Genomic DNA, 55455 nt, shown 5'->3' on the forward strand with positions numbered 1-55455 from the left:
AGTGATGGACATATACGCTGGTGTAGCCATGGATGCTCTCCTTGCTAAAAAATAAAGGTGCCCGGTGGGACGGATCGCCCGGTTGGGTGCCGAGGTAGATATCAAGGAGCGTGCCAGGAGCGGGAAGCGCCTTATGGATCAAGGGCTTCAGGTGATTTTGGAGATCGGTGAAAGTATTTCCTGGGCGAAAGCCGCTGAAAGTGCGCAACTTCTTGCGCAGTGCTGTGCAAGAAGTTGCGCACTCGGCTGTATGGCACGGTTTATAAAGCCCTTGAGCATCTGCTCACAGAGTTATCCACAGCCAGGTGCGCAAGAAGTTGCGCATGATGGCCAAGGGCCTTGTCAGGCGGAGGTCGAGGTGCTTCCCGTGGGTATCGCTTGTGGCGTCACGCTTGTCGACGGCGACTCGCGGTAGCTGGAGGGGCTGAATACCCGGGTCAGCACCAGCATGGCCAGCACGGTCAGGATCAGTACCCACCAGGCGCTGATGAAGCTGCCGGTGAGTTCCCGCAGCCAGCCGGTCAGCCACGGCGACACGGCGTTGATCAGGAACCCCACCCCTTGCACGAAAGCCGCCAGTTGCCCGGCTTCCCGTGGGTCGCGACGGTGGTCGAGGGTGAGGATCAGGCTCAGGGCGAAGCAGGCGCCGAGACCGAAGCCGATCAGCGCCACCCACAGCTGCGGGGCCTGCAGCGGCCACAACACCAGGCCGCCGAAACCCAGGGCCTGGGCGCTCAAGCTGATGGCGAGCAATGGCCGGCGGTCGCTCTGGCGCTGCGCCAGGGCGGGCATCAACAGCGCGGCAATGACCTGGAAGATGGTCATGAACGCCAGCAGCGAGCCGCTCTGGGTCGCGCTCCAGCCCAGTTGCAGGTAATAGGCCGGCAGCCAGGCGACCATGCTCATGTAGCCGCAGTTGATCAGGCCGAAATACAGCGCCAGCAACCAGGCCCGACGATTGCGCCACAGGCTGATGGAGGGGGCGTTGAGGCGCTGCCCCGGCCCGGCGAAAGGCAGCAGCCACCACAGCAGCAGGGCCGCCAGCGCCGGTAGCAACCACACGCCGAGCCCGGCCTGCCAATGGGCGAAGTGCGTGGCGACATGCGGGCTGAGCAGCGCCGCGAGGCCGCCACCGCCCATCAGCGAAGCCGAATAGATGCCCATGGCCAAGGCCACCCGCTGCTGGAACTGGCGCTTGATCAGCGCCGGCACCAGCGCCTGGATCAAGGCCACGCCGGCACCGCCGAGCAGGGCGGTGGCGAGCAGCGCGCCGGCCTGGTCGCAGAGCAAGCGCGCCAGGCAGGCGCAGAGGATCATCAACAGGCCGAGGGCGACGCCGCGCCGTTCTCCCAGGCGGGCTTCCAGGCGCACCCCGAGCAATGCCACCAGGCCCATGCAGACCACCGGCAGGCTGGTGAGCCAGGCACTGCTCTGGAAACTCATGCCGGTGGCGCCACGAATCTCCATCAGCAGCGGGCTGATGGAGCTGATGATCGGCCGCAGGTTGAGCCCCAGGGCGATCAACAGGGCCCAGCCGCCGAGGCGGCGCAGGCGCGACTCAGCGAACGGCATGGCGGGCCTGCCAGTCGCGGTAGATCGCGTTCATCGCCGCTTGCGGCAGGTGTCGCACCGGCAAGCGTTGGGCCGCCAGGGGCTGGGCCAGTTGTTCATAGATCGCCGCCGTGGACAGGCCGAAGGGCGCGGCGCTGGCGTTGTCCGCGGCGAACACCGCGCGCGCCACACCGCACAGGTACATGGCGCTCAAACACATGGGGCAGGGCTGGCCGCTGGCATAGATCACGCAGCCGTCCAGGCGCGGGCCGAGCCGCTGGCTGGCGACCCGGATGGCCAACAGTTCGGCGTGGGCGGTGGGGTCCTGGCTCAGGTGGATCTGATTGACCGTCTCGGCCAGCACCTGGCCGTCGCGCACCAGCACCGCGCCAAACGGCCGGCCGCCGGCCGCGACGTTTTGCCGGGCCAGTTCGACGGCGCGTTGCAGGTAATCCTGATCGTCTTTCATGGGGGCTCCTTAAGGCACAAATCAGGACGCGCCGGCGTCCCGCAGCAGTTTGGCGATGGCGGTCTGGCCGCGTTTCTCCGCCTGTTGCAGAGGGCTCAGGCCAGCGTTGTCCGGCAGGTTCAGGTCGGCGCCGGCGGCGATCAGCTGGGCGACAATCTGCTGGTGCGCCGGGCCGCCATCGGCCAGCACTATGGCTTCCATCAGGCAGGTCCAGCCCAGGCGATTGACGTGGTCGAGGTCGACGCCGGCCTCGATCAGCAGGCGCACGGTGTCGACATGCCCACGCTCGCAGGCTGGGATCAGCGCGGTGCCGCCGTAGCGGTTGGTGCTTTTCAGGTCGGCGCCGTGGGCCAGGGTCAGTTGCAGGATCGCATTGTGTCCGCTGGCGCCGGCCAGCAGGTAAGGGCTGTCGTGGATCAGGTTCTTCTGGTTGACGTCGGCGCCGGCCTCGATCAGCGCCCGGGCGATCTCGACCTGGTTGGCGGCGGTGGCCAGCAGCAACGGGCTGCTGCCATCCAGGCCGCGCACATTGACGTCCGCGCCTTGCCGAAGCAGCGCCTGGACCTTGGGCAACTGCCCGTCGCGGACTGCCTCGAGCAGCTGGTTATCCTTTGCCATCACCACCCCCACCACGAACAGACAGATTGCCAGGACAGCGTGTTTGCAAGACAGGTAACGCATGGCGTCAGGCTCCCTGTGCAGTCAATGAACGCCGAGTATGGTCAGGCCCTGATGTATTCTGAAATTAAATATAACCATGCCAATCAGTGGCATTGAGAATGGTGCTGCCATGTTCGATCCTGTGCTGCTGCGCAGCTTTGTCGCTGTCGTCGACTGCGCCAACTTCACCCGCGCCGCCGAGCGCCTGCACCTCACCCAGTCCACCGTCAGCCAGCAGGTGCGGCGGCTGGAGGAGAGCCTGGACTGCCAGTTGCTCGATCGCGACCAGCGCCGGGTGGTGGCCACCGCCGAGGGCGAGCGTCTGCTGGGCTATGCGCGGCGCATCCTGGCCCTCAACGAAGAGGCCAGCGATGTCTTGCTGCACCAGCAGAGCGAAGGCGTGTTGCGCCTCGGGGTGCCGGAAGACTTCGCCGCCGAGCGGTTGATGCCGTTGTTGTCGCGCTTCGGCCAGGACCATCCCGGCGTGCGCCTGGAGGTCACCAGCGGGCTGGGGCCGGAATTGACCCGGCTCTATCGACGCGGCGAATTCGACCTGTTGCTGGTCAAGCAGATGGGCGCCAGCGACGACTGCCTGGGGTCCTGGCCGGAACCCCTGTGCTGGGTCGACAGCCGCGCCACCCCGGCCTTCGGCCGCGATCCGTTGCCGCTGGTGGCCTTCCCGGTGGGTGGGCTGTATCGCCATGAAATGCTTCATCACCTCGAAGTCGGCGGCTGGCGCTGGCGCATCGGTTACTCCAGCGCCAGCCTGGCCAGCGTCTGCTCGGCGGTGGCAGCGGGGCTGGGCATCAGTCTGCTGCCGGTGCGGGTGGTGGCCGCCGGGCACCGCGTGCTCGATGCAGCCAGCGGCTTGCCGGACATCCAGGGCGTGTGCCTGGCGCTGTACGGCCGCAGCGGCTTGAGCCGCGCTGGCAAGGCCTTGGAGAGCCAGTTGCTGGCGTTGTGCGAGAGCCAGGCGCTGAAGGTATGAACAACCCTGTCCAGGGTTCGCTTGAGCAGGCGCCTCTTGATTCGCTTTACCGGGGGCGCCTGATCCCTTGATCGACGTTCGGTCGGTCCCTTTTATTTCGCCACTGCTGTCGCTTCACCCCGGTTTTGCCGTGGCGATGCAATGCCCTTGGCGAATATTTTCAATGCTCGAAAAGCATGGCTTTTTGACTCCTTCCCTGCAGCCCTTGATCCGCGCGGCCTGGCGCGAGATGACGGCTTTAAATATGCGATTTTGATCTATCCATAACTTTAAAGATTACTTTCGGAGATAAGTGTCTGGCGCCAATCATTCAGCCCTCGACGCTGCTCCGGGGGAGTTCGCAGGTGTGGGTCGGGCTATTCGCAAAAGACTGTAGGGAGTTAATCAATGGGCAATGTCCAGACCGCCGCCAGTGCACACGAGGTGCTGTGGCGCCAGGCGCCGAGCGGCGATTTGGTCGACCTCGGCCGGCCGCACCGCTTGCCGTTGGGCCAGTTGCGTCTGCAGAAGGCACCCAAGGCCGGGCTGCGGCGGCGCGAGGCGATTGCGCTCGGGGTGATCGCCCTGGTCTTGCACGGTGCGGTGATCTACTGGATCAGTCAGAAGCCGACCCCGGTATTGCCGATCGTGCCGCCGGAAATTCCACCGATGACCATCGAGTTTTCCCGGCCGGCGCCGCCGGTGGTCGAGCCGCCGCCACCGCAGACGGTACAACCGGTGGTGGAGCCACCACCGCCGGTGGAGGACGAACTGGCGGTCAAGCCGCCACCGCCCAAGCCGATTTCCAAACCCAAACTGCAGCCCAAGCCGAAACCGGTGCCCAAGCCTGAGCCCAAGCCGGCGCCTAAGCCGGTCCAGCAACAGCCCGCGCCGCCACAACCGGCCGCGCCTGTCGCCGCTCCGGCACCGCCCGCGCCACCGGCCCCGGCGCCCGTGACCCCGGCTTCGGCGAACGCCGCGTACCTGAAGAACCCGGCGCCGGAATATCCGTCGCTGGCCCAGCGTCGCGGTTGGGAAGGCACGGTATTGCTGCGGGTACATGTACTGGCCAGCGGCAAGCCCGGCGAGATCCAGATCCAGAAAAGCAGCGGTCGCCAGCAACTCGACGACGCGGCGTTATCGGCAGTCAAGCGCTGGAGCTTCGTGCCGGCCAAGCAGGGTGATGTCGCCCAGGACGGCTGGGTCAGCGTGCCCATCGATTTCAAGATTCATTGAGCCTGCGCCAGGCGCTATCGCGAGCACGCTCGCTCTTACAAGGGTTATACAGAGGGACACATCATGAGTTTATTGGCATCTCCACTCGAATCCATCGAAAGCGCGGTGATCTGGCTGCTGGTGGTGTTTTCCGTGGCCACCTGGGGCCTGGCCCTGCTCAAGGGCGCGCAGTTCGCCCGTCTCAAGGCCCAGGATCGCAAGTTCCACAAACAGTTCTGGGCCGCCTCCAGCCTCGACTCGGCGGCCGAACTCAGCGAAACCCAGCCCGGCGCCGCCGCTCGCGTGGCCCAGGCCGGTTATGCGGCGATCCAGGTCGGCGACACCGCGCACGCGGCGGACCTGAGCCAGGCGATCAATCATCAGGACCGCCTGGAGCGCGCCCTGCGCCAGCAGATCGTCCGTGAGCGGCGTTCGCTGGAAACCGGCTTGGCGGTGGTCGCGAGTATCGGCAGCACCTCGCCCTTCATCGGCCTGTTCGGCACCGTGTGGGGGATCATGGAAGCCTTGAAAGGCATCAGCGCGGCGGGCTCGGCGAGCCTGGAAACCGTGGCCGGGCCAATCGGTGCGGCACTGGTCGCCACTGGCGTGGGGATCGCCGTCGCGGTACCGGCGGTGCTGGTTTACAACTACTTCCTGCGGCGCCTGAAGCTGACCGCCGCCGACCTGGATGACTTCGCCCATGACTTCTACAGCCTGGCGCAGAAGAGTTCGTTCCGCGTGCTGATCCACCCGACCGCGCACAAGGCCGCGGCCCAGGGCAGCGCACAGAAAGTGAAGGAGGCGTCCTGACATGGCCTTCTCGACCCAGGACAGCGATGAGGTGCTGAGCGAGATCAACGTCACGCCGCTGGTGGACGTGATGCTGGTACTGCTGGTGGTGTTCATCGTCACCGCGCCGCTGCTGACCAACGCGATTCCGATCAACCTGCCCAAGACCGAGGCCGTGGCCCCGGTGGAGCAGAAGGACCCGCTGGTGGTGAGCATCGACGGCGCCGGCAAACTCTTTATCAACAAGGACGAGATCCAGCCGGATCTTTTGGAAACCAATCTTCAGGCGGCCAAGGCCAAGGACCCGGAAGTGCGCGTGCAGTTGCAGGCGGACGACGGCGTCAACTACGGCGAAGTGGCCCGTGCCATGGCCTCCATCGAGCGTGCCGGTATCACCAAGCTGTCGGTGATCACCGCGCGCTGACCCAGTGTTGTAAGCCACGACTTTTCAGGCCGTCTCCTTGGCAGGGTGCGGCCTTTTTTTTGCCTGCGATTTGGCCAGGCAAGGTTGCCTGGACGGACGCCATCGCGAGCAAGCTGCGCTCCTACAGGTTCGTTGCGCCCGCCGGCTTTTGTAGGAGCAGCCGGTCGACGCTCGATTGCCCGCGATGCAGGCCCCGCGGTCTGCCTGCCAGGCGCCTAGGGCTCGTACAGCCTGGGTACAGGTGACTCTTGATATTCTTTATAAGTCTTAATAAATAGCTTCTTATTCCTTAACGAATATAACTCTCGTCCCTATACTCGATCGGGAACAGACACGCAGGAGAGCTCCCCCATGCGCAACGAATCAATTCGCTACCTGATTGTGCCGGGCTGGCAAGGATCGCCAGAAGATCATTGGCAAAGCCACTGGCAGAACAGCCTGCCGAACAGTGCGCGGGTGGAGCAGGCCGACTGGCTGACACCCCGGCGCGAAGACTGGGTCGCGGCGCTGGCCGAGGCGATTGCCGCCGACAGCACGCCGGTGATCCTGATTGCCCACAGCCTGGGCTGCATCACCGTCGCGCACTGGGCCGCCCATGCGCCGGTCAGTGCCTTGCGCCAGGTGCGCGGTGCGTTGCTGGTGGCGCCGGCGGATGTCGAGCGTCCGGCCTGCGCGCCGGCGCTGCGCAATTTCGCGCCGATCCCCAGCGACCTGTTGCCGTTCCCGAGCCAGATTGTCAGCTCCGATAACGACAGCGCCATCAGCGCGCCGCGTGCCCTGGAACTGGCCCGCCACTGGGGCGCCGAGGCGGGGATCCTGTCCGGTGCCGGGCATATCAACGTCAAGTCCGGGCACCAGCGCTGGGAGCAGGGTTTCGCGTATCTCTACCGCCTGCAAAACCGCATGGAACAGCATTCCCTGCGCCGCGCCTGATTTTTTCTTTTTGTTAAACGCCCCCGCCTGCCAGCGGATTTGGGCGGGAGTCTGCCATGAGTCTGCATGAGTCTTTCGGTCAGCCACTGCTGACCTTTCCCGATGCTGAAAAAAGTCCGTTGAGCATCCGCGCCAAGGCGCTGGTGTTCGTCGATCCCCGCTCGCGGCAGTTGCGCCAGGAGCTGGAACAGCTGGCGCCGCGGGCGATCTCGGTGTTGATCCGCGGTGAAACCGGCAGCGGCAAGGAGCTGCTGGCCCGGCATATCCACCGCGCCAGCGACCGCAGCGGCCTGTTCGTGTCGGTCAACTGCGGGGCTATCAGCCCGACCTACGCCGACGCCGAACTGTTCGGTTATGCCGGCGGCGCCTTCAGCGGTTCGGCCAGCAGCCGTGCCGGCTGGTTCGGCTCGGCCAACGGCGGCACCCTGTACCTGGACGAGATCGGCGACTTGCCGTTGCCGATCCAGATCAAGCTGCTCTCGGCCCTGGAAAATCATGAGGTGACCCGGGTCGGCGCCCATCAGCCGAGCCCGGTGGATGTGCGCCTGGTGGCGGCCACCAGCATCGACCTGGCCCAGGCAGTGGCTGCGGGCAAGTTCCATGAGCGGCTGTATCACTACCTGGGCGAGGGCCACCTGGAATTGCCGGCGCTGCGCGAGCGGGTCGGCGACATCCTGTCGTTGGCCGAGTATTTCCTCGGCATCTACAGCCAGCGCCTCGACCTGCCGGTGCCGCTGATCAGCGAAGCCGCCCAGCAGGTGCTGGAGCAGCACAGCTGGCCGGGCAACACCCGCGAGCTGGAGAACGTCATTCACTTTGCCCTGTTGGTCAGTAGTGGCGAGGAGATCCTGCCGGAGCACCTGAACCTGCCGCCGCAGCTGTCGCGGCTGGAGTTGGTGGACCAGCAATTGAAGGGCCTGATCGCGGACGGTTCCGCCGCCGAGTTGCAGGCGCTGAAGCACCTGCTCAAGCAACATGGCGTGATCTGATCACGCTCCCGCCCCTGTAGCCGCTGCCGCAGGCTGCGATAGGGCCGAAGGCCCTCCTGCGTCAACCAAATCGCCGCGCCCGTTCCGGTCGTTCGCAGCCTGCGGCAGCGGCTACAAGGGCATGCACAGCGCCTCAGATGCGAGCTAGAGCGGTCCGATTCTGTATGAGCAAAATGGAATATCAACGTGAATAAAAGATATTGTTAAGGCATAAAAAATCCCGGTATTGTCCGCTCCACGCCAGAGATAGCACTTCGCTGGCACCCTCATTACAAAAGCCGTCGTCACTGACGACTCATAAGGACACTGCATGAAAAAGGTTCTGTTGTTCACCGCACTGGCGGCTGCCCTGACTGCCGGTCTGGCCCAGGCTGGCGAGAAACTGGTAGTGGCGGCCACCCCTGTGCCGCACGCCGAGATCCTCGAGCTGATCAAGCCGACCCTGGCCAAGGAAGGTGTGGACCTGGAAATCAAAATCTTCACCGATTATGTGCAGCCGAACGTGCAGGTCGATCAGAAGCGTCTGGACGCCAACTACTTCCAGACCCTGCCGTACCTGAAGAGCTTCAACGAAGGCAAAGGCACTAACCTGGTGACCGTGATCGGCGTGCACGTCGAACCTTTCGGCGGCTACTCGAAGAAAGTCAAAACCCTGGCCGAGCTGAAAGACGGCGCGACCATCGCCATTCCGAACGAAGGCAGCAACAGCGGCCGCGCCCTGATCCTGCTGCAGAAGGCCGGCCTGATCGAACTCAAGGACCCGAAGAACGCCCTGGCGACCCCGAAAGACATCGCCAAGAACCCGCACAACTTCAAGTTCAAGGAACTGGAATCGGCCCTGCTGCCGCGCGTGCTGGACCAGGTCGACCTGGACATGATCAACACCAACTACGCCCTGGAAGCCGGCCTGAACCCGGCCAAGGATGCGCTGGTGATCGAGGGTGCCGATTCGCCGTACGTGAACTTCCTGGTGTCCCGCCCGGACAACAAGGACAGCGCCGCCATCCAGAAACTGGCCAAGGCCCTGACCAGCCCGCAAGTGAAGGAATTCATCGAGAAGAAATACAGCGGCGCAGTACTGCCGGCGTTCTGATGAACTACGCTTAAGTCGTACAAACCCCTTCAAGGTTTAAACGCCGATGGCTTCTACAGCGTCGGCGTTTTTTATTGCCCGCAAGAGCGACTTCACCGTGCTTCTGTAGGAGCGAAGCTTGCTCGCGATCCAGGCGCTGCGGTGTATCAGTAAGGACGCAATCGCGGGCAATCAACGATGAAGGGATTTTGCTCAGGAAGGCTTCATGGCCCGGCACAGGGCCTTCAGCCATTTGACGATGTCCTGCGGATCGAGGGGTTGCGGGGTATCGAGGTCGGTCATTGTTCTTATCGTCCTTGTGTGTCTGGCCCGTTGAGGTCGGGTGCCGGTTGTCCGTTCCATGGAGGAGGATCAGAAAGATCCCTGACGGCGTCAGAAAAGTAGCCGGCCCAGACGCGCATGGCAAACCCCGCAGGTTAGTTTTTTGGGTGATATCAATATGCTTTAACGGTATTTAAATTATTGTTTTTATAGCTTTAAAGTCGACGCCTGCCGGGTGGTTTACCCACCGCCCAATGGACTGCACCACCGCCGCTGTACCCCAGTGGCGTCCAGGATTGCCATGACCCTCGACTACGCCTTTATCCTCAGTACGCTGCCGGCCTTCCTCAAGGCCGTGGGCGTGACCTTGCAGGTCGGCCTGATCGCCATCGCCACCTCCCTGCTGGTGGCCCTGATCAACGCCACGATCCTGGTGTTCCGCACCCCCTACCTGCAGCGCCTGATCGGGCTGTACGTGGAGCTGGCGCGCAACACCCCGCTGCTGATCCAGCTGTTCTTCGTCTACTTCGCCCTGCCGGCGCTGGGGCTGAAGATTTCCGGGTTCGCCGCGGCGATCATCACCATGACCTTTCTCGGCGGCGCCTACCTCACCGAGGTGCTGCGCGCCGGCGTCGAAGCGGTGCCGACGGCCCAGCTGGAGTCGGGCCGCTCCATCGGCCTGTCGCACTGGCAGCTGTTGCGCCATGTGATCCTGCCGCAAGCCGGGATCCTCAGCCTGCCGTCGCTGTTCGCCAACTTCATCTTCCTGCTCAAGGAGACCACTGTGGTCTCGGCGGTGGCGGTGCCGGAGATTCTCTACACCACCAAGAGCTACATCGCCCTCTACTACAAGACCTACGAAATGCTCGCCGTGCTCACGCTGATCTGCGTGCTGCTGTTCTTGCCGCTGTCGCTGTTGCTCAGCCGTCTGGAAAGGAGGTTGCAGCATGGCCAGTTCGGGTCTTGAACTGCTCTGGGTGTCCTTGCCGCAACTGGGCAAGGGCGCCGCGCAGACCTTGTCGATTTCCCTGCTGAGCATCGCCTTCAGCACCCTCGGCGGCGTGCTCTACGGCGTGCTGCGAACCCTGGACAGCAAATGGCTGAATGCGGTGCTGCGCATCTACCTGGAGCTGTTCCGGGCGATCCCGGTGCTGGTCTGGTTGTACCTGCTGTTCTTCGGTTTCCCGATCTTCTTCGGCATCAGCATCCCCAGCTTCACCTGCGCGGTGCTGGTGCTGTCGCTGTGGGGCGCCAGCGAAGTCGGCGAGGTGGTGCGTGGCGCCCTGCATTCGCTGCCCCGTGGCCAGCGCGAGGCGGGGCTGTCGATCGGCCTGTCCGACCCGCAACTGTACGGCTACGTGCTGCTGCCCCAGGCGCTGAAACGCATGACGCCGCCGACCATCAACGTCTACACGCGGATCATCAAGACCAGTTCGCTGGCGGTGCTGATCGGCGTGGTGGACGTGATCAAGGTCGGCCAGCAGATCATCGAGCGCACCTACGAGTCGGTGCTGATCTACGGCGCCCTGTTCCTGTTTTTCTTCTTTATCTGCTACCCGCTGTCGGCCGCCTCGCGCGTGCTGGAGCGGCGCTGGACGCAAGCATGAGCGCACTGATCGAGTTCCAGGGTTTCAACAAGTTTTTCGGCGAGCAGCAGGTGCTCAAGGACGTCGACCTCAAGGTCGCCCAGGGCGAAGTGGTGGTGATTCTCGGCCCCAGCGGCTGCGGCAAGTCCACCTTGCTGCGCTGCCTCAACGGCCTGGAAAAAGCCCACAGCGGCCACCTGAGATTCGCCGGCCGCGAGCTGCTGGACCAGGCCACCGACTGGCGCCAGGTGCGCCAGGACATCGGCATGGTGTTCCAGAGTTACCACCTGTTCCCGCACATGAGCGTGCTCGACAACATCCTGCTCGGCCCGCTCAAGGTGCAGAAGCGCGACCGTCGCGAAGCCCGCGCCCAGGCCGAGGCGCTGCTGGAGCGGGTGGGCCTTCTGGACAAGCGCGATGCCTTCCCGCGCCAGCTCTCCGGCGGCCAGCAGCAACGCATCGCCATCGTCCGTTCGTTGTGCATGAACCCGCAGGTGATGCTGTTCGACGAGGTCACCGCGGCGCTGGACCCGGAGATGGTCAAGGAAGTGCTGCAAGTGATCCAGGGCCTGGCCCGGGACGGCATGACCCTGCTGATCGTCACCCACGAAATGGCCTTCGCCCGCGCGGTGGCCGACCGCATCGTGTTCATGGATGCCGGGCGCATCCTCGAACAACACCCTCCCGAGACCTTCTTTACGAACCCGCGGACCGCACGAGCGCAGCAGTTCCTGGAGAAATTCTCCTTCGTTGAAGCATTGCCCAAAAAAGCACCTACAAAGGAACTGGAGCTCTTATGAAAACTGCCAAGTCTTCGCTACTGCTACTCCCGCTGTTCGGCCTCGCGCTGCTGGCCGGCTGCGATAAAACCGCCGAGGCGCCCAAGTCTGCGGCCAGCGCCAGCGCCAGCGCCAGCGCGGCCCCGGCGGCCGGTTATCTGGACAAGATCAAGGCCCGCGACAAGCTGATCGTCGGCGTATTCACCGACAAGCCGCCGTTCGGTTTCGTCGATGAGACTGGCCGTTACGTGGGCTTCGATACCGATATCGGGCGACAATTCGCCAAGGACCTGCTGGGCGACGAGAACAAGGTGGAGTTCGTCGCGGTGGAGCCGGCCAGCCGCATTCCGTTCCTGCAGAGCGACAAGGTCGACCTGATCCTGGCCAACATGACCGTCACCCCGGAGCGCAAGGAAGCGGTGGAGTTCACCAACCCCAACCTCAAGGTTGCGGTGCAGGCTTTGGTGCCTGACGGCAGCGAAGTGAAGAACCTGGATGACCTGGCGAGCCGCACCACCATCGTCACCACCGGCACCACCGCCGATATCTGGCTGACCAAGAACCACCCGGACTGGAAACTGCTGAAGTTCGAGAAGAACTCCGAGTCCCTGCAAGCCCTGGCCAACGGCCGCGGCGATGCCTATGCCCAGGACAACCTGATCCTGTTCAGCTGGTCCAAGCAGAACCCGGGCTACCGCGTACTGCCGCAGACCCTGGGGGAACAGGCACCAATCGCGCCGGCGGTGAAGAAGGGCAATATCGAACTGCGTGACTGGGTCAACGCCGAGCTGGCCAAGCTGGGCGAGGACAAGTACCTGCTCAAGCTCTACGACCAGTACGTGCGCAAGGAACTGAGCGACGACACCCAGCCGGAAAGCGTGATTGTCGAAGGGGGCAAGTGGCAGGGGTGATTCGGTCTGAACGATCGAGGTGTTCTTAAGTACGCCATCGCGGGCAAGCTCCGCTCCTACAGAAGCATGTGCAATCTTCTTCTGTAGGAGCGAGGCTTGCCCGCGATGCTTTTGAGGCCGCTCAATCCGGCCAATACCACGCCGGTTCATCGAGCATGCCCTGGCCGACGATTTCGGTCTGGCCGAAATTCTTCTCCAGCACGATGGCGTTGCATTGCGGGTCCTGCTGCAACGCCGCGATCAGCCGGCTGGCATGGGACACCACCCACACCTGGCACTGCTGCGAAGCCCGGATGATCAGGCGCGCCAAGGCCGGCAGCAGGTCCGGGTGCAGGCTGGTTTCCGGTTCGTTGAGCACCATCAGCGTCGGTGGCCGTGGCGTCAGCAGGGCGGCGACCAGCAGCAGGTAACGCAGGGTACCGTCCGACAGCTCCGCCGCCGACAGCGGCCGCAGCAAACCGTCCTGATGAAACTGCACGCCGAACAGCCCGCCCGGCACCGCATCGATCTCCAGCCGCGACCCGGGAAAGGCATCGCTGATGGTCTCGTGCAGCGCCTGCTGATCGCCGACCTCGATGATGGTCTGCAACGCCGCCGCCAGGTCACGGCCGTCGTGGTGCAGCACTGGCGTGCGGGTGCCCAGCTGCGGCCGGCGCGCGGGGGCCTGGCTGTCGGTGCGAAAGTGATCGTAGAAACGCCAGCCACGGATCTGCTCGCGCAGATGCAGGACTTCGGGCGACGAACGCAGGTTACCGACCTGGTCGAACAGGCTGTCGCCGCTGGAGGTGTGCTGCGCCAGCACCTCCCATTGCCGCCCCTCGCGGGCCCGCACCATCGGCCCCTGGCGATCCACCAGCACACTGGCCGGGCGATACACCGGCCCGCTCCAGATGCTCTCGCGCTTGATCCGCGGGTCGAGGGTGAAGCGCGACGGAATCGGCGTGCTGTGCCCGGGCAGCATGAAATGACCGCTGGAGTCCGGCAGCCCCAGGCCGATCGAGTAACCGAAGTCCTCGCCGGCAAAGCCCAGTTGCAGGCGCTTGACGGTTTTCCGTGGTCCGCCCTGGATCGCCACCTCGCCACGGCTCATGCGCCGGCTGATCTGTTCCGGCCCGGCCCAGAAAGTCGACTCCAGGCCGCCTTCGCTGGCCAGCGCATTGACCACCCCGCCCTGGGCGGTTTCCGCCAGCAGGCGCAGGGCCTTGTACAGGTTGGACTTGCCGCTGCCGTTGGGGCCGGTGATCAGGTTCAGCCGCTCCAGCGGAATCACCAGTTTGTTGATCGAGCGGTAATTGGCCACTGCCAGGGTCTTGAGCATCCCGGGGCTCCTTGTGCATGAAGGCGCAGTGTGCCTGATCGGTGCCGATTTTGTAGCCGCCGCGACAGCTCCCCAGGGCTTCCTGCGTTCGCTGGAACAGCGCCCGCGTTGCGGCCGATCGCAGCCTGCGGCAGCGGCTACAGGGTTTGTGAGCACCGTGGCGTGCAGCGGTTGAACCCTGTTCTAAGCTCACAGTCGTATCGTCACCTGTACGATTGCATCGCGTGAAGGAGCCTGCATGGCTGGTCTCGAATCGAAGTGGATAGTGGGTTTGACGCTGGCGGCACTACTGAGCGGTTGTGGTGCGGAGAAACCGACCGAAAAGGAGCGGCCGCGGGTGCGCGTGCAGCAGGTGCAGACCCGCGATTTCGCCGCGCAAGTGACCCTGACCGGCGATGTGCAGGCGCGGGTGCAGACCGAGTTGTCATTCCGCGTCGGCGGCAAGATCATCCAGCGCCTGGTGGATGTCGGCGATCGGGTCACGGCCAGGCAGGTACTGGCCCGGCTCGACCCGAAAGACCTGCAGACCAATGTCGATTCCGCCGCCGCCTCGGTGTTCGCCGAGCAGGCGCGGGTCAAGCAGACCAGCGCGGCCTTCGTCCGCCAGCAGAAGCTTCTGCCCAAGGGCTACACCAGCCAGAGCGAATACGATGCCGCCCAGGCAGCGCTGCGCAGCAGCCAGAGCGCCCTGAGCGCGGCCCAGGCGCAGTTGGCCAACGCCCGTGAGCAACTGAGCTATACCGCGCTGATCGCCGACGCGCCGGGGGTGATCACCGCGCGTCAGGCCGAGGTCGGCCAGGTGGTGCAGGCCACGGTGCCGATTTACAGCCTGGCCCGCGACGGCGAGCGCGACGCCGTGTTCAACGTCTACGAGGCGTTGCTGGTGGCCCCGCCAGAGGATGGCGTGATCAACGTCAGCCTGCTGGACAACCCGAATATCAAGACCACTGGCAGGGTGCGGGAAGTCACCCCGGTGGTGTCGGCGCAAAGCGGCACGGTGCAGGTCAAGGTGGCCCTCGACGGCTTGCCGGCGGGCATGGACCTGGGCTCGGTGGTCGGCGCCAGTGCCCATGTGCCCGGCAAGGCCAGTGTCGAGTTGCCGTGGGCGGCGCTGACCAAGAACCTCAACGAACCGGCCGTGTGGCTGGTGGGCGAGGACGGCAAGACCACCCTGCACACCGTCACGGTGGGGCGCTACCAGACCGGCAAGGTGATCATCAGCGACGGCCTCGAGGGCGGCGAAAAAGTGGTGATCGCCGGTGGCCAGTTGTTGCACCCGGGGATGCTCGTCGAGATCGTTCCCGAGACCGGTGCCCAAGGAGCCCAGCCATGAAGCGCCTGTCCCTGCTGTTGTGCGCCGGCCTGGTGCTGGGCGCCTGTTCCAAGGAAGAACCGGCGCCCGAGCCGGTGCGCCCGGTGCTGTCGTTCGAGGTGCGCGCCGAGTCCGAGGAAAGCCTCGGGCGGTTCGCCGGCAGCATCCAGGCCCGCTATGAAACCAACCTCGGCTTCCGGGTGCCGGGGCGCATCGCCAATCGCAACGTCGATGTCGGTGCCGAGGTGGGCAAGGGCGCCTTGCTCGCCACCCTCGACCCCACCGATCAGCAGAACCAGTTGCGTTCCGCCCAGGGCGACCTGGCCCGGGTCGAGGCGCAATGGATCAATGCCCAGGCCAACGCCCGGCGCCAGCAGCAATTGTTCGACCGCGGCGTTGGCGCCCAGGCGCAGCTGGACATCGCCCAGACCGACCTGAAGACCACCCGCGCCTCCCTGGATCAGGCCAGGGCCGCGGTCAGCCAGGCCCGCGACCAGCTCGCCTACAGCGAGCTGCGCACCGATCACGGCGGCGTGGTCACCGCCTGGATGGCCGAGGCCGGCCAGGTGGTCAGCGCCGGCCAGCAGGTGGTGACCCTGGCTCGCCCGGATATCAAGGAGGCGGTGATCGACCTGCCGGCGAGCCTGGTGGACCAGTTGCCGGCCGACGTGGTGTTCAAGGTCGCCTTGCAGCTGGACCCGAGCGTCAACACCACCGCTGTGGTGCGCGAGATCGAGCCCCAGGCGCAGAGCGCCACCCGGACCCGGCGTTCGCGCCTGACCCTGGCGCAAACCCCGCCCACCTTCCGCCTCGGCACGGCCATCAGCGTGACCCTCAGCTCCGCCATCGTCCCGCGCACCGAGGTGCCGCTGTCGGCCCTGCAGGAGGTGGACGGCCAGACGCGGGTCTGGATCGTCGACCCGCAGGCACGCACCGTGGCGCCGCGGGAGGTCACGGTGCTCGGCCGCGACCATGATTCGGCGTTGATCGGCAGCGGGATCAAGATCGGCGAGCGGGTGGTGAGCGCCGGTGTGAACAGCCTCAAACCGGGGCAGAAAGTCAAAATCGACGAGGACAGCCCACGATGACGCCGGCCACCAAAGGGAGCTTCAATTTATCCGAGTGGGCCATCAAGCATCAGTCGTTCGTCTGGTACCTGATGTTCGTCGCGCTGCTGATGGGCGTGTTCTCCTACATGAACCTGGGGCGCGAGGAAGACCCGTCCTTCACCATCAAGACCATGGTCATCCAGACCCGCTGGCCGGGCGCGACCCAGGAGGAAACCCTCAAGCAGGTCACCGACCGCATCGAGAAAAAACTCGAAGAACTGGACTCCCTCGACTACGTGAAAAGCTACACCCGCCCCGGCGAATCGACGGTCTTCGTCAACCTGCGCGACACCACCAGCGGCAAGGACATTCCCGAGATCTGGTACCAGGTGCGCAAGAAGATCAACGACATTCGCGGCGACTTCCCCCAGGGCCTGCAAGGGCCGGGGTTCAACGACGAGTTCGGCGATGTGTTCGGTTCGGTCTACGCCTTTACCGCCGACGGCCTGAGCATGCGCCAGCTGCGCGACTACGTGGAGCAGGTGCGCGCCGAGATCCGTGAAGTGCCGAACCTGGGCAAAGTGGAAATGGTCGGCGAGCAGGACGAAGTCATCTACCTGAACTTCTCCACGCGCAAGCTGGCGGCGCTGGGCATCGACCAGCGCCAGGTCCTGCAGAGCCTGCAAGCGCAGAATGCGGTGACTCCAGCCGGGGTGATCGAAGCCGGGCCGGAGCGGATTTCCGTGCGCACCTCGGGGCAGTTCGCCTCGGAGAAAGACCTGGCCACGGTCAACCTGCGGCTCAACGAGCGCTTCTATCGCCTGGCGGATATCGCCGAGATCAGCCGCGGCTACGTCGACCCTTCGACGCCGCAGTTTCGCTACAACGGCCAGCCGGCCATCGGCCTGGCGATCGCCATGAAGAAGGGCGGCAACATCCAGGACTTCGGCAAGGCCCTGCACGCCAAGATGAACCAGCTCACCGCCGAGCTGCCGGTGGGCGTAGGCGTACACACGGTGTCGGACCAGGCCGAGGTGGTGGAAAAAGCCGTCGGCGGCTTTACCAGCGCGCTGTTCGAGGCGGTGGTGATCGTGCTGGTGGTGAGTTTCGTCAGCCTGGGCGTGCGCGCCGGGCTGGTGGTGGCGTGCTCGATCCCGCTGGTGCTGGCGATGGTCTTCGTCTTCATGGAATACAGCGGCATCACCATGCAGCGGATTTCCCTCGGTGCATTGATCATCGCCCTGGGCCTGTTGGTGGACGACGCGATGATCACCGTGGAGATGATGGTCACGCGCCTGGAGATGGGCGAGACCAAGGAGCAGGCGGCGACCTTCGCCTACACCTCCACGGCCTTCCCGATGCTCACCGGGACCCTGGTGACGGTCGCCGGCTTCGTGCCCATCGGCCTCAACGCCAGCTCCGCCGGCGAGTACACCTTCACCCTGTTCGCGGTGATCGCCGTGGCCATGCTGGTGTCGTGGATAGTCGCCGTGCTGTTCGCCCCGGTGATCGGCGTGCATATCCTCAGCACCAACGTGAAGCCCCACTCCGAGGAGCCGGGGCGCATCGGCCGCGCCTTCAACGGCGGCCTGCTGTGGGCCATGCGCAACCGCTGGTGGGCCATCGGCATCACCGTCCTGGTGTTCGTGCTGTCGGTGGTCGGCATGCGCTTCGTGCAGAACCAGTTCTTCCCGTCCTCGGACCGGCCGGAGATTCTCGTCGACCTCAACCTGCCGCAGAACGCCTCGATCGCCGAGACCCGCCTGGCGGTGGATCGCCTGGAGGCGACCCTCAAGGACGACCCGGACATCCTGCGCTGGAGCACCTATATCGGCGAAGGTGCGATCCGTTTCTACCTGCCGCTGGACCAGCAACTGCAGAACCCCTACTACGCGCAGTTGGTGATTGTCAGCAAGGGCCTGGAGTCGCGCACGGCGTTGACCGAGCGCCTGAAAAAACGCCTGCGCGACGACTTCGTCGGCATCGGCAGCTACGTCCAGGCCCTGGAAATGGGCCCGCCGGTGGGGCGGCCGATCCAGTACCGGGTCAGCGGCAAGGACATCGACCAGGTGCGCAAGCACGCCATCGAGCTGGCCACCGAACTGGACAAGAACTCGCACATCGGCGAGATCATCTACGACTGGAACGAGCCGGGCAAAGTGCTGCGCATCGACATCGCCCAGGACAAGGCCCGCCAGCTGGGGTTGTCTTCGGAGGACGTGGCGCAGCTGATGAACAGCATCGTCAGCGGCTCCACCGTGACCCAGGTGCATGACGACATCTACCTGATCAACGTGGTCGGCCGGGCCGACGACAGCGAGCGCGGCTCCCCGGAAACCCTGCAGAACCTGCAGATCGTCAACCCCAACGGCACCTCGATTCCGCTGCTGGCCTTCGCCACCGTGCGTTACGAACTGGAGCAGCCGCTGGTCTGGCGGCGCGACCGCAAGCCGACCATCACCATCAAGGCCTCGGTGCGTGACGAAATCCAGCCGACCGACCTGGTCAGGCTGCTCAAGCCGGATATCGACAAGTTCGCCGCCAGCCTGCCGGCCGGTTACTCGGTGGCCACCGGCGGTACGGTGGAGGAGAGCGGCAAGGCCCAGGGGCCGATCGCCAAGGTGGTGCCGTTGATGCTGTTCCTCATGGCGACCTTCCTGATGATCCAGCTGCACAGCGTGCAGAAGCTGTTCCTGGTGGCCAGCGTCGCGCCCCTGGGGCTGATCGGCGTGGTCCTGGCGCTGGTGCCGACGGGCACGCCCATGGGCTTTGTGGCGATCCTCGGGATTCTCGCGCTGATCGGCATCATCATCCGCAACTCGGTGATCCTGGTGACCCAGATCGACGAGTTCGAGCGCGCCGGTCATTCATCCTGGGATGCGGTGGTGCAGGCCACCGAGCACCGTCGCCGGCCGATCCTGCTGACCGCCGCGGCGGCCAGCCTGGGCATGATCCCCATCGCCCGGGAAGTGTTCTGGGGGCCGATGGCCTACGCTATGATCGGCGGCATCATCGTCGCCACCCTGCTGACACTGCTGTTCCTGCCGGCGCTGTATGTGGCCTGGTACAAGATCAAGGAGCCGAAGAACACCACGGCCTGAGATCGTGCTCCGTCCGACAGAACGCCATCGCGAGCAAGCTCGCTCCTACAAGAGGCGGCGCAACGCCGATCATAAAAAACTGTAGGAGCGAGCTTGCTCGCGAAAAAGGCCGATCAACGACGCAAGCTCAAACCTTGCGCCAAACACTCGCCAGCCACGGCTGCTGTTCCCGCGGCAGCCCGGCGGGCCGGTAGTAATGCTCCAGCTCGACAAACCCCGCCGCCGTCAGCAAGTGCTGCCACGCCGCCAGGTCGTGGTAGGCGCCATAACGCGCGCCGTTCCAGCCTTCCTGGTTGTCGCCGCGCGGGTTGGAGCTGAACAGCACGCCGCCGGGTTTCAGCGTGGCGTGCAGCTGGCGCAGCACCCGTGGCAGTTCCTGCGAGGGAATGTGGAACAGCACGGCGTTGGCGAAGATGCCGTCGAAGCGTTCGGCGGGCAGGTCGAGCTTGAGGAAGTCCTGCTGCCAGACCTCGCAGCCGCTGTCGTCGCGGGCCATCTGGGCAAAACGCTCGGAGCCGTCGAGGCCGATGGCGATATGACCGAGGCGGGTGAAGGTCCGCAGGTCGCGCCCGGGGCCGCAGCCGAAGTCCAGCAGGGTGAAGGGCGCCGTGCCCTGGATATGCCGCAGCAGGGCGTCGATGTTCTGGCTGACATCGTGGTCGCGGGTGCCTTCGCGGAAGTCTTCGGCCACCTGGTTGTAGTGACCCAGGGTGGTGGAGGTGATCTGGTCGAGGTCGGTGGGGGCGAGTTTCATGGCGGGCTGCGCAGAGAAAGGGGGAGTGGTCCGAATATACCCCATGTCTGGCGCACTGGTTCCCTGTAGCCGCTGCCGAAGGCTGCGATCGGCTGCGAAGCGGCCGTGCTCTTGAGAGCGCCGAAGGTCCTTCGGACCTTATCGCAGCCTGCGGCAGCGGCTACAGGTTATTCGTCACCACGAAGGTGGCGTTTCTCAACGCTTGTTGAGCACCCGCGCCAGGCGGTCGCCGCCGAGCTGGATCGCCGCGACGAGGATCACCAGCAGCACGATCACCGTGAGCATGATCTGGCTGTCGAAACGCTGGTAGCCATAGCGATAGGCAATGTCCCCCAGGCCGCCGGCGCCGATGGCCCCGGCCATGGCCGAGGAGTTGATCATGGTCACCAGGGTGATGGTGAAACCGCCGACGATGCCCGGCAGCGCCTCCGGCAACAGCACATGCCAGACGATGTGCCAGCGTCGGCAGCCCATGGCCTGGGCGGCTTCGATCAGGCCGTGGTCGACCTCGCGCAGGCTGACCTCGGCGATCCGCGCGAAGAACGGCGTGGCGGCGATGGTCAGTGGCACCACCGCTGCCCAGACGCCGTAGGTGGTGCCGACGATCAGCCGGGTGAAGGGGATCAGCGCCACCATCAGGATCAGGAACGGAATCGAGCGGAACAGGTTGACGAAGGCCCCCAGCACGCTGTTCAGCCTGGGTGCTTCGTAGATCCCGCCCTTGCCGCTGGTAACCAGGATCACCGCCAGCGGAATCCCCGCCAGCAAGGCGATCAGCGACGACATGCCGACCATCAGGAAGGTATCGATAACGCCCTGGAGCAAGCGATCAAACCACATAACCCAGCACCTCTACCTGTTGTGTCCATTGCTTGTGCAAAAAGTGCTGCGCGCGCAGGCGTTGTTCCTCGGCGCCCAGGGACGAGCCGCTGACCGCCAGCAGCAGTTGCCCCAGGGCATGCCCCTGAATCCGCTCCACGCCGCCGTGCAGCAGCCGCACGCGCCCGCCCAGGGTGCTGAACAGCGCGGCCAGGTCCGGCTCGTCGCTGGTCCTGCCGGTGAACCGCACGCGCAATACTACCGCCGCGTCCGAAGACTTCGGCTGGGCTTGCAGGCGGTTTTGCAGCTCATCCGGCAAACCGTGCTGCAAGGGCGCCAGCAGGGTCTTGCTGACCTCGTGCTGCGGGTTGCCGAACACTTCCCAGACCGGCCCCAGCTCGACGATATGCCCGTGCTCGAGCACCACCACGCGGTCGCAGATATCGCGGATCACCGCCATCTCGTGGGTGATCAGGATGATGGTCAGGCCCAGGCGCTGGTTGATCTGTTTGAGCAGGCCGAGGATCGACTGGGTGGTCTCCGGGTCCAGCGCCGAGGTGGCCTCGTCGCACAGCAGGATCGCCGGGTCGTGGACCAGCGCCCGGGCGATGCCCACCCGCTGTTTCTGCCCGCCCGAGAGTTGCGCCGGGTAGGCCTTGTGCTTGTCCTTCAGGCCCACCAGTTCCAGCAGTTCGCGCACCTTGTGCTCGCGCTGTTCCTTGGGCACGCCGGCCACCTTCAGCGGCAGCTCGACGTTCTGCCACACGGTCTTGGCCGACATCAGGTTGAAGTGCTGGAAGATCATGCCGATGCGCCGGCGCAGCTCCACCAGGCGGTCCTCGTCGAAGTCGCCGATGTCCACCTGATCGATCAGCACCCGGCCGCCCGAAGGCTGTTCCAGGCGGTTGATGGTACGGATCAGCGACGACTTGCCGGCGCCGCTGCGGCCGATGATGCCGAACACTTCGCCGCGCTGGATCGCCAGGTCAATACCGTGCAGGGCCTGCACCGGGCCTTGCTGGCCCTGGTAGGTCTTGGTCAGGCCGATGAAGCGCACATGGGCGTGATTCAGCTCCGGATACAACTCGGTCTGCTGCGCGTTTTGCGGCTGTTCGGGCGGCTGCCTGGAGGCCTTGTGCGGGAGATAGGCGACGCTCATCTCAACCTTCCCAGCCGGCTTGGTAGAGCTTGCCATGGGCTTTATCCAGGGCGGCACGCACAGCCGGCGAATGCTGGTAGATGTCGACGAACTTGATCAGCCGCGGGTCGGTCTTGCTCTTGGGCTGGATCACGAACTGGATCACGTATTCCTTGTGGTCGAGGCCGTCGAACAGCAGCGCCGAACCGGCGTCGAAGGTCTTGGCCAGGCGGATATAGGCCGGGTAGCCCTGCACCAGGTCGGCGTCGTCATAGGCGCGTACCAGTTGCACGGCCTCGACCTGGAGGATCTTCAGTTTCTTCGGGTTGGCGACTATGTCGTCCTCGGTGGCCTTGTAGCCGACGCCCGGCTTGAGGCTGATCAGGCCGGCCTTGGCCAGCAGCTGCAAGCCGCGACCGCTGTTGATCGGGTCGTTGGCGATGGCCACTGTGGCGCCTTCGGGCAGCTCGTCGAAGCTTTTGTATTTCTTCGAGTACAGGCCGACGTTGTTGATGATCCCCGGGGCGAACGGCACCAGGTCGAAACCGGCGGCGGCCTTGGCGTTTTCCAGGAACGGGATGTGCTGGAAGTAGTTCACGTCGATATCGCCGGCGGCCAGGCTGACGTTCGGCGCGATCCAGTCGCTGAATTCCACCAGTTCGACTTTCAGGCCCTGTTTGCCGGCCTCTTCGACGGCGGCCTCCAGGGGAATGGCGAAGGCGGCGGTGGTGCCGACTTTCAGCGGCGCGTCGGCGGCGAATACCGCGCTGCCGAACAGTCCGAGGGCGAGGGCCAGTGCTTTGACTGGGTGGCTTAAGAGCTTGGTTTTCATGGTCAGGTTTCCAGTCAGTGCATAAAGAGGCGGTGTTTGGGTGGGCTTCATCGCGAGCAAGCTCGCTCCTACAGGGAATGCGCTCAACCTGTAGGAGCGAGCTTGCTCGCGATAGGGCGATAGCCCGCTCCGGCGTGTTGCTCGGGTAACTGTGCGTCCTGCTGGAACAGCTTTTCGCGCAGGGTGCCGTTGTCGTAGGCGGTCTTGTACGAGCCGCGGCGTTGCAGCTCGGGGATCACCAGGTCGATGAAGTCGACATAACTTTCCGGGGTGACGATGCGGGTCAGGTTGAAGCCGTCGAGGCCGGTTTCGGCGATCCAGGATTCGAGGTCGTCGGCCACCTGCTGCGGCGAGCCGACCACCGTGATGTAGCGCCCGCCCAGGGCGTGCTGGTCGAGCAGCTTGCGCCGGGTCCAGTCGTTGTTCTGCAGGTTCCGGGTGGCCGACTGGATGGCGTTGCTCTTCACGTACTGGATAGGTTCGTCGATCTCGTACTGGGAAAAGTCGATGGCGGTGGACGCCGAGAAATGCGCCACCCCGGCCTCCGCGCTGGCATGGCTGCGGTACTCGGCGTGCTTCTTCCAGGCCAGTTCCTCGGTCTCGGCGACTATCACGTTGAGCCCCATGAACACCTTGATGTCCTCGGGGTTGCGCCCGGCCGCCACGGCGCTGGCGCGGACCTTGTCCACCTGGGCCTTGGTCGAGGGCTTGTTCTGCCCGCTGATGAACACGCACTCGGCGTGGCGCCCGGCGAACAGCAGGCCGCGATCGGAACTGCCGGCCTGGAATAGCACCGGCGTGCGCTGTGGCGACGGCTCGCACAGGTGATAGCCCTCGACCTGATAGAACTCGCCCTTGTGCTCGACCTTGTGCACCTTTTCCGGCCGGGCGTAGATCCGCTGTTCGCGGTCGTTGATCACCGCGTCGTTTTCCCAGCTGCCTTCCCAGAGCTTGTAGAGCACTTGCAGGTACTCGTCGGCCTGGTCGTAGCGCCGGTCATGCTCGACCTGTTCGCTCAGGCCCATGGCCTTGGCGGCGCTGTCGAGGTAGCCGGTGACGATGTTCCAGCCGACCCGGCCACGGCTCAGGTGGTCCAGCGTGGACATGCGCCGGGCGAACAGATACGGCGGCTCGTAGGTGAGGTTGGCTGTGAGGCCGAAACCGAGGTTGCGGGTCACCGCGGCCATGGCCGAGACCAGCAGCAGCGGGTCGTTGACAGGCAGCTGGATCGACTCCTTGAGCGTCACGTCCACCGAGTTCTGGTAGACGTCGTAGACCCCGACGATGTCGGCGATGAACAGCCCGTCGAACAGCCCGCGCTCCAGCAGTTGCGCCAGTTCGGTCCAGTATTCGAGGGTTTTGTATTGGGTCGAGGTGTCCCGCGGGTGGGTCCACAGGCCATGGTTGATGTGCCCGATGCAGTTCATGTTGAAGGCATTGAGCAGGATCTTTTTTTTCGCGCCCATCAGATGGTCCCCCGCAGTGGCGGGTTCGTCTGGTTGAGGTAGTAGTTGCCCACCGCGTGGTATTTCCAGCGCACCGGGTCGTGCAGGGTGTGCACCCGGGCGTTGCGCCAGTGACGGTCCAGGCCATGTTCGGCCAGGGTCGCCTGGCTGCCGGCCAGTTCGAACAGGGTGCTGCCGGCGGCCAGGGAGATTTCGGTGCTGATGGCGCGAGCCTCGGCGACCGCTATGGAGGCGGCAGCCACGGTCTCGGCGTTGGGCTCGGCCTGGGCGGCGTCGAGGAACTCCCCGGAGCGCTCCAGCAGCGCCTCGGTGGCATGCAGGCGAATGCTCAGGTGGCCGAAGCTCTTGATCGTCAGCGGGTCTTCGGTGGCCTTGTCGTTGCCGGAATCGATCCACGGCCGGGTCTTGGTGCGCACGAAATGCAGGGCGTCTTCATAGGCGGCGCGGGCGATACCGGTGTCGATGGCGGCATGGAGAATCTGCGCCAGCGGGCCGACGGTGGTCGGGCGTTCGAAGGCGTTTTGAAAGGGAATCACGTCCTCGGCGGCGACGAACACATTCTCGAACACCACCGAGCCGCTGCCGGTGGTGCGCTGGCCGAAGCCGCTCCAGTCGTCGATCACGTTCAGGCCCTGGCTGTCCGCCGGGACGAAGGCCAGTTGCTGCACGCCATTTTCATCCACCACCGAGGTGGGGATGCGCTGGGCGTAGATGGCGCCGGTGGAGTAGAACTTGCGGCCGTTGATGCGATAGCCGTCGCGTCCTTGCTGCACGTCACGGGTCAGGCGAGTGGTGCGGTCGTGGGCGGTCTTGGTGCCCAGCTCGGCCAGGGCATTACCGAAGCGCTGGCCGGCCAGGACCTCGGCGTACAGGCGTTTTTTCTGCGCCTCGCTGCCGTTCACCCGCAGCACTTCGAGGGCGTAGAAATGGTTCTGCGGGATCTGCCCCAGGGAGCCGTCGGCCTGGGCGATCAGGGCGATGACCTTGGCCAGGGTGACGTTGGACACGCCGGCGCCGCCGTATTCCCTGGGCACGCTGATGCCCCACAGGCCGGAGCGGGAAAAGGCTTCGAGTTCGGGGTGGGGCAGGCGGCGTTCGCGGTCGCGCAGGGCGCTGTCGCGCTTGAAATCTTCGGCCAGGTCGCTGGCGACGATCAGGGCTTGCTCATCGCTGGTTATGACCGCGACGTGTTGAGAAAGAGTCATGTACTTCTCCAGAGATCTGGTCGCTTAAATCCAGGAATGGCGAGCCGGCAGGGTGCCGTTCAGGTGGTAGGTGCCGACGGCGTGGTATTTCCAGCGCACCGGGTCGTGCAGGGTGTGGACCCGGGCGTTGCGCCAGTGCCGGTCGAGGTTGAATTCGGCGAGGGTGGCGCGGCTGCCGGCCAGCTCGAAGAGCTTTTCGCTGGCCAGCAGCGAGATCTCGGTGGTCAGCACCTTGGCTTCGGCCACGGCGATCGAGGCGCGGGCGGCGGACTCGACGCTGATCGGCGCGGCATTGACCTGGTCCAGCACCTGGCCGGCCTTGCGCAGCAGGGCTTCGGCGGCGTGCAGTTCGATTTTCAGCTTGCCGATGTCGGCGATTACATACAGGTCGTCGCTGGCCCGTTCGACGTTGGCGTCGACCCACGGCCGCGAGCGTTCCCGCACGAAGCTGATGGCGTCGTCGATGGCCGCGCGGGCGATGCCGGCGTCGATCGCTGCCTGGATCAGCTGCGACACGGCGCCCTGGATGTTCGGCGATTCGTTGATCCGCCAGTTGTCCACCACCAGGTCGGCATCGACCCGCACGTTGTTGAGCAAAATGGTGCCGCTGGCGGTGGTGCGCTGGCCGAAGCCCGACCAGTCGTCGACGATGCGCAGCCCCGGCGTGCCGCGCCGGACGAAGGCCAACACCTGCTTGCCGTCGTCGTTCAGCGCCTTGACCGCCACCCAGTGGGCGAACAGGGCGCCGGTGGAATAGAACTTCTGGCCATTGAGCAGATAACCGTCGCCGTCGGCGGTGATCCGCGCCTTGAGTTCCAGGGTGTTTTTGGTCCCGCGTTCCGGGCCGGCGTTACCGATGCGCCAGCCTTCCAGCACGCTCTGGAACAGCTGCTTTTTCTGCCGTTCGGTGGCGCTGCCGAGGATCAGGTTGAGAATGCCGAACTGGTTCTGCGGGATCTGTCCCAGGGCCGGGTCGGCCGCGGAAATGATCGCGAAGACTTCCGCCAGGGTGACGAAGGAAACCTGCGGGCCGCCGTATTCACGGGGGATGGCAATACTGCCCAGGCCACTGCGGGTGAAGTGTTCGATTTCCGCCCACGGCAGCTTGCGCTGCTGGTCGCGCCGGGCCGCCTGCTGGCGGGCGACGGTGGCCAGTTCATGGGCGGCTTGAAGGGCTTCTGCGTCGTTCAGCAGAACCCGTGCGGGCAACAACAGGGGGGCGACATCCAGATCGCTCTGGACATTTGCATCGGCCAGATTGGACATCAGTGCCACTCCTTGGCTGCACGCAATGCCCTGGCGATTTGCACTGGGGTGATTGTGTTCCGGACCATACCTACCTCACATCTTTGGAAGTGCCGCGCCGTGGCGGCGAAATCGGGTTCAAGAATGTCCGGTGGTCCGGTTCATATACCCTATGCGCGTATAAAAATTAAATAAACTAACTTTTAGGAATATGTATAGAAGGGGTTTACGTATACGGCAGGCAAGGGCTGCGAGGAGTAACGGGGGATGGATCCAGGGTTCCTGTAGCCGCTGGCGTAGCCTGCGATCGGCGGCGCAGCCGTCGTAAAACCGGGGCATGGGATTTGTCGGGCGGAACGCGGTGATGGGGTTGCGCCCGCTGCCCAGCCCTTGGCGGGCTCGGCAGCGAGGCACAGGTCAGGCCTGGGGATGGCCCGCGGTGAGGAACTTGCTGAGGAATTGCCGGGTGCGTTCTTCCCTGGGGTTGGCGAACAGCGCCTTGGCTTCGCCCTGTTCGACGATCACGCCCTTGTCGAAGAAGATCACCCGGTTGGCCACGTCGCGGGCGAAGCCCATTTCGTGGGTGACGATGACCATGGTGCGCTTCTCCTCGGCCAGGCCGCGGATGGTCGCCAGCACTTCGCCCACCAGCTCCGGGTCGAGGGCCGAGGTCGGTTCGTCGAACAGGATCACTTCCGGCTCCATCGCCAGCGCCCGGGCAATCGCCACGCGCTGTTGCTGGCCACCGGAGAGGCGCCGCGGGTAGGCGTCTTCCTTGCCCGCCAGCCCGACCTTGGCCAGCAGCCCGCGACCCAGGGCCAGCGCCTGTTCGCGGGGCGTCTTCTTCACCACCAGCGGCCCTTCGATGACGTTTTCCAGCGCGGTGCGATGGGGGAACAGGTTGAAGCTCTGGAACACGAAACCCACCTGCTGGCGCAGTTGCCGCACCAGGCCCTGCTGCTGGGTCAGCGGCCGGCTGCCATCGATTTCGATGTTGCCGACCTTGATCCGTCCGCTGGTAGGTTCTTCGAGAAAATTCAGGCAGCGCAAAAAGGTGGTCTTGCCCGAGCCGCTGGGGCCGATGATGGCGACCACCTCGCCTTCCGCCACCGTCAGGTCGATGCCATTGAGGACGGTCTGACCCTTGAACTGCTTCGTCAGTTTTTCAACCACAATCATGGGTTCAGGACTCCTGGTCGTGCCGATTGACCCGCTCTTCCAGTCGGTTCTGCAGGTGCGCCAGCACGCTGGCCAGAACCCAGTAGATCAGCGCGGCGGCAAGATACATGGTGAAGACTTCGAAGGTCCGGGCGGTGATCAGCTGCGCCTGGCGGAACAGTTCCGGGACCTGGATGGTGGCGGCCAGGGCGGTGTCCTTGACCAGCGAGATAAAGCTGTTGCCCAGGGGCGGCAGGGCCGTGCGCATGGCTTGCGGCAGGATCGCCCGGCGCAGGGTCTGGGCCCGGGTCATGCCGATGCTGGCCGCCGCTTCCCACTGCCCGCGCTCGATGGAGCCGATGGCCGCGCGCAGGATCTCGCAGGCATAGGCCGCCATGTTCAACGAGAAGCCGATCAGCGCCGCCGGCAGCGGGTCAAGCTCGATACCCAGCTGCGGCAAGCCGTAATAGATCACGAACAGTTGCACCAGCAACGGCGTGCCGCGAAAGAACGACACATAGACGCGGGCGATCCAGCTCAGCAGCTTGAAGCGCGACAGGCGCATCAGCGCCAGGGCGAACCCCAGCGCCAATCCGAAGAACATGCCACCGAGGCTGAGGATGATCGTGAAATACGCGCCCTTGAGCAGGAAGGGCGCGGAGTTCAGCAACAGCTGGGTGGTTTCGGCGATTTGCTGGCTCAACTGCGGGAAATACAGTTCGAACTGAAAACCTGCTTCCATTATTGAGTGACGTCAGCGTTGAAGTATTTTTCCGAGAGCTTTTTCAGCGTGCCGTCGGCGCGCAGTTCCTCGATTGCCTTGTTCACCGCGGCCAGCAGTTCGGGTTCGCCTTTGCGCAGGGCCACGCCGGCTTCCTGGCGGGAGAAGGGTTCGCCGGAAACGACCAGGGTGTCGTTGGTCTTCTTGATCAGTTCGAAGGCGGCCAGGCGGTCCACCAGGATCGCGTCGATACGGCCTACACGCAGGTCCTGGTACTTGGTCGGATCATCGTCGTAGGTCTTGATGATGGCTTTGGGCACGTTGTCCTTGAGCCATTGTTCGTAGTTGGTGCCCAGGCCGACACCGACCTTGTGCCCGGCCAGGTCGGCGGCGGTCTTGAACTTGCCTTCGTTCTTCTTCTGGGTCAGGGCCTGGATGCCGGAAACGGTGTAGGGGGTGGAGAAGTCGTATTTTTTCTTGCGCTCATCCGAGATGGTCACCTGGTTGATCACCGCGTCCAGGCGCTTGGACTCCAGGGCGGCGAGGATGCCATCCCATTTGGTCGGCTGCAGTTTGACCTTCACGCCCAGCTTCTGCGCCAGGGCTTCGGAAAACTCCACTTCGAAGCCGGCCAGCTTGCCGCTTTCGTCGACGTAGCTGAACGGTGGGTAAGTGCCTTCCAGGCCGACATTGATGGTGCCGGCGTCCTTGATTTTCTGCAGTTGCTCACCGGCAACCGCTTGCCCCAGCACCCCGGCACTCAGTGCCAGACCCAGCGAGCCAACGAGGATATTTCGACGTAGTGCGGAAAAAATCATGACAAGCCCCTGTGTTTTCTTATGAAGATGCGGTTAGGAAATGCAGGTCAATCGGTGAGCGGGAACGAGCGCCTTATCCTGCACTAAATGCAGCGTATGCGTCTCGCGGCAAATTCGCCTGCGGCGCGACTATAAGTGGCTGCTTATAGATGTAAAAATAATATAAATTCACATTGTTATTCTTTTTATAAATATAAAGTGCTCGGTCCCTGTAGCCGCTGCCGCAGGCTGCGATCGGCTGCGTAGCAGGCGCAAATCCGGCGAACGCGTCTCTTCCGATACGCCGCATATACAGGTTTACGACGGCTGCGCCGCCGAGCGCAGGCTGTGCCAGCGGCTACAGGCATTTATCAGGCAAACGATCCGGCATAAGCGAACAGCGCCGGCGCGCCGCCGGTGTGCAGGAAGATGATCGGGCCGTCGTCGAAGCGCTGGCGGCCGATGCCGTCGAGCAGGCCAGCCATGGCCTTGCCGGTGTAGACCGGGTCCAGCAGCAGGCCTTCCTGGCTCGCCAGCAGCTTCACCGCGGCCAGGGTGCCGGCATTCGGTTCGCCATAACGCGGGGCGAAATATTCGTCCCACAACTCCACCTTGAAGCTCTCCGGCAGCGCCACCCCGAGCAATTCGGCGGTGCGTTCGGCCAGGCCCTGGACCTTCGGTCGCTGCGCTTCGTCGGTGCGCGACACGGTGACGCCGATCACCGGCAACTGCGGCAACACTTCGCTCAAGGCCAGGGCCAGGCCGCTGTGGGTGCCAGCGCTGCCCGAGGCCAGGACCACGGCGGCGAAGTCGAGCCCGGTGTTGTTGATCTGCTCCGCCAGCTCCAGGCCGGCACGCACGTAACCCAGCGCGCCGAGGGCATTGGAGCCACCAATCGGCACCAGGTACGGCTGCTTGCCGCTGCTGCGCAGGCGCTCGGCCAGGGCCTGCAACTGCTCGTCGGCGTTGTCCAGGTTGTCCACCAGTTCGACCTTGGCGTCGAACAGGTCGAGCAGCAGGCGGTTGCCGTTGCCCAGGTAATTGCCGTCGTCGGTGCCGATGGGGTTTTCCAGCAGGGCGACGCAACCCAGGCCCAGCTTGGCAGCCAGGGCCGCGGTCTGGCGCACGTGGTTGGACTGGATGGCGCCGGCGGTAATCAGCGTGTCCGCGCCCTGGGCCAGCGCATCGGCGGCCAGGTATTCGAGTTTGCGCAGCTTGTTGCCGCCCATGGCCAGTGGCGTGGTGTCGTCGCGCTTGACGTAGACATCGCGGCCGAGCCAGGTGGACAGGCGTTCGAGTTTTTCCAGGGTGGTGGCACCGCCCAGCAGGTCGAGACGGTTAAAACGGTCGAGCTGTTGTTTGATCATGAGGCCGCACGGGTTGTCAGAGGTGTCAGGGACTATAGGCAGCGATATTTGCCGGGGCAACCGTCAATCGCTTATGCCAAAAGGTGATTAGGCCAGCACAATTAGTTCTTAATTTGGCCTGGGGCGCATACCGTAAAGTGGCGTCGTTTACGCGGCCAGACAGTCCGGCCGCCTGAGTGAGGAGTCCTATCGTGAGCGAGCGTTCCAGCCATTGGCAATTGCAGACCATAGTCGGTCAACTGCGTGATGCCCGCGACCAGTGGCGTACCCGCAACGGGCGGGTCAGCGGTGAGCAGGGCGGTCGGGAACTGCCGTCGCGCGCGGCCATGGCCGAGATTCTCGAAGCACTGTGCGGCGCCCTGTTCCCGATGCGCCTGGGCCCGGTGGACCTGCGCGAGGAAAGCGAAGATTTCTACGTCGGCCATACCCTGGACGCGGCCCTCAATTCGTTGCTCGCCCAGGCTCGCCTGGAGCTGCGTTACGCCGCGCGCCAGAGCGGCGAGTCGGACGACGACGTCAACGCCAGGGCCATCCGTATCATCCAGGACTTCGCCCTGGCCCTGCCGGGCCTGCGGGTGCTGCTCGATACCGATGTGCTGGCCGCCTACCACGGCGACCCGGCGGCGCGCAGCGTCGATGAAGTGCTGTTGTGCTACCCGGGCATCCTGGCGGTGATCCACCATCGCCTGGCCCACCATCTGTATCGCGCCGGTTTGCCGCTGCTGGCGCGGATCAGCGCGGAAATCGCCCACTCGGCCACCGGCATCGACATTCACCCCGGCGCGCAGATCGGCCGCAGTTTCTTCATCGACCACGGCACCGGTGTGGTGATCGGCGAAACCGCGATCATCGGCGAGCGCGTGCGCATCTACCAGGCCGTGACCCTGGGCGCCAAACGCTTCCCGGCGGACGAGGACGGCCAGTTGCAGAAGGGCCATCCGCGCCACCCGATCGTCGAGGACGACGTGGTGATCTACGCCGGCGCGACCATCCTCGGGCGCATCACCATCGGCAAGGGCTCGACCATCGGCGGCAATGTCTGGCTGACCCGCAGCGTGCCGGCCGGGTGCAATCTGACCCAGGCCAACCTGCAGCATGACGATGGGTCGCAGAAGTAAGAGTCTTCTGCGCCTGTTGGATTTTTCGCGGGCAAGCCTCGCTCCTACAGAAGAGGAATGTGTTCATCTGTAGGAGCGGCCGGTCGACGCTCGATTGCCCGCGATGCTTTTCAGTGGCTCACATGGCTGATGGCCATTCGCTTATTTAGCGCTGAACGATTCCCTCCGCGACACATCAGACCTTTCCTAAAACCTGCGAAATCAGGCGACCGCCGAGCCCGGCGATTAGTCCTTGCGCGCCTATCCGTGTTTAACTTGAACGCTTGTTCAAGTTAAACCGGCAGCTCGCTGCCCGCTCACAACAGGAGGCTTACCTTTGCTGAGTCCGATCTTTTCAGCCGCGTTTTACCCCCTCGAGGTGCACGTTTCATGAGTGCATCGTCCATTCCCGCCAGCGGCCTGATCCGCATGAATCCGCCGGTGTTCTACTTCGCCGCGAGCTTTATCCTGGCCTTCGGCCTGGTGGTCATTGCCCTGCCGGAACAAGCCGGCGCCTGGTTGCTGGCCGCGCAAAACTGGGCGGCCAATACGGTCGGCTGGTACTACATGCTGGCCATGACCCTGTACCTGATCTTCGTGGTGGTCACCGCCTTGTCCGGCTACGGCAAGATCAAGCTGGGTGCCGACCACGACGAACCCGAGTTCAGTTACCTGTCCTGGGCCGGCATGCTGTTCGCCGCCGGGATCAGCATCACGCTGTTTTTCTTCTGCGTCTCGGAACCTTTGACCCACATGCTGCAACCGCCCCAGGGCGAGGCCGGGACCGCGGACGCGGCGCGCCAGGCGATGCAGATTCTCTTCCTGCACTGGGGCCTGCACGGCTGGGGCGTGTTCGCCTTCGTCGGCATGGCCCTGGCGTATTTCGCCTACCGGCATAACCTGCCGCTGGCCCTGCGTTCGGCGCTGTACCCGCTGATCGGCAAGCGCATCAACGGCCCCATCGGTTACGCGGTGGATGGCTTCGGCATCATCGCCACGGTGTTCGGCCTCGGCGCCGACATGGGCTTTGGCGTGCTGCACCTCAACTCCGGCCTGGACTACTTGTTCGGCATCGCCCACACCCAGTGGGTCCAGGTGGGCCTGATCACCCTGATGATGGGCGCGGCGATCATCGTCGCGGTGTCCGGCGTCGACAAGGGCGTGCGGGTGATGTCCGACATCAACATGCTGCTGGCCTGTGCGCTGCTGTTGTTCGTGTTGTTCGCCGGCCCCACCCAGCACCTGCTCAACACTCTGATCCAGAACCTCGGCGATTACCTCGGTGCCCTGCCGACCAAGAGTTTTGATCTCTACGCCTATGACGAACCCAGCGACTGGCTGGGCGGCTGGACGGTCTTCTACTGGGCCTGGTGGATCGCATGGTCGCCGTTCGTGGGCCTGTTCATCGCACGGATTTCCCGTGGCCGGACCATCCGCGAATTCGTGTTCGGCGTGCTGCTGATCCCCCTGGGCTTCACCCTGGCCTGGATGTCGATCTTCGGTAACAGCGCCATCGACCAGGTGCTCAACCACGGCATGAGCGCGTTGGGCCTGTCGGCCATCGAGAACCCGTCGATGACGCTTTATCTGCTGCTGGAAACCTACCCCTGGAGCAAGACCGTCATCGCCGTGACGGTGTTCATCAGCTTCGTGTTCTTCGTCACCTCGGCCGACTCCGGCACCGTGGTGCTCTCGACCCTGTCGGCCAAGGGCGGTAACGCCGACGAAGACGGGCCGAAATGGCTGCGGGTGTTCTGGGGCGCGATGACCGCGCTGGTCACCAGCGCGCTGCTGTTCGCCGGCAGCATCGACTCGCTGAAGTCGGCGGTGGTGCTGACCTCGCTGCCGTTCTCGATGATCCTGCTGCTGATGATGTGGGGGCTGCACAAGGCCTTCTACCTCGAATCGCAGAAGCAGATCGCCCAGCTGCATTCGCTGGCGCCGGTGTCGTCAACCTCGCGTCGCGGCAAGGGCGGCTGGCGCCAGCGCCTGAGCCAGGCGGTGCATTTCCCGTCACGCGACGAGGTGTATCGCTTCCTCGACCAGACGGTGCGCCCGGCCATCGAAGAAGTGACCGCGGTGTTCGTCGAGAAAGGCCTGAACGTGATCACCCAGCCGGACCCGGCCAACGACAACGTCAGCCTGGAAATCGGCCATGGCGACCAGCATCCGTTCATCTATCAGGTGCAGATGCGCGGCTACTTCACCCCGTCCTTCGCCCGTGGCGGCATGGGGCCCAAGGAGATGCGCAACCGGCGTTACTACCGGGCCGAGGTGCACCTGGCCGAGGGTAGCCAGGACTATGACCTGATGGGCTACACCAAGGAGCAGATCATCAACGACATCCTCGACCAGTACGAACGGCATATGCAGTTCCTGCATCTGGTGCGTTGATCGGTGGCGGTGGCGTTTGTGCCACCGCCATCGCGGGCAAGGACTGGGCGTCCCCCTGCTCCTACAGAAGAAGATTTTCTGTAGGAGCAGGGGGACGCCCAGTCCTTGCCCGCGATCGGGGCCCTCAGGCCGGGCTCAATACCGTGAACAGCACCAGCGCCGCCACCGGCACGCCGAATACCACACTGCCGACCGCCAGCTCCGTACTCAGCGACTGGCCGGCGTGGACCATCCCCACCGCACCGTTGATCACCGTCAGCGCCAGCCACAGCACGACGAAGCTGTAGGCCAGGGTCTGGCGGCCGAGGCCGATCTTTTCGCCGATAAACAGCATCAGCGCCAGGAGGACCAGGCCGAAGGAGGTGATGATCGCGGTGTGCATGATGAAGTCCTCGCGGGCGGGATTCGGGGTTGGCCTAAAGGGCTATGGCGATTCAAAGCTCCCGACCTAGAGTGTGGTCGAGGGCGTGGCGTCCTGCTCCGCGAAACAGAATGTAGAACGACAAAAACGCCAGCAGCACCGGGTATTCCATGCCTCGGTCGATCCATGGCCAGGTGGGGCCGAGCAGGCCGGCGATGGTCAGCATCTGCACGCCCATCATGGCGGCGAGCAGGCGCGTCCCCAGGCCGAGGGCCAGGAGCAACCCGCCGACGCCTTCCAGGAGCGCCACGAACAGCGCGATCAACGCCGGCGCCGGCAAATGCAGGACGTTCTGGATCAGGTTGATCGAGGCCGCCATCGGGTCGGCCATCGAGCCATGGGCCTGGCCCAGCAATTTCGGCAGGCCGTGGCTGATCATGATCACGCCATAACAGACCCGCAGCAGTGCATAGGCCAGGGGCTCGCCAATGCGGTACAGCGGGGCGAGGGCCGGGATCAGCAGGGTGTTGCGTGGGGCTGGCGAGTCAGTGGTCGGGCGCATGGGATTCTCCGCGGGTAGGTCATTGGAAAGCATCGATAGCCCGTGGGTGAGGCGGCTCAGACGAGCCCGCCGTTGGCGCGCAGGATCTGCCCGTTGACCCAGGCGGCTGCCGGGCTGACCAGGAAGGCGATGACGTTGGCGATGTCTTCCGGCTGGCCGAGGCGCTCCAGGGGCGGCATCTTGGCGAAGTTCTGGATCTGCTCTTCGCTCTTGCCGTGCAGGAACAGTTCGGTGGCCACCGGGCCGGGGGCGACCGCGTTGACGGTGATGTCGCGACCGCGCAGTTCCTTGGCGAACACCTGGGTCAGGGACTCCACCGCCGCCTTGCTGGCGATGTACACCGCGTAGCCCGGCAGGTTGAGGCCGACGGTGCTGCTGGAGAAGTTGACGATGCGTCCGCCGGCGTTCAGGCGGCTGGCGGCTTCGCGCAGGGTGTTGAAGGTGCCGCGGGTGTTGATGGCGAAGGTCTGTTCGAACAGCTCGTCGCTGTGTTGCGCCAGTGGCAGGACCTTGAGGATGCCAGCGTTGTTGATCAGCACGTCGACCTTGCCCAGTTGGATTTCGGTCTCGTCGAACAAGCGGCGCACATCATCGGCATTGGCCACGTTGGCCTTGACCGCTATGGCCCGGTGGCCGGCCTGGCGCAGTTCCACCACCAGGGCCGAGGCTTCGGTGGCGCTGCTGGCGTAGTTGATGGCGACAGCAAAACCTTCGCTGGCCAGTTGCTTGGCGATGACCGCGCCGATGCCGCGGGAGGCGCCGGTCACGATGGCAACTTTCGAAGTCTGGGTAGTCATGGCGAATTTCCTTCTGGGAACAGTTGGGTGTGAAAGCAGGTTCACATGGTTGTCCAGAGTGATAAATGCGCCAGAGTTGGCTTGACTGTTCAATAATCGCCAACAATCAGCCGCCCTGGGAGCCAGTCATGGATCAAGTCAAAGCGATGAAAGTGTTCGTGCGGATCTACGAACGCAGCAGTTTCACCCTGGCCGCCGATGACCTGAACCTGCCGCGCGCCACCCTGACCCATACCCTCAATCAGTTCGAAGCCTGGCTCGGCACCCGCCTGCTGGAGCGCAGCACCCGCCGCGTGCGCCCGACCCTCGACGGCGAGGCCTATTACCTGCGCTGCATACAGTTGCTGGCGGAACTGGAAGAGGCCGAGCTGGCGTTTCGCACGGTGGCGCCGAAAGGGCGCTTGCGGGTCGACCTGCATGGCACGTTGGCCAAGTACTTCGTGATTCCGGCCTTGCCCGAATTCATGGCGCGCTATCCGGAGATCGAGCTGTCCGTCAGCGAGGCCGATCGTTTTGTCGACCTCATCGCCGAAGGCGTGGACTGCGTGCTGCGCGCCGGCACTTTGGGGGACTCGTCGCTGATCGGCCGGCGCGTGGCCAGCCTGCAGCAGATCACCTGTGCCAGTCCGGCGTACCTGCGCAAATACGGTGAGCCGAAGAGCCTCGACGAGCTGTCGCGGCACCGGGCGGTGAACTATGTCTCGCGCACCACCGCCAAGCAGTTTCCTTTCGAATTCATGGTCGATGGCGAACTGCGGGAAGTCGCCATCGAGGGCGCGCTGTCGGTGTTCGGCGCCGAGATCTACGCCGCCTCGGCCGTGGCCGGGCTGGGCATCATCCAGTGCCCGCGCTATCGCATGGTGCAGCAGATTTTCCAGGGGCTGGTGCAGGAAATCCTCACCGACACGCCGCCACCGCCCATGCCGGTTTCCGTGCTGTACCCGCACAACCGCCAGATGTCGCCACGGGTGCGGGTGTTCGTCGACTGGCTGGCGGAGGTTTTCGCCAGGGCAGTTTGAGCAGTGCCAGGGCGACGCCGGTCATCGCCGCTTTCTGTATTGATTGTCTGAATGTGTATAGTGTGTATTGTTCGCCTTCGGCTGGGTATTGTGGTTTTTCGGGACGTATCGAAAGGACACGGCAATGCGCAGTCGGGAACTGATCAGGATGATCGAGGAGGACGGGGGTATCTGATCGCGGTCAAAGGCAGTCATCACCAATACAAGCATCTGCACAAGCCGGGACGGGTCACTATCCCTCACCCGGATGCGGATCTGCCCAGGGGCACGATCCACAGCATCTTGAAACAGGCGGGCCTGAAATGAGGCCGGCCTTGAACGAAGAGGTCAACGAGATGAAATTCCCGGTCGTGCTGCACAAGGATGCCGACTCCGGATATGGAGTGATCGTCCCCGATGTGCCGGGCTGTTTTTCCGCCGGTCATACCGCTGCGCAAGCCTTCGAGAATGTGAAAGAGGCCCTGTCGCTGCATTATGAAGGCCTGGTCGCCGATGGTGAGCCGCTGCCCCAGGTGCATGAGGTCGACGTGCATATCGACAATCCCGATTACGCCGGTGGCGTGTGGGGGGTGATCGAGTTCGACATCACGCCTTACTTCGGCAAGGCGGTGCGTTTCAATGCGACGTTGCCGGAGCAACTGTTGGAGCGCATCGACCAGACGGTGAAGCGCGACCAGCGCTACCGTTCGCGCTCGGGCTTTCTCGCGGCAGCGGCATTGCGCGAACTCTCCGCCTAGGCATTACCCGTCCCCATGGTCCTCATGGGGGCATGCCTGGCCTCTGCCCCTCGGCAGTTTTCCTGTACCGCCCAGGCTTGGGAGCCTTCGGTTCGGCCCGGCAGAGCGGTGTTTTACCGTCTATAAACAACTGATGCAGCGCCTTGTTCGAGGCCGTACTCCTGGTTTTTCCAGGCAGCACCGGCAGCGACAGGGCCCTGTGTTTACAGGGTTTCCCCCGCATTCCCACCTTCAGCCAGCGTTGCCATTAACCGGGAATTTGTTTCGATTGAGACTGCCTCTGAGCGACGATTTCGTACTGTGCTACGTGGTACGTAATAAAATATTCTAGTCGTCATATTTTTCATTCGGTTTTTTCTGGTCATTCCTCCTCGGCAGCAGGTTCTGTCCGTCAGCAGGCGCCGGATCGTTTCAGTCATTCACCGATCTGAAGTGGCCGCGATCTCGCCTGGGCGTATGCTGGGCAACTTTCAGGCGTTCCGCTGATTCAGATGTTGCGAGGGCAACTTGCCCTGCACCAATGTGCATGTGCTTAAACCTGGGTGTTCAGGATCAATAGAGAGGGTTCGATGACTTACCTTGCTGCCGAAAACCGCTACGACTCCATCCCCTACCGCCGCGTCGGACGCAGTGGCCTGGTGCTGCCGGCGCTGTCCCTGGGCCTGTGGCACAACTTCGGCGACAGCACGCCGATCGACACCCAGCGTTCGTTGCTGCGCACCGCCTTCGACCTGGGCATCAACCACTTCGACCTGGCCAACAACTACGGCCCGCCCTATGGCAGTGCCGAGATCAATTTCGGCCGCCTGCTACGGGAAGACTTCAAGCCGTATCGCGACGAGCTGATCATCTCCAGCAAGGCCGGCTGGGACATGTGGCCCGGTCCCTACGGCCAGGGCGGCGGCTCGCGCAAGTACGTGCTGGCCAGCCTCGACCAGAGCCTGCAGCGCCTGGGCCTCGACTATGTGGATATCTTCTATTCCCACCGCTTCGACCCGGACACCCCGCTGGAAGAAACCGCCAGCGCCCTGGCCACCGCGGTGCAGCAGGGCAAGGCGCTGTACATCGGCATCTCGTCCTATTCCGGGGTGAAAACCCGCGAGATCGCGGCCCTGCTCAAGGAATGGAAAGTGCCGCTGCTGATCCACCAGCCGGCCTATAACCTGCTCAACCGCTGGGTGGAAAAAGACCTGCTGGACACCACCGACGAACTCGGCGCCGGGGTGATCGCCTTCACGCCATTGGCCCAGGGCCTGCTGACCGACAAATACCTCAATGGCATTCCCGAGGACGCACGGGTCAATCGCCCGGGCGGTGGTTCGCTGCAAGCCGCGCACCTGTCCGAAGCCAACCTTGCTCATGTGCGCGCCCTCAACGAAATCGCCAAGCGTCGCGGCCAGAGCCTGGCGCAACTGGCTCTGGCCTGGACCCTGCGCGACCCACGGGTGACCTCGGCCCTGATCGGCGCCAGCCGGCCGGAGCAGATCGTCGAGAATGTCGGTGCATTGCAGAACCTGAGCTTCAGTGCGGAAGAACTGGCGGAGATCGATCGTTTCGCCCGGGAAGGCGGGATCAATCTGTGGGAGAAGCCTTCAACCGCCGAATAGAGCCAGCCGTCATGTTGTGAGGCTGTCGCGGCTTCTGTAGGAGTCAGGCTTGCCGGCGATCGAGGCGGTGAGTGGTGTCAGGCATACCGCTATCGCGAGCAAGCTTCGCTCCTACAGGCCTGCGGCGGTTCAGACCTCGAGCGGCAGCCAGGGGTTGATAACGATCAGCCCGGTGTCGGTGAAATCCTTGGTGTTACGAGTGGCGATCGCGGCGTCGTGGACCCGGCATATCGCTGCAATTTGCGCATCCACCAGATTGATCGGCTGGCCTGATCTTTCGCGATGCGAGACCAGATGCGCGTAGTAAAGAGCCGCTTGGGTTCCGAAGGGCACGATGCGGTCGATGAAGTCTTCCTCGAACATAGCCAGCGCCGATGCATGCAGCGTCTGTTTGCGCTTGCCGTGGGGCAGGCGCGCGATACCGTGGAGAATCTCGGCCATGGTCATGGCGCTGATGTAGAGGTCCTCGACGGGTTGCGCTTCGATCCACAACAACACCGAGGCGTCCGGCTGAGGACGCATCAGCTCCGACAGCACATTGGTATCGAGCACTATCATTCATTCAGGTCCGCTACGCGCGGGGGCTCGGTGCGCTCGGGAAGTTCCAGTTCCACTCCACCGGCCTCGGCAAAGCGTGCCCGGATACGGCTACCCAGGCCCTGACTGTCGGCTGTCCTACTCAGGGCTCGGCGCAAAATCAATCGAGCTTCTTCTTCCATGGAATGACCATTGTGAGCGGCCTCGATGCGCAGGCGTTCTTTGATGTGGTCGTCCAGATTACGGATCGTAAGGCTGGCCATGGGCTCCTCCGAATGAAATCAATGAAATCATTGATAGCATAACGGCGAGTCATTGGAGGAGGGCAACCGCTGGTCGTTTGGGTTCGCCTCGATCACTGGCAAGCACCACTGAAGCCGTGAGCTTGCTGATGATCATGGTTTATCGAAAAAACGGCACATCCCCAAGAATCGTCGCGCGGTGCATCACGCGGCGTTGCGGGCGGTAGTCGTCGACGGCGTAGTGCTGGGTCACGCGGTTGTCCCAGAAGGCCACGTCGTGGGTCTGCCAGCGCCAGCGGATGGTGAATTCCGGGCGGGTGGCGTGGGCGAACAGCAGTTTCAGGATGACTTCGCTTTCGCTGTCCGACAGCTCGTTGATCCTGGTCGTGAAACCTTCGTTGACGAACAGCGACTTGCGTCCGCTGACCGGGTGGGTGCGGATCACCGGGTGCGACAGCGGCGGGTTTTTCCGCTTGGCTTCTTCCCAGCGCGCCAGGTCCTCCGGGGTATTGCCGAAGCGCTCCAGGGGGAATGACTTGATGAACTCGTGAGTCGCGGTCAGGCCCTGCAGCAGGTTCTTCATCGGCTCCGAGAGCGCCTCATAGGCCGCGATGCCGCTGGCCCACAGGGTGTCGCCGCCGTAGGCCGGCAACAGCTTGGCGCTGAGCACCGCGCCCAGGGCCGGGGTCGGCAGGAAGGTCACGTCGGTGTGCCAGATGGCGTTGTCGCGCACGTCGATTTGCGCGGTGTCGAGGATCAGCACTTCCGGCTGTTCCGGCACGTTGGGGTAGATCGGATGGATGTGCAGGTCGCCAAAGTTCGCCGCGAAGCGCGCCTGCTGCTGCGGGTCGATCGGCTGGTCACGGAAGAACAGCACCTGATGCTGCAGCAGTGCCTGCTCGATGGCATCGCGCTGTTCGCTGGCCAGTGGCTGGCTGATGTCGACGCCACCGATCTGGGCGCCCAGGGCGGAGCTTAAAGGGGTGATGGTCAGGCTCATGTCGTTCTCGAATGGAGCGCCGAATTGCCGGCGTGGTCAGTTTTGTCTGTAAGAAATCTTGCCCGCTACCTCTGTAGCCGCTGCCGAGCTTTGGCGAGGCTGCGATCGAGCGCAAAGCGCTCGCAAAACCTGGCGCCGCGGTATTCCAGATACAACGCGTCAGGCGGGTTGCGCCTGCTGCGCAGCCTCGCCGGGGCTCGGCAGCGGCTACAGGGGTAGCGGGGTTTCAATGGGCCTGGCCATGCCAGGGCACCAGCTTGCGCTGCAGGGCGCGCAGGCCCATTTCCATGGCGAAGGCGATCAGGGCGATGACCAGGATCCCCAGCACCACCACATCGGTGACCAGGAACTGCGCCGCGGACTGCACCATGAACCCCAGGCCACTGGTGGCGGCGATCAGTTCGGCGGCGACCAGGGTCGACCAGCCCACCCCAAGGCCGATGCGCACGCCGGTGAGGATGTCCGGCAGGGCGCTGGGCAGGATCACATGGCGAATCAGCTGGGCCCGGGTCGCACCCAGGGACTGCGCGGCGCGCAGCCGGGTCGGGTCCACGGTGCGCACGCCGGTGGCGGTGGCGATAGCGATCGGGGCGAAAATTGCCAGGTAGATCAGCAGCACCTTGGACAGCTCGCCGATGCCGCACCAGATGACGATCAGCGGCAGGTAGGCCAGGGGTGGAATCGGCCGGTAGAACTCGATCAGCGGGTCCAGCACGCCACGGGCGATGCGGTTATGGCCGATGGCGATGCCCACCGGGATCGCGGTCAGTACGGCAAAACCCAGGGCCAGGCCGATGCGTCCGAGACTCGCGCCCAGGTGCTGCCACAGGGTGGAATCCATGTAGCCGCTGGTCACCAGCAACCAGCCCTTTTGCAGCACGGCGGAAGGTGGCGGCAGGAACAGCGGCTCGATCAGGCCGCTGGCCGTCACCGCCCACCACAGGGCGAGCAGCACCACCAGGGTCAGCACGCTGATCCAGCGGGTGCTCAGGCTGCGGCGCAGGGGCGCGGCAGTGTGCGGGGTCGCGGCTTTGGTCGTGGTGGCCGGAAGGTCGTAGCTGTTCATGCGCGCTCCTGCCGCAAGACGGCACTGCGTTGGGAGAACACCCGGGCCAGCACGTGTTCGCGGGTTTCGATAAAGCGCGGGTCGGACTTGATTGCCCGGGCCGATTCGCCGGCCGCGTAACGCTGGCCGAAGTCCAGGCTCAGGCGCTCGACGATCTGCCCCGGGTTGGGCGCCAGCAGGATCAGGTCGGTGGCGAGGAACACCGCTTCCTCGATGTCGTGGGTAATCAGGAACACCGGCTTGGCGGTGCGTTGCCAGACTTGCAGCAACAGCTCCTGCATCTGTTCGCGGGTGAAGGCATCGAGGGCGCCGAAGGGCTCGTCCATCAGCAGCACCCGCGGGTCAGCGGCCAGGGCGCGGGCCAGGCCCACGCGCTGGCGTTGTCCGCCGGAGAGCTGCCAGATGCGCCGCTTGTCGAAGCCGGCCAGGTCCACCAGCGCCAACATTTCCCGGGCGCGGGCTTCACGTTGGTCGCGGGCGGTGCCGGCCAGTTCGAGGCCGAAGCTGACGTTGGCCAGTACGTCCTGCCAGGGCAGCAGGGCATCATCCTGGAACACCACGCCGCGTTCGGCGCTCGGGCCGGCAACCGGCACGCCGTCCAGGGTGATGCGCCCGGCGCTGGGTTCGACGAAGCCGGCGATCAGGTTCAACAGTGAAGTCTTGCCACTGCCGGATGGGCCGAGGGCGACCAGCAACTGCTGTGGCCCGAGCGTCAGGGAAATATCCGCCAGCACCGGTTCGGCGGCGCCGGGGTACTGTGCGCTGATGCGCTCCAGTTGTAGCAAAGCCATGACGGCGCGCTCCTTGTTCAAATGCAGCCTTTGTCGAGGTGAGACGCTGTACGAGAGGCGCCGGGCCTGGGCCCGGCGACCTCTGCGGCGAACCTTCAGTGGGTGATGTATTTGGCGCTGACGTACGGCGCGTAGTCCGGCAGTACCGCCTCGACCTTGCCTTGTTCCTTGAGGAACGCCGCGGTGTCGGTGATGGCCTTGGTGGTCGGCGCGCCAAGGCTGATGACCTGGTCGGCCGCCAGTGGGTAGACGTTGCCCCGCAACAGCAGCGGAATGTCGCTGGCCTTGGCGCCGGAGAGTTTCACCAGCTTGTCGACGTTGCTCTGCTCGGCCAGCCAGGCTTTTGGGTCCTTGCGGTAGTCGGCGTAGGCGTCGAGGGTCACCTTGGCGAAGGCGGTGACGATTTGCGGGTGCTTCTCGGCGAAGTCCTTGCGCACGATCCAGGCGTCGAAGGTCGGCGCGCCGAACTGGGCCAGTTCGCCGGAGGTGATCAGCACCTTGCCGTTTTCCTTGGCCACGCCCAGCGCCGGGTCCCAGACGTAGGTGGCGTCGATGTCGCCGCGTTTCCAGGCGGCGATGATCGCCGGTGGCGCCAGGTTGAGAATCTGTACTTTCGCCGGGTCGATTTTCCAGTGCTTGAGCGCGGCCAAGAGGCTGTAGTGGCCGGTGGAAACGAAGGGCACGGCGACTTTCTTGCCGACCAGGTCCTGGGGCGTCTTGATCCCGGATCCGTCGCGGGCCACCAGGGCCTCGGCGGCGCCGATCTGGGTGGCGATAAGGAAGGTTTCCACCGGCACCTTGCGGGTGATCGCAGCGGTCAGCGGGCTGGAGCCGAGGTAGCCGATCTGCACGTCACCCGAAGCGATGGCGGCGATGATGTCGGCGCCGTTGTCGAACTTGCGCCAGTCGATCTTGGCCTGGGTGACCTTTTCATAGGTGCCGTCGGCCTGGGCGACTTTCGCTGGATCGACGGTGGTCTGGTAGGCGACGGTGACGTCGGCTGCCTGGGCGAAGAAGCTCGCGGTGGCCAGGGACACGGCCGCCAGGAGGCGGAGGGGAAGGTGCAGTTTCATCATGAAGCTCCTCAACAGGCGGCCAAGTGTGGACGTGGTAGGAGACTAAATGATCTAAGAATCTAAAAATAAATAACTTTTTAGAATTAGCTTAAAAGAGGAATCTTCTAAAGAAAGCACTTTTTGAAGGGGAGCGCTTTGCGCTCCATCGCGAGCAAGCTCGCTCCTACGCATTGATCTTGTGTAGGAGCGAGGCTTGCCCGCGATAAGCGCCGCAGACGCTTAGTTGCTGATCGCCAAGATACTCGCCTGATACGAGCCGACAAATACGTCGAAATCGCCGACTTCGTTCTGTTCCAGCTCGGCCTGTTGCAGCAGGGAGTTGCGCGCCGCTTCTTCGAAACGCGCCTGGTCTTCCTTGCTCAGGGACTCGCTGCGGAAGAACTCGGCATGGGCCAGGCTCTGGCGCAGGGAGAACTGGCTGAAGCTTTCCTTGTGTTCCTGCATGGCGGCCAGGACCTGGGCCGAAGGCGTCAGGGACGAATCCTTGACCTTGGCCAGCTGGGCGTCCAGCGCCTTGCTGTGGGCGTCGCTGCCGTGGCTGCGGTCGAGCAGGGCGGCCAGCGGCGCGATCTTTTCCAGCAGTTCGCCGGCCCATTCCTTGAGGTCCACCAACTGTCCCTGGCGCAGCAGGTGCAGGCCCGGGCGACGACCTTCCTTGACCACCTTGAGGAAGTTCGAGGTGGCGTTGCCGCACTCGTTGTTCTCCAGCAGCGGGCTTTCGTTGAGCGCGCAATACAGCAGGAAGGCGTCGAGGAAACGGGCTTCCTGTACGTCGATGCCCATCGGCAGGAACGGGTTGATGTCCAGGCAACGGACTTCGACGTACTGGATGCCGCGAGCCATCAGCGCCTGGATCGGCCGCTCGCCGGTGTAGGTCACGCGTTTCGGGCGGATGTTGGAGTAGTACTCGTTTTCGATCTGCAGGATGTTGGTGTTGAGCTGGACCCACTCACCGTCCTGGTGGGTGCCGATCTCCACATAAGGCGCGTACGGCGTGGCGACGGCCTTGCGCAGGCTGTCGGTGTAGCTGTTCAGGTCGTTGTAGCAAGGGGTCAGGCCGGCCTGGGCGTTGCTCTGGTAGCCCAGGTCGCTCATGCGCAGGCTGGTGGCGTACGGCAGGTACAGGGTCTCGGCGTCCAGCTGTTCCAGCTGGTGCGCGCGACCGCGCAAGAAGCCTGCGTCCAGCGCCGGCGAGGCGCCGAACAGGTACATCAGCAGCCAGCTGTAGCGGCGGAAGTTGCGGATCAGCGCGATGTACGCCGACGACTGATAGTCGCGGTCGCTGCCGACGAAGCCTTCGGCCTGCTTGAGCAGCGGCCAGAGCTGCTCCGGCAGGGAAAAGTTGTAGTGGATCCCGGCGATGCACTGCATGGTCTTGCCGTAACGCAGGGCCAGGCCCTTGCGGTACACATACTTGAGCTGGCCGATGTTGGAGGTGCCGTAATAGGCGATCGGGATGTCTTCCTCGGCCGGCAACGGGCACGGCATCGATGGACTCCACAGGTACTCGTTGCCGAGCTTGCTGTAGGCGAAACGGTGAATCTTGTCGAGGCTGGCCAGGGTGTCCGCCGGATCGGGCAGGGCTGGGGTGATGAACTCCAGCAGCGACTCGGAATAGTCGGTGGTGATCTGTTCGTTGGTCAGCGCGGAACCCAGTTCTTCCGGGTGCGGAGTCTGGGCCAGGCGCGCTTCGCCGGTCACGCGCAGGCATTCGCGCTCGATACCGTGCAGGCACTGCTCGAGCAGAGAGAGGTTAGCGCGCTCGCCGAGCAGAGCCAGGCGGCGGTTGAGAAGTTCGCTCAAGTTGGATTCCTTCACGCGTCAGTCGCCCCAATATGGGGGTGGGCAGGACGGTCTACAAGGGTGAAGTTGAAACTGGCGTTTTCGCCTGGTCGTTGAGCCGGCATGGCCCGATTTTGCAAGCACCACACTTCATCCCTGAATCTGGCTTTAGCGCAGGCAGAAAACTCCGACGCCGCTTTCGCAGCGCCGAAATTAACTCAAATCGATGACGGGGAGCTAGGTCTGTCGATGTTCGAAGGCGGGCCGCGTCGCTAGCGGACGAATTGGCGTCGCGGCTGTCACCAAAGGGTTCCTCAGAGGACCGCGAAGGTGCCTTGTGCCTTGGCGACCAGTTTGTCGCCTTGCATCACATCGGCCTCGACCACCAGGGTGCGGCGGCCCGGGTGGAGCACCCGGGCGTGGCAGATCACGTCGCCCTCGGCGACGGCGCGGATGTAGTTGATCTTGCACTCGATGGTCGCGCTCTGCTGGTCGAAGCCGTGGGAACTGGAACAGGCCAGCCCCATGGCGATATCGACCAGGCTGAAGATCGCCCCGCCGTGCAGCTTCTGGCCACGATTGCGCAACTGCGGCGTCAGCGTCAGGGCGACGTCGGCTTCACCGACCTCCAGGCGCTGCAGACGGCAGCCGAGCAGTTGGCTGAACGCGCTTTCGGTCAAGCCGGCCGGGATCTCCATCAGCGTTTCTTCAACTGCTTGGCGTTGGCGAACAGCGACGCCATGGCGTTGTTGGTCGGGGCCGCGGCCACGCTTTCCTTGCGCGGGGCGCTGTTGCCCGACGAGCGCGGTGCCGAGCCTGGACGCGAACCACGAGCGCCGTCGATCTTCTCGCCCGGGGTGTCGCTCATGCGCATCGACAGGCCGACGCGTTTGCGCGGGATGTCGACTTCCATGACCTTGACCTTGACCACATCGCCGGCCTTCACCGCTTCACGCGGGTCCTTGATGAACTTCTCCGACAGTGCCGAGATGTGCACCAGGCCGTCCTGGTGCACGCCGATGTCGACGAAGGCACCGAAGTTGGTGACGTTGGTCACCACGCCTTCGAGGATCATCCCCAGTTGCAGGTCCTTGAGGTCTTCGACGCCTTCCTGGAACTCGGCGGTCTTGAACTCGGGGCGCGGGTCGCGGCCGGGCTTGTCCAGTTCCTGGAGGATGTCGGTGACGGTCGGCAGGCCGAAGGTCTCGTCGGTGAACTTCTTCGGATCCAGGCGCTTGAGGAAGCCGCTGTCGCCGATCAGCGAACGGATGTCGCGGTCGGTCTCGGCGGCGATGCGCTGCACCAGCGGGTAGGCTTCCGGGTGCACCGCGGACGCATCCAGCGGGTTGTCGCCGTTCATCACGCGCAGGAAGCCGGCGGCCTGTTCGAAGGTCTTTTCACCCAGGCGGGCGACCTTCTTCAGCGCGGCGCGGGTCTTGAACGCACCGTTTTCATCGCGGTGGCTGACGATGTTCTGCGCCAGGGTGGTGTTGAGGCCGGAGATCCGTGCCAGCAGGGCCACCGAAGCGGTGTTGACGTCCACGCCGACGGCGTTCACGCAGTCCTCGACCACCGCATCCAGGCCACGGGCCAGCTTCAGCTGCGACACGTCGTGCTGGTACTGGCCGACGCCGATGGATTTCGGATCGATCTTCACCAGCTCGGCCAGCGGGTCCTGCAGGCGGCGGGCGATGGACACCGCGCCACGGATCGATACGTCGAGGTCGGGGAATTCCTTGGCCGCCAGTTCCGACGCCGAGTACACCGAAGCACCGGCCTCGGAGACCATGACCTTGGTCATGCGCATGGCCGGGTATTTCTTGATCAGTTCGGCGGCCAGCTTGTCGGTTTCACGGCTGGCGGTGCCGTTGCCGATGGCAATCAGGTCCACCGAGTGCTTGGCGCACAGCGCGGCCAGCACGGCGATGGTCTGGTCCCACTTGTTGTGCGGGACGTGCGGGTAAACGGTGGCGTGGTCCAGCAGCTTGCCGGTGGCATCCACCACCGCGACCTTGCAGCCGGTACGCAGGCCCGGGTCGAGGCCCAGGGTCGCGCGCGGGCCGGCCGGAGCGGCCAGCAGCAGGTCGTGCAGGTTGTGGGCGAAGACGTTGATCGCCTCGGTTTCGGCGTTGTCGCGCAGCTCGCCCAGCAGGTCGGTTTCCAGGTGGGTGTAGAGCTTGACCTTCCAGGTCCAGCGCACCACTTCGCCGAGCCATTTGTCCGCCGGGCGGTTCTGGTTCTGGATGCCGACGTGCTGGCCGATCATGCCTTCGCACGGGTGCATGGTGCCCGGCAGTTCGTCGCCGACTTTCAGCGCGGAACTGAGGATGCCTTCGTTGCGGCCACGGAAAATCGCCAGGGCGCGGTGCGACGGCATGCTCTTCAGTGGTTCGTCATGTTCGAAGTAATCGCGGAACTTGGCGCCTTCCTCTTCCTTGCCGGCGATCACGCGGGCACTGAGGGTGGCTTCCTGCTTGAGGAAATTACGCAGTTTGTCCAGCAGGCTGGCGTCTTCGGCGAAGCGCTCCATGAGGATGTACTTGGCGCCTTCGAGGGCGGCCTTCACATCGGCCACGCCTTTTTCCGCGTCGACGAAGCGTGCGGCTTCGCTTTCCGGGGTCAGGCTCGGGTCGTTGAACAGGCCGTCCGCCAGTTCGCCAAGGCCGGCTTCCAGGGCGATCTGGCCCTTGGTGCGGCGCTTTTGCTTGTACGGCAGGTAGAGGTCTTCGAGGCGGGTCTTGGTGTCGGCGAGCTTGATGTCACGGGCCAATTCCGGGGTCAGCTTGCCTTGCTCCTCGATGCTGGCGAGGATGCTGATGCGCCGTTCGTCGAGTTCTCGCAGGTAGCGCAGGCGCTCTTCCAGATGACGCAGTTGGGTGTCATCGAGGCTGCCGGTCACTTCCTTACGGTAGCGGGCGATGAAGGGCACGGTGGAGCCTTCATCCAATAGAGCGACGGCCGCTTCGACCTGTTGTGGGCGTACACCGAGTTCCTCGGCAATGCGGCTGTTGATGCTGTCCATAAAACCACCTGACAAATTGTGAAAGCAGGCTCGCCGGCACGGAAAATTGGGCTCGGCGAGTCTGGTTGAGCGGCCTGGCGTGCGCCGCTGCCTGGATCAAAAGGCTGCCTGTTGACCCGTGAAATCGAACAATTACTGCCTGGCCGGGAAAAATAAAAAATGGCCACGGGCGATAACGATCAGACGTTGCCTGACACAAAAGGCGGCGCATTATAACCAGCGTTCCAGTCTTCGGGGGTATCGGCCCGGTGGCGGCCGACGGCGGGTTTTCTGGCGGTCGAGGAAAAATCTGCTAACAATGCACACGGTGCGTATAACGGCAGCTACGCCATAATGCGCACCGAGATAAAAGGAGCATCTGATGAGCAGCACTGCACAAACTGCCGAAGGCGAAAAAATTCTTATCGTTGACGACGACCCGGGGCTGAGCAGCCTGCTGGAGCGCTTCTTCGTCAGCAAGGGCTACCGTGCCCGCGCGGTTCCCAACACCGAGCAGATGGACCGTCTGCTGGGTCGCGAAGTCTTCAACCTGGTTGTCCTCGACCTGATGCTGCCTGGCGAAGACGGCCTGACCGCGTGCCGCCGCCTGCGCAGTGCGAACAACCAGATCCCGATCATCATGCTTACTGCCAAGGGCGACGAGCTGAGCCGCATCAAGGGCCTGGAACTGGGCGCCGACGATTACCTGGCCAAGCCGTTCAACCCCGACGAACTGATGGCGCGGGTCAAGGCCGTGCTGCGTCGTCAGTCGGCTCCGGTGCCGGGCGCGCCGGGCAGCGAAGACGAAAACGTCACCTTCGGCGACTACGAGTTGTCCCTGGCCACCCGCGAACTCAAGCGCGGCGCCGAAGTGCACATGCTCACCACCGGCGAGTTCGCGGTGCTCAAGGCCCTGGTGATGAACGCTCGCCAGCCGCTGACCCGCGACAAGCTGATGAACCTGGCCCGTGGCCGCGAGTGGGATGCCCTGGAGCGTTCCATCGACGTGCAGATCTCCCGCCTGCGCCGGATGATCGAGCCCGATCCGTCCAAGCCGCGTTATATCCAGACGGTCTGGGGCGTGGGTTATGTGTTCGTGCCGGATGGCACCACCACCAAGTGACCGATGATTTGTAGGAGCGAGCGCCCGGGCCGGCAAACGACCCGGGCGCTCGCATTCCGCAACTCTGCGAGCGCGACTCGCTCCTGCAAAGCGTGTAATGGCTGTTTATGAAAACCCCGCTGTGGTTCCCGCAAAGCTTCTTCTCCCGCACCCTCTGGCTGGTGCTGATCGTGGTGCTGTTCTCCAAGGCGCTGACCCTGGTTTATCTGCTGATGAACGAGGACGTGCTGGTAGACCGCCAGTACAGCCACGGCGTGGCCCTGACCCTGCGCGCCTATTGGGCCGCCGACGAATCCAACCGCGACCAGATCGCCGAGGCCGCCGGGCTGATCAAGGTAGTCGGCAGCGGTGTGCCGGCGGGCGAGCAGCATTGGCCCTATAGCGAGATTTATCAGCGGCAGATGCAGGCCGAATTGGGCGCCGACACTGAAGTGCGCCTGCGCATGCACGCCCCGCCGGCGCTCTGGGTGCGCGCACCGAGCTTGGGCGATGGCTGGCTGAAAGTGCCGCTGTATCCGCATCCGTTGCGGGGGCAGAAGATCTGGAGTGTGCTCGGCTGGTTCCTGGCGATCGGCCTGTTGTCCACGGCCTCGGCGTGGATCTTTGTCAGCCAGCTCAACCAGCCCCTCAAGCGCCTGGTCTATGCCGCCCGGCAACTGGGGCAGGGGCGCAGCGTGCGCCTGCCGATCAGCGATACGCCGAGCGAGATGACCGAGGTGTACCGCGCCTTCAACCAGATGGCCGAGGATGTGGAGCAGGCCGGACGCGAACGCGAGCTGATGCTGGCAGGGGTGTCCCACGACCTGCGCACGCCGTTGACTCGCCTGCGCCTGTCGCTGGAGTTGATGGGCAGCCACAACGACCTGACCGACGACATGGTCCGCGACATCGAAGACATGGACGCGATTCTCGACCAGTTCCTGGCCTTTATCCGCGACGGCCGCGACGAGTCGGTGGAGGAGGTCGATCTCAGTGACCTGGTGCGTGAAGTGGCGGCACCCTACAACCAGAACGACGAGAAGGTGCGCCTGCGCCTGGAGCCGATCCCGCCATTCCCGTTGCGCCGGGTATCGATGAAACGCCTGCTGAACAACCTGATCGGCAACGCGCTGAACCACGCGGGGACGGAAGTCGAAGTGGCGGCCTATGTGTCGGGCGACACCAGCGCGCCTTATGTGGTGCTGAGCGTGATGGACCGTGGCGCGGGCATCGACCCGTCGGAGCTGGAGGCGATCTTCAACCCCTTCACCCGCGGCGACCGTGCCCGGGGCGGCAAGGGTACCGGCCTGGGCCTGGCCATCGTCAAGCGGATCGCCTCGATGCACGGCGGCAATGTCGAACTGCGCAACCGCGCCGATGGCGGCCTGGAGGCGCGGGTGCGGTTGCCGTTGGGGTTGTTGTTGCCCAGGGATGCGGTTTGAAGGCAGCTACAAGCGGCAAGCTAAAAGCTGCAAGTGAGGAGTCGCTTTTCTCTTGCCGCTAAAAGCTTGCCGCTGCCCTTAACCCTTGCCCTTGGTCCGGGTCATGTTCGGGCCACCGTTTTTCTCGATGTGCTCGATGATGATCCCCGCCACGTTCTTGCCGGTGGTGGTCTCGATACCTTCCAGGCCAGGCGAGGAATTCACTTCCATCACCAGCGGCCCGTGGTTCGAACGCAGGATATCCACACCCGCGACGCTCAGGCCCATGACCTTGGCCGCGCGCAGGGCGGTCATGCGTTCTTCCGGAGTGATCTTGATCAGGCTGGCGCTGCCGCCACGGTGCAGGTTGGAGCGGAACTCGCCGGGCTTGGCCTGGCGTTTCATCGCGGCAATCACCTTGTCGCCGACCACGAAGCAGCGGATGTCGGCGCCGCCGGCTTCCTTGATGTACTCCTGGACCATGATGTTCTGCTTCAGGCCCATGAAGGCCTCGATCACCGACTCGGCCGCCGTGGCGGTTTCGCACAGCACCACGCCTATGCCCTGGGTGCCTTCCAGCACCTTGATCACCAGCGGCGCGCCGTTGACCATCTCGATCAGGTCGGGAATGTCGTCCGGCGAGTGGGCGAAGCCGGTCACCGGCAGGCCGATGCCGCGTCGGGACAGCAGTTGCAACGAGCGCAGCTTGTCCCGCGAGCGGGCGATGGCCACCGACTCGTTGAGCGGGAACACACCCATCATTTCAAACTGGCGCAGCACCGCGCAGCCATAGAAGGTCACCGAGGCGCCGATCCGTGGAATCACCGCGTCGAAACCTTCCAGCGGCTTGCCGCGGTAGTGGATCTGCGGTTTGTGACTGGCAATGTTCATATAGGCGCGCAGGGTGTCGACCACCACCATTTCATGGCCACGCTCGGTGCCGGCTTCGACCAGGCGACGAGTGGAATACAGACGCGGGTTACGCGAAAGCACAGCGATCTTCATGCAACACCTGTGGCAGAGGTAGTGGACACCGGGAACACCGGTTTGTCTTGAACGTATTTGATCCCTGGATTGACCACCAACTGGCCATCGATCAGGGCTTTGGAACCGAGCAGCAGGCGATAGCGCATGGCCTTGCGGCAGGCGAGGGTGAACTCCACCCGCCAGACCCGATCGCCGAGCGCCAGGGTGGTACTGATCACGTAGCGCACCTGCGCCTGGCCGTTGGAACTCTTGATGGTTTTCATCGCCACCAGCGGCGCTTCGCAACGCCGGTGACGCAACTGCACCACGCTGCCCAGGTGCGCGTTGAAGCGCACCCACTGCTCACCGTCGCGCTCGAACGGCTCGATCTCGGTGGCATGCAGGCTGGAGGTGCTGGCGCCGGTATCGATCTTGGCGCGCAGGCCGGCGACTCCCAAATCCGGAAGCGCCACCCACTCGCGCAGACCCACGACGGTCAAATGGTCAAATGTCTTCAAATGTGCTCAACCGCTGAGGAACCCGCTCGTACCGTCAAGCGGCCGAATTCGCGGTATTCACGCAGAATAATGGGTAAAAGGCGACAGATATCTAGGCCCGGCTCCACAGCTCCCGGACGGGCTGCCGCAGAGCCTCGCATTGTAAACCGAGCCATCGCAATTCATGGCACGAGAGAAACGGTAGTACAGTTCGAAAATATTTCAGAATGAGGAAATGCCATGGCACAAAAAGCCGAAGACGACGACAAGGTCCGTCTGGACAAATGGCTGTGGGCGGCGCGCTTCTACAAGACTCGCGCCCTGGCCAAGGCCGCCATCGAAAGCGGCAAGGTGCATCACCGGGGCGAGCGCTGCAAACCGGGCAAGGAGCCGAGGATCGGCGACGAGTATGAGATACGCACCGGTTTCGACGAGCGCACCGTGGTGGTCCAGGCCCTGTCGATCGTGCGCCGTGGGGCGCCGGAGGCGCAGGCTCTCTATACGGAAACCGAAGCCAGCATCGCCAAGCGGGAAAACGCCGCCGCGCTACGCAAGGCCGGCGCCCTGGGTGTGAGCACCGATGGCAAGCCGACCAAGAAACAGCGGCGCGACCTGTTCAAGTTCCACAGCCACGAATAAGCCCCTGTAGGAGCGAGGCTGCCTGCGATCAGTTGCAAAGCAGCGGTTGCAGCCCTCTCACTATTCCCTGGAGGGCGCATCGTCTGCATTCAATCACCGGCAAGCCGGCGCCTGCTCAGGCCGTAGCCCGCACCACGCTCAGGCGCGACAGCAACGGCAGCTTGCCCAGCAGGTTGAACAGCGGATTGGTCACCTGCAACAGGAAGTTCGAAGCCTTGGCCGCATACGGGGTGTAGTAGCCCCAGCCGAGCGCCCAGACCGCCAGCAGCACGCCGCCGATATAGTCGTCCTGGCCCCAGTGCGCGCCCGCCACCAGGCGCGGCATCATAAACAGCAGGGTCAGGCCCCAGATCACCAAGAACTGGCCGACGCCGCGGCTGAACACGCTCATGAACAGTGCCCAGATCAGCAGCACCGAAGCGTGGTCACCGGGGAAGCTCTGGCTGGAACGGTCCTTGAGTTCCCAGGTTTTTTCCCAGTGCGGGAAATAGTCGCTCATGTGCACGGCATCCTGGAGCATCATCGACGGGCTGTCGTGTTGCCAGCCCATGGCGTCGGCGAGCCTGGAGAACAACAGGCGGATAATCAGCATCAGGACCAGGATCGACAGGAAGCCGAAAAACGCCCGGCGCACGTCCACGGCCTTGAACACCCAGTCACCGCGGATCAACAGGGTCAGCAGGATCAGCCCGACTATCGCGTCAAAAGGCCTGAGGCTGGCCACGGCCCAGATATGCAGCCAGGTGGAGTTGCTCGCAAGGGGAGCATTCAGCAGGCGGAACAGCCATTCGTCGAACATTACACAAAGCATCTGCCCGCTTGGCCATAACCAGAAACCCAGCAGCGCCAGAGGGAGCAAATTGCACAACACTAGCTTGCCGAGGTTCCACCTTGCTTGGAACAAACCCGGATTGTTCATAAAATGCCTCCAATGGCAGAAAATCGCGCACCGTAACAGTGCAAAAAACGCAATTTTCATATCTTGTAACCATTTTGTCATCACTTCAGATACCCAAACCTATGACTCATTTGCCGGATACCGACTTCACCCAACGCTTCATCTTCGATGACAGCGACGCCCGCGGCGAGCTGGTGGCGTTGGAGCGCAGCTATGCCGAAGTCCTCGCCAAACACGCTTACCCGGAGCCGGTCGCGCAACTGCTCGGCGAGCTGATGGCGGCGGCCGCGCTGCTGGTCGGCACGCTGAAGTTCGATGGCTTGCTGATCCTCCAGGCCCGTTCCGAAGGCCCGGTGCCTTTGCTGATGATCGAGTGCTCCAGCGAGCGCGAGATCCGTGGTCTGGCCCGCTATGACGCGGAGCAGATCGCCCCGGACGCGACCCTGGCCGACCTGATGCCCAATGGCGTGCTGGCCCTGACCGTCGACCCGACCCACGGCCAGCGTTACCAGGGCATCGTCGACCTGGACGGCGCGACCCTGTCGGAATGCTTCACCAGCTACTTCGTCATGTCCCAGCAGGTCGGTACCCGTTTCTGGCTGCACGCCGACGGTCGTCGCGCCCGTGGCCTGCTGCTGCAGCAACTGCCGGCCGACCGCCTCAAGGATGAAGAAGAACGCGCCGCCAGCTGGCAGCACATCACCGCGCTGGGCAGCACCCTGACCGCCGACGAACTGCTGAGCCTGGACAACGAAACCGTGCTCCATCGCCTCTACCACGAAGAAGCCGTGCGCCTGTTCGATGTGCAGCCGTTGCGCTTCCGTTGCAGCTGCTCGCGGGAACGCTCGGGCAATGCGCTGGTCAGTCTGGGTCTGGAAGATGCGCAGAAGCTGGTGGTCGAACACGGCGGCAGCATCGAGATCGATTGCCAGTTCTGCAACGAGCGCTACCTGT

Annotated in this window: 54 protein-coding genes and 1 pseudogene (1 of these 55 running past the window's edge); 24 read left to right on the forward strand and 31 right to left on the reverse strand. The window is 64.0% G+C overall.

Annotation, left to right across the window (positions count from 1 at the left end; all coding sequences use genetic code 11):
* The 4 genes from DK261_RS33370 to DK261_RS15490 form a co-directional block, all read right to left on the reverse strand.
* A partial coding sequence (locus DK261_RS33370) for a hypothetical protein (protein ID WP_218278180.1) occupies positions 1-208 on the reverse strand: 208 nt, incomplete at its 3' end.
* Positions 209-342: 134 nt separating this feature from the next.
* Positions 343-1572 carry a CynX/NimT family MFS transporter gene (locus DK261_RS15480; protein ID WP_110175937.1) on the reverse strand — a complete coding sequence of 410 codons (1230 nt, stop codon included), beginning with the start codon at positions 1570-1572 and terminating at the stop codon, positions 343-345.
* Entirely contained in the window at positions 1559-2020 is a 462-nt protein-coding gene (locus DK261_RS15485) for a nucleoside deaminase (RefSeq protein ID WP_110175938.1), read from the reverse strand. Before DK261_RS15485 ends, DK261_RS15480 begins: the two co-directional genes overlap by 14 nt.
* 21 nt (positions 2021-2041) lie before the next feature.
* Complete coding sequence (locus tag DK261_RS15490; RefSeq protein WP_110175939.1) at positions 2042-2701, reverse strand: ankyrin repeat domain-containing protein; 660 nt, start codon at positions 2699-2701, stop codon at positions 2042-2044.
* Between the two features lie 109 nt (positions 2702-2810).
* On the opposite strand from DK261_RS15490, the gene DK261_RS15495 reads away from it, so the two are divergent.
* The 11 genes from DK261_RS15495 to DK261_RS15545 all read left to right on the forward strand — a co-directional run bounded on the left by DK261_RS15495 (position 2811) and on the right by DK261_RS15545 (position 12627).
* Positions 2811-3668 (forward strand): LysR family transcriptional regulator, encoded by an 858-nt coding sequence (locus DK261_RS15495; RefSeq protein WP_103331272.1) that lies wholly within the window; start codon positions 2811-2813, stop codon positions 3666-3668.
* Positions 3669-4055: 387 nt separating this feature from the next.
* The gene (locus DK261_RS15500) at positions 4056-4883 is read left to right on the forward strand and encodes an energy transducer TonB (protein WP_110175940.1); all 828 of its coding nucleotides are present in this window, start codon (positions 4056-4058) and stop codon (positions 4881-4883) included.
* A 63-nt stretch (positions 4884-4946) separates the two neighbouring features.
* Complete coding sequence (locus DK261_RS15505) at positions 4947-5672, forward strand: MotA/TolQ/ExbB proton channel family protein (RefSeq protein ID WP_009046420.1); 726 nt, start codon at positions 4947-4949, stop codon at positions 5670-5672.
* 1 nt (position 5673) lies between these two features.
* Positions 5674-6075: a biopolymer transporter ExbD gene (locus DK261_RS15510; RefSeq protein WP_009041659.1), complete on the forward strand. Its 402-nt coding sequence runs from the start codon at positions 5674-5676 to the stop codon at positions 6073-6075.
* A 351-nt stretch (positions 6076-6426) separates the two neighbouring features.
* Positions 6427-7008 carry an alpha/beta hydrolase gene (locus DK261_RS15515; RefSeq protein ID WP_009046421.1) on the forward strand — a complete coding sequence of 194 codons (582 nt, stop codon included), beginning with the start codon at positions 6427-6429 and terminating at the stop codon, positions 7006-7008.
* Between the two features lie 56 nt (positions 7009-7064).
* On the forward strand, positions 7065-7997 hold the full coding sequence (locus DK261_RS15520; protein WP_016702536.1) for a sigma 54-interacting transcriptional regulator: 933 nt from the start codon (positions 7065-7067) through the stop codon (positions 7995-7997).
* A 310-nt stretch (positions 7998-8307) separates the two neighbouring features.
* Positions 8308-9090, forward strand: coding sequence for a MetQ/NlpA family ABC transporter substrate-binding protein (locus DK261_RS15525; RefSeq protein WP_009046423.1), 783 nt, complete (start codon positions 8308-8310; stop codon positions 9088-9090).
* A gap of 562 nt (positions 9091-9652) precedes the next feature.
* Entirely contained in the window at positions 9653-10318 is a 666-nt protein-coding gene (locus tag DK261_RS15530; RefSeq protein WP_009046424.1) for an amino acid ABC transporter permease, read from the forward strand.
* The gene (locus DK261_RS15535; RefSeq protein ID WP_009046425.1) at positions 10299-10958 is read left to right on the forward strand and encodes an amino acid ABC transporter permease; all 660 of its coding nucleotides are present in this window, start codon (positions 10299-10301) and stop codon (positions 10956-10958) included. The genes DK261_RS15530 and DK261_RS15535 overlap by 20 nt, the downstream gene beginning before the upstream one ends.
* Positions 10955-11737 (forward strand): amino acid ABC transporter ATP-binding protein, encoded by a 783-nt coding sequence (locus DK261_RS15540; protein WP_025808474.1) that lies wholly within the window; start codon positions 10955-10957, stop codon positions 11735-11737. Before DK261_RS15535 ends, DK261_RS15540 begins: the two co-directional genes overlap by 4 nt.
* A complete protein-coding gene (locus DK261_RS15545) occupies positions 11734-12627 on the forward strand; it encodes a transporter substrate-binding domain-containing protein (RefSeq protein ID WP_110175941.1) in 894 nt (297 codons plus the stop codon). The genes DK261_RS15540 and DK261_RS15545 overlap by 4 nt, the downstream gene beginning before the upstream one ends.
* 121 nt (positions 12628-12748) lie before the next feature.
* On the opposite strand, the gene DK261_RS15550 is transcribed toward DK261_RS15545, so the two are convergent.
* Positions 12749-13945 carry an AAA family ATPase gene (locus tag DK261_RS15550; protein ID WP_016702541.1) on the reverse strand — a complete coding sequence of 399 codons (1197 nt, stop codon included), beginning with the start codon at positions 13943-13945 and terminating at the stop codon, positions 12749-12751.
* A 238-nt stretch (positions 13946-14183) separates the two neighbouring features.
* Here DK261_RS15550 and DK261_RS15555 point away from each other — a divergent pair, with 238 nt between their 5' ends.
* The 3 genes from DK261_RS15555 to DK261_RS15565 are packed head-to-tail and all read left to right on the forward strand — an operon-like array spanning position 14184 to position 19407.
* On the forward strand, positions 14184-15278 hold the full coding sequence (locus tag DK261_RS15555) for an efflux RND transporter periplasmic adaptor subunit (protein WP_009046429.1): 1095 nt from the start codon (positions 14184-14186) through the stop codon (positions 15276-15278).
* Entirely contained in the window at positions 15275-16345 is a 1071-nt protein-coding gene (locus DK261_RS15560) for an efflux RND transporter periplasmic adaptor subunit (RefSeq protein ID WP_028683861.1), read from the forward strand. Before DK261_RS15555 ends, DK261_RS15560 begins: the two co-directional genes overlap by 4 nt.
* Entirely contained in the window at positions 16342-19407 is a 3066-nt protein-coding gene (locus tag DK261_RS15565; protein WP_110175942.1) for an efflux RND transporter permease subunit, read from the forward strand. The genes DK261_RS15560 and DK261_RS15565 overlap by 4 nt, the downstream gene beginning before the upstream one ends.
* A 127-nt stretch (positions 19408-19534) precedes the next feature.
* On the opposite strand, the gene DK261_RS15570 is transcribed toward DK261_RS15565, so the two are convergent.
* From DK261_RS15570 to DK261_RS15620, 11 genes are all read right to left on the reverse strand, one after another.
* The gene (locus DK261_RS15570) at positions 19535-20161 is read right to left on the reverse strand and encodes a bifunctional 2-polyprenyl-6-hydroxyphenol methylase/3-demethylubiquinol 3-O-methyltransferase UbiG (RefSeq protein WP_028683859.1); all 627 of its coding nucleotides are present in this window, start codon (positions 20159-20161) and stop codon (positions 19535-19537) included.
* Positions 20162-20356: 195 nt separating this feature from the next.
* The gene (locus tag DK261_RS15575; protein ID WP_110175943.1) at positions 20357-21001 is read right to left on the reverse strand and encodes a methionine ABC transporter permease; all 645 of its coding nucleotides are present in this window, start codon (positions 20999-21001) and stop codon (positions 20357-20359) included.
* A complete protein-coding gene (locus tag DK261_RS15580) occupies positions 20991-22139 on the reverse strand; it encodes a methionine ABC transporter ATP-binding protein (protein WP_110175944.1) in 1149 nt (382 codons plus the stop codon). Before DK261_RS15580 ends, DK261_RS15575 begins: the two co-directional genes overlap by 11 nt.
* A 1-nt stretch (position 22140) precedes the next feature.
* Entirely contained in the window at positions 22141-22950 is an 810-nt protein-coding gene (locus DK261_RS15585; RefSeq protein WP_016702547.1) for a MetQ/NlpA family ABC transporter substrate-binding protein, read from the reverse strand.
* Between the two features lie 83 nt (positions 22951-23033).
* On the reverse strand, positions 23034-24416 hold the full coding sequence (locus DK261_RS15590; RefSeq protein ID WP_009046436.1) for an LLM class flavin-dependent oxidoreductase: 1383 nt from the start codon (positions 24414-24416) through the stop codon (positions 23034-23036).
* Positions 24416-25621: an SfnB family sulfur acquisition oxidoreductase gene (locus DK261_RS15595; RefSeq protein WP_110175945.1), complete on the reverse strand. Its 1206-nt coding sequence runs from the start codon at positions 25619-25621 to the stop codon at positions 24416-24418. The genes DK261_RS15590 and DK261_RS15595 overlap by 1 nt, the downstream gene beginning before the upstream one ends.
* Positions 25622-25645: 24 nt before the next feature.
* Entirely contained in the window at positions 25646-26887 is a 1242-nt protein-coding gene (locus DK261_RS15600) for an SfnB family sulfur acquisition oxidoreductase (protein ID WP_110175946.1), read from the reverse strand.
* 396 nt (positions 26888-27283) lie between these two features.
* The gene (tcyN, locus tag DK261_RS15605) at positions 27284-28045 is read right to left on the reverse strand and encodes an L-cystine ABC transporter ATP-binding protein TcyN (RefSeq protein WP_016702551.1); all 762 of its coding nucleotides are present in this window, start codon (positions 28043-28045) and stop codon (positions 27284-27286) included.
* A 4-nt stretch (positions 28046-28049) separates the two neighbouring features.
* The gene (gene tcyL, locus DK261_RS15610) at positions 28050-28715 is read right to left on the reverse strand and encodes a cystine ABC transporter permease (protein WP_085533779.1); all 666 of its coding nucleotides are present in this window, start codon (positions 28713-28715) and stop codon (positions 28050-28052) included.
* Positions 28716-28765: 50 nt separating this feature from the next.
* On the reverse strand, positions 28766-29563 hold the full coding sequence (gene tcyJ / locus DK261_RS15615) for a cystine ABC transporter substrate-binding protein (RefSeq protein WP_110175947.1): 798 nt from the start codon (positions 29561-29563) through the stop codon (positions 28766-28768).
* A gap of 350 nt (positions 29564-29913) precedes the next feature.
* Positions 29914-30909, reverse strand: a complete 996-nt coding sequence (locus tag DK261_RS15620; protein WP_110175948.1) for a D-cysteine desulfhydrase — start codon at positions 30907-30909, stop codon at positions 29914-29916.
* Positions 30910-31100: 191 nt separating this feature from the next.
* Between DK261_RS15620 and epsC the strand changes: the two genes are divergently transcribed.
* Positions 31101-32027 (forward strand): serine O-acetyltransferase EpsC, encoded by a 927-nt coding sequence (gene epsC / locus DK261_RS15625; protein WP_009046442.1) that lies wholly within the window; start codon positions 31101-31103, stop codon positions 32025-32027.
* A gap of 408 nt (positions 32028-32435) precedes the next feature.
* Positions 32436-34400, forward strand: a complete 1965-nt coding sequence (gene betT, locus DK261_RS15630; RefSeq protein ID WP_164485207.1) for a choline transporter BetT — start codon at positions 32436-32438, stop codon at positions 34398-34400.
* Positions 34401-34524: 124 nt separating this feature from the next.
* Here the strand turns inward: betT and DK261_RS15635 are convergent, their stop codons facing one another.
* Genes DK261_RS15635 through DK261_RS15645 form a run of 3 tightly spaced genes read right to left on the reverse strand, consistent with a single transcriptional unit; the run spans position 34525 to position 36120 of the window.
* Positions 34525-34782, reverse strand: a complete 258-nt coding sequence (locus tag DK261_RS15635) for a hypothetical protein (protein ID WP_009046444.1) — start codon at positions 34780-34782, stop codon at positions 34525-34527.
* 52 nt (positions 34783-34834) lie between these two features.
* Positions 34835-35323 (reverse strand): DoxX family protein, encoded by a 489-nt coding sequence (locus DK261_RS15640; RefSeq protein WP_016702554.1) that lies wholly within the window; start codon positions 35321-35323, stop codon positions 34835-34837.
* A gap of 56 nt (positions 35324-35379) precedes the next feature.
* Complete coding sequence (locus DK261_RS15645) at positions 35380-36120, reverse strand: SDR family oxidoreductase (protein WP_009046448.1); 741 nt, start codon at positions 36118-36120, stop codon at positions 35380-35382.
* A 128-nt stretch (positions 36121-36248) separates the two neighbouring features.
* Between DK261_RS15645 and DK261_RS15650 the strand changes: the two genes are divergently transcribed.
* The 4 genes and pseudogenes from DK261_RS15650 (at position 36249) to mgrA (ending at position 39483) form a co-directional block, all read left to right on the forward strand.
* Positions 36249-37139: a LysR family transcriptional regulator gene (locus DK261_RS15650; protein ID WP_110175949.1), complete on the forward strand. Its 891-nt coding sequence runs from the start codon at positions 36249-36251 to the stop codon at positions 37137-37139.
* A 124-nt stretch (positions 37140-37263) separates the two neighbouring features.
* Positions 37264-37445, forward strand: a pseudogene (locus DK261_RS15655) (type II toxin-antitoxin system HicA family toxin).
* Positions 37446-37474: 29 nt separating this feature from the next.
* A complete protein-coding gene (locus DK261_RS15660) occupies positions 37475-37876 on the forward strand; it encodes a type II toxin-antitoxin system HicB family antitoxin (protein ID WP_009046450.1) in 402 nt (133 codons plus the stop codon).
* Between the two features lie 569 nt (positions 37877-38445).
* Positions 38446-39483 (forward strand): L-glyceraldehyde 3-phosphate reductase, encoded by a 1038-nt coding sequence (gene mgrA / locus DK261_RS15665; protein ID WP_016702559.1) that lies wholly within the window; start codon positions 38446-38448, stop codon positions 39481-39483.
* Between the two features lie 129 nt (positions 39484-39612).
* On the opposite strand, the gene DK261_RS15670 is transcribed toward mgrA, so the two are convergent.
* The 9 genes from DK261_RS15670 to DK261_RS15710 form a co-directional block, all read right to left on the reverse strand.
* Positions 39613-40041, reverse strand: a complete 429-nt coding sequence (locus DK261_RS15670) for a type II toxin-antitoxin system VapC family toxin (protein ID WP_023970008.1) — start codon at positions 40039-40041, stop codon at positions 39613-39615.
* On the reverse strand, positions 40038-40283 hold the full coding sequence (locus DK261_RS15675) for a plasmid stabilization protein (protein ID WP_016702561.1): 246 nt from the start codon (positions 40281-40283) through the stop codon (positions 40038-40040). The genes DK261_RS15670 and DK261_RS15675 overlap by 4 nt, the downstream gene beginning before the upstream one ends.
* Before the next feature lie 139 nt (positions 40284-40422).
* Positions 40423-41262 carry a taurine dioxygenase gene (tauD, locus tag DK261_RS15680; RefSeq protein WP_016702562.1) on the reverse strand — a complete coding sequence of 280 codons (840 nt, stop codon included), beginning with the start codon at positions 41260-41262 and terminating at the stop codon, positions 40423-40425.
* A gap of 226 nt (positions 41263-41488) precedes the next feature.
* Entirely contained in the window at positions 41489-42328 is an 840-nt protein-coding gene (tauC, locus tag DK261_RS15685; RefSeq protein WP_009046455.1) for a taurine ABC transporter permease TauC, read from the reverse strand.
* A complete protein-coding gene (gene tauB / locus DK261_RS15690) occupies positions 42325-43119 on the reverse strand; it encodes a taurine ABC transporter ATP-binding subunit (RefSeq protein ID WP_110175950.1) in 795 nt (264 codons plus the stop codon). Before tauB ends, tauC begins: the two co-directional genes overlap by 4 nt.
* Before the next feature lie 95 nt (positions 43120-43214).
* Positions 43215-44192 carry a taurine ABC transporter substrate-binding protein gene (gene tauA / locus DK261_RS15695; protein ID WP_110175951.1) on the reverse strand — a complete coding sequence of 326 codons (978 nt, stop codon included), beginning with the start codon at positions 44190-44192 and terminating at the stop codon, positions 43215-43217.
* A gap of 222 nt (positions 44193-44414) precedes the next feature.
* Positions 44415-45998, reverse strand: coding sequence for a glutamate--cysteine ligase (gene gshA / locus DK261_RS15700; RefSeq protein ID WP_009046458.1), 1584 nt, complete (start codon positions 45996-45998; stop codon positions 44415-44417).
* Between the two features lie 293 nt (positions 45999-46291).
* The gene (locus DK261_RS15705; protein ID WP_009046459.1) at positions 46292-46675 is read right to left on the reverse strand and encodes a PaaI family thioesterase; all 384 of its coding nucleotides are present in this window, start codon (positions 46673-46675) and stop codon (positions 46292-46294) included.
* On the reverse strand, positions 46675-48999 hold the full coding sequence (locus DK261_RS15710; RefSeq protein WP_028683843.1) for a Tex family protein: 2325 nt from the start codon (positions 48997-48999) through the stop codon (positions 46675-46677). Before DK261_RS15710 ends, DK261_RS15705 begins: the two co-directional genes overlap by 1 nt.
* Before the next feature lie 361 nt (positions 49000-49360).
* Between DK261_RS15710 and ompR the strand changes: the two genes are divergently transcribed.
* Together ompR and DK261_RS15720 are read left to right on the forward strand one after the other, a co-directional pair.
* Positions 49361-50101, forward strand: coding sequence for a two-component system response regulator OmpR (ompR, locus tag DK261_RS15715; protein ID WP_007925257.1), 741 nt, complete (start codon positions 49361-49363; stop codon positions 50099-50101).
* Between the two features lie 107 nt (positions 50102-50208).
* Positions 50209-51522 (forward strand): ATP-binding protein, encoded by a 1314-nt coding sequence (locus tag DK261_RS15720; protein WP_009041700.1) that lies wholly within the window; start codon positions 50209-50211, stop codon positions 51520-51522.
* A gap of 78 nt (positions 51523-51600) precedes the next feature.
* Here DK261_RS15720 and rimK read toward each other — a convergent pair whose 3' ends face one another.
* Complete coding sequence (gene rimK, locus DK261_RS15725) at positions 51601-52506, reverse strand: 30S ribosomal protein S6--L-glutamate ligase (protein WP_007931744.1); 906 nt, start codon at positions 52504-52506, stop codon at positions 51601-51603.
* Positions 52503-52985: an ATP-dependent zinc protease gene (locus DK261_RS15730; RefSeq protein ID WP_007931742.1), complete on the reverse strand. Its 483-nt coding sequence runs from the start codon at positions 52983-52985 to the stop codon at positions 52503-52505. Before DK261_RS15730 ends, rimK begins: the two co-directional genes overlap by 4 nt.
* A gap of 219 nt (positions 52986-53204) precedes the next feature.
* Here DK261_RS15730 and DK261_RS15735 point away from each other — a divergent pair, with 219 nt between their 5' ends.
* The gene (locus DK261_RS15735) at positions 53205-53603 is read left to right on the forward strand and encodes an RNA-binding S4 domain-containing protein (protein WP_009046461.1); all 399 of its coding nucleotides are present in this window, start codon (positions 53205-53207) and stop codon (positions 53601-53603) included.
* A 115-nt stretch (positions 53604-53718) separates the two neighbouring features.
* Here DK261_RS15735 and DK261_RS15740 read toward each other — a convergent pair whose 3' ends face one another.
* A complete protein-coding gene (locus DK261_RS15740; RefSeq protein WP_009046462.1) occupies positions 53719-54522 on the reverse strand; it encodes a phosphatase PAP2 family protein in 804 nt (267 codons plus the stop codon).
* A gap of 101 nt (positions 54523-54623) precedes the next feature.
* Between DK261_RS15740 and hslO the strand changes: the two genes are divergently transcribed.
* Positions 54624-55455, forward strand: partial view of an Hsp33 family molecular chaperone HslO gene (gene hslO, locus DK261_RS15745; protein ID WP_110175952.1) — the 5' portion only. It continues 71 nt past the right edge of the window; the window shows 832 of its 903 coding nt (coding positions 1-832); it begins with the start codon at positions 54624-54626; its stop codon lies off the right edge, out of view.

The sequence above is a fragment of the Pseudomonas sp. RW409 genome (assembly GCF_003184125.1).
Taxonomy (GTDB): Bacteria; Pseudomonadota; Gammaproteobacteria; order Pseudomonadales; family Pseudomonadaceae; genus Aquipseudomonas; species Aquipseudomonas chlororaphis_I.

Bases quoted from the DNA above. Each gene is read 5' to 3' on its own strand.
- DK261_RS15740 (WP_009046462.1), bottom strand. From the start codon at position 54,522: ATGAACAATCCGGGTTTGTTCCAAGCAAGGTGGAACCTCGGCAAGCTA.
- DK261_RS15545 (WP_110175941.1), top strand. From the start codon at position 11,734: ATGAAAACTGCCAAGTCTTCGCTACTGCTACTCCCGCTGTTCGGCCTC.
- DK261_RS15660 (WP_009046450.1), top strand. From the start codon at position 37,475: ATGAAATTCCCGGTCGTGCTGCACAAGGATGCCGACTCCGGATATGGA.
- DK261_RS15515 (WP_009046421.1), top strand. From the start codon at position 6,427: ATGCGCAACGAATCAATTCGCTACCTGATTGTGCCGGGCTGGCAAGGA.
- DK261_RS15580 (WP_110175944.1), bottom strand. From the start codon at position 22,139: ATGAGCGTCGCCTATCTCCCGCACAAGGCCTCCAGGCAGCCGCCCGAA.
- DK261_RS15555 (WP_009046429.1), top strand. From the start codon at position 14,184: ATGGCTGGTCTCGAATCGAAGTGGATAGTGGGTTTGACGCTGGCGGCA.
- betT (WP_164485207.1), top strand. From the start codon at position 32,436: ATGAATCCGCCGGTGTTCTACTTCGCCGCGAGCTTTATCCTGGCCTTC.
- DK261_RS15490 (WP_110175939.1), bottom strand. From the start codon at position 2,701: ATGCGTTACCTGTCTTGCAAACACGCTGTCCTGGCAATCTGTCTGTTC.
- DK261_RS15635 (WP_009046444.1), bottom strand. From the start codon at position 34,782: ATGCACACCGCGATCATCACCTCCTTCGGCCTGGTCCTCCTGGCGCTG.
- DK261_RS15705 (WP_009046459.1), bottom strand. From the start codon at position 46,675: ATGGAGATCCCGGCCGGCTTGACCGAAAGCGCGTTCAGCCAACTGCTC.
- DK261_RS15600 (WP_110175946.1), bottom strand. From the start codon at position 26,887: ATGTCCAATCTGGCCGATGCAAATGTCCAGAGCGATCTGGATGTCGCC.
- DK261_RS15575 (WP_110175943.1), bottom strand. From the start codon at position 21,001: ATGTGGTTTGATCGCTTGCTCCAGGGCGTTATCGATACCTTCCTGATG.
- DK261_RS15480 (WP_110175937.1), bottom strand. From the start codon at position 1,572: ATGCCGTTCGCTGAGTCGCGCCTGCGCCGCCTCGGCGGCTGGGCCCTG.
- DK261_RS15670 (WP_023970008.1), bottom strand. From the start codon at position 40,041: ATGATAGTGCTCGATACCAATGTGCTGTCGGAGCTGATGCGTCCTCAG.
- DK261_RS15645 (WP_009046448.1), bottom strand. From the start codon at position 36,120: ATGACTACCCAGACTTCGAAAGTTGCCATCGTGACCGGCGCCTCCCGC.
- DK261_RS15675 (WP_016702561.1), bottom strand. From the start codon at position 40,283: ATGGCCAGCCTTACGATCCGTAATCTGGACGACCACATCAAAGAACGC.
- tcyN (WP_016702551.1), bottom strand. From the start codon at position 28,045: ATGATTGTGGTTGAAAAACTGACGAAGCAGTTCAAGGGTCAGACCGTC.
- DK261_RS15520 (WP_016702536.1), top strand. From the start codon at position 7,065: ATGAGTCTGCATGAGTCTTTCGGTCAGCCACTGCTGACCTTTCCCGAT.
- DK261_RS15525 (WP_009046423.1), top strand. From the start codon at position 8,308: ATGAAAAAGGTTCTGTTGTTCACCGCACTGGCGGCTGCCCTGACTGCC.
- DK261_RS15505 (WP_009046420.1), top strand. From the start codon at position 4,947: ATGAGTTTATTGGCATCTCCACTCGAATCCATCGAAAGCGCGGTGATC.
- DK261_RS15565 (WP_110175942.1), top strand. From the start codon at position 16,342: ATGACGCCGGCCACCAAAGGGAGCTTCAATTTATCCGAGTGGGCCATC.
- tcyJ (WP_110175947.1), bottom strand. From the start codon at position 29,563: ATGATTTTTTCCGCACTACGTCGAAATATCCTCGTTGGCTCGCTGGGT.
- DK261_RS15570 (WP_028683859.1), bottom strand. From the start codon at position 20,161: ATGAAACTCGCCCCCACCGACCTCGACCAGATCACCTCCACCACCCTG.
- tauC (WP_009046455.1), bottom strand. From the start codon at position 42,328: ATGAACAGCTACGACCTTCCGGCCACCACGACCAAAGCCGCGACCCCG.
- DK261_RS15720 (WP_009041700.1), top strand. From the start codon at position 50,209: ATGAAAACCCCGCTGTGGTTCCCGCAAAGCTTCTTCTCCCGCACCCTC.
- rimK (WP_007931744.1), bottom strand. From the start codon at position 52,506: ATGAAGATCGCTGTGCTTTCGCGTAACCCGCGTCTGTATTCCACTCGT.
- DK261_RS15735 (WP_009046461.1), top strand. From the start codon at position 53,205: ATGGCACAAAAAGCCGAAGACGACGACAAGGTCCGTCTGGACAAATGG.
- mgrA (WP_016702559.1), top strand. From the start codon at position 38,446: ATGACTTACCTTGCTGCCGAAAACCGCTACGACTCCATCCCCTACCGC.
- DK261_RS15550 (WP_016702541.1), bottom strand. From the start codon at position 13,945: ATGCTCAAGACCCTGGCAGTGGCCAATTACCGCTCGATCAACAAACTG.
- DK261_RS15500 (WP_110175940.1), top strand. From the start codon at position 4,056: ATGGGCAATGTCCAGACCGCCGCCAGTGCACACGAGGTGCTGTGGCGC.
- DK261_RS15590 (WP_009046436.1), bottom strand. From the start codon at position 24,416: ATGGGCGCGAAAAAAAAGATCCTGCTCAATGCCTTCAACATGAACTGC.
- DK261_RS15595 (WP_110175945.1), bottom strand. From the start codon at position 25,621: ATGACTCTTTCTCAACACGTCGCGGTCATAACCAGCGATGAGCAAGCC.
- DK261_RS15620 (WP_110175948.1), bottom strand. From the start codon at position 30,909: ATGATCAAACAACAGCTCGACCGTTTTAACCGTCTCGACCTGCTGGGC.
- DK261_RS15650 (WP_110175949.1), top strand. From the start codon at position 36,249: ATGGATCAAGTCAAAGCGATGAAAGTGTTCGTGCGGATCTACGAACGC.
- DK261_RS15560 (WP_028683861.1), top strand. From the start codon at position 15,275: ATGAAGCGCCTGTCCCTGCTGTTGTGCGCCGGCCTGGTGCTGGGCGCC.
- DK261_RS15530 (WP_009046424.1), top strand. From the start codon at position 9,653: ATGACCCTCGACTACGCCTTTATCCTCAGTACGCTGCCGGCCTTCCTC.
- DK261_RS15510 (WP_009041659.1), top strand. From the start codon at position 5,674: ATGGCCTTCTCGACCCAGGACAGCGATGAGGTGCTGAGCGAGATCAAC.
- DK261_RS15585 (WP_016702547.1), bottom strand. From the start codon at position 22,950: ATGAAAACCAAGCTCTTAAGCCACCCAGTCAAAGCACTGGCCCTCGCC.
- tauA (WP_110175951.1), bottom strand. From the start codon at position 44,192: ATGAAACTGCACCTTCCCCTCCGCCTCCTGGCGGCCGTGTCCCTGGCC.
- DK261_RS15540 (WP_025808474.1), top strand. From the start codon at position 10,955: ATGAGCGCACTGATCGAGTTCCAGGGTTTCAACAAGTTTTTCGGCGAG.
- tauD (WP_016702562.1), bottom strand. From the start codon at position 41,262: ATGAGCCTGACCATCACCCCTTTAAGCTCCGCCCTGGGCGCCCAGATC.
- DK261_RS15495 (WP_103331272.1), top strand. From the start codon at position 2,811: ATGTTCGATCCTGTGCTGCTGCGCAGCTTTGTCGCTGTCGTCGACTGC.
- ompR (WP_007925257.1), top strand. From the start codon at position 49,361: ATGAGCAGCACTGCACAAACTGCCGAAGGCGAAAAAATTCTTATCGTT.
- DK261_RS15535 (WP_009046425.1), top strand. From the start codon at position 10,299: ATGGCCAGTTCGGGTCTTGAACTGCTCTGGGTGTCCTTGCCGCAACTG.
- DK261_RS15710 (WP_028683843.1), bottom strand. From the start codon at position 48,999: ATGGACAGCATCAACAGCCGCATTGCCGAGGAACTCGGTGTACGCCCA.
- DK261_RS15640 (WP_016702554.1), bottom strand. From the start codon at position 35,323: ATGCGCCCGACCACTGACTCGCCAGCCCCACGCAACACCCTGCTGATC.
- tauB (WP_110175950.1), bottom strand. From the start codon at position 43,119: ATGGCTTTGCTACAACTGGAGCGCATCAGCGCACAGTACCCCGGCGCC.
- DK261_RS15485 (WP_110175938.1), bottom strand. From the start codon at position 2,020: ATGAAAGACGATCAGGATTACCTGCAACGCGCCGTCGAACTGGCCCGG.